General features: G+C 66.9%; 68 protein-coding genes and 1 tRNA gene (2 of these 69 running past the window's edge). 14 read left to right on the forward strand and 55 right to left on the reverse strand.

The window, feature by feature from the left end; genetic code table 11:
• Window positions 1-885, reverse strand: partial view of a sensor histidine kinase gene (locus GY170_RS14780; RefSeq protein WP_163894962.1) — the 5' portion only. Its footprint begins 861 nt before the window's first position; the window shows 885 of its 1,746 coding nt (coding positions 1-885); the start codon lies at window positions 883-885; its stop codon lies beyond the left edge, outside the window.
• 9 nt (window positions 886-894) lie between these two features.
• Window positions 895-1,596 carry a response regulator transcription factor gene (locus GY170_RS14785; protein WP_163894963.1) on the reverse strand — a complete coding sequence of 234 codons (702 nt, stop codon included), beginning with the start codon at window positions 1,594-1,596 and terminating at the stop codon, window positions 895-897.
• A 346-nt stretch (window positions 1,597-1,942) separates the two neighbouring features.
• Here GY170_RS14785 and GY170_RS14790 point away from each other — a divergent pair, with 346 nt between their 5' ends.
• The gene (locus GY170_RS14790; protein ID WP_163894966.1) at window positions 1,943-3,541 is read left to right on the forward strand and encodes a phosphoenolpyruvate carboxykinase; all 1,599 of its coding nucleotides are present in this window, start codon (window positions 1,943-1,945) and stop codon (window positions 3,539-3,541) included.
• Window positions 3,542-3,777: 236 nt separating this feature from the next.
• Entirely contained in the window at window positions 3,778-4,266 is a 489-nt protein-coding gene (locus tag GY170_RS14795; RefSeq protein ID WP_163894968.1) for a DUF3859 domain-containing protein, read from the forward strand.
• Between the two features lie 373 nt (window positions 4,267-4,639).
• Here the strand turns inward: GY170_RS14795 and GY170_RS14800 are convergent, their stop codons facing one another.
• Window positions 4,640-5,266: a ribonuclease T2 family protein gene (locus GY170_RS14800; protein WP_163894970.1), complete on the reverse strand. Its 627-nt coding sequence runs from the start codon at window positions 5,264-5,266 to the stop codon at window positions 4,640-4,642.
• 128 nt (window positions 5,267-5,394) lie between these two features.
• Here GY170_RS14800 and GY170_RS14805 point away from each other — a divergent pair, with 128 nt between their 5' ends.
• Window positions 5,395-6,177 (forward strand): DUF1013 domain-containing protein, encoded by a 783-nt coding sequence (locus GY170_RS14805; RefSeq protein ID WP_163894972.1) that lies wholly within the window; start codon window positions 5,395-5,397, stop codon window positions 6,175-6,177.
• Between the two features lie 199 nt (window positions 6,178-6,376).
• On the opposite strand, the gene GY170_RS14810 is transcribed toward GY170_RS14805, so the two are convergent.
• Together GY170_RS14810 and GY170_RS14815 are read right to left on the reverse strand one after the other, a co-directional pair.
• Window positions 6,377-6,453 (reverse strand) — tRNA-Pro (locus GY170_RS14810).
• A 54-nt stretch (window positions 6,454-6,507) separates the two neighbouring features.
• Window positions 6,508-7,506, reverse strand: coding sequence for a DMT family transporter (locus GY170_RS14815; RefSeq protein ID WP_163894974.1), 999 nt, complete (start codon window positions 7,504-7,506; stop codon window positions 6,508-6,510).
• A 150-nt stretch (window positions 7,507-7,656) separates the two neighbouring features.
• On the opposite strand from GY170_RS14815, the gene GY170_RS14820 reads away from it, so the two are divergent.
• Window positions 7,657-8,169 carry a DUF421 domain-containing protein gene (locus GY170_RS14820; RefSeq protein ID WP_163894976.1) on the forward strand — a complete coding sequence of 171 codons (513 nt, stop codon included), beginning with the start codon at window positions 7,657-7,659 and terminating at the stop codon, window positions 8,167-8,169.
• Between the two features lie 50 nt (window positions 8,170-8,219).
• Here GY170_RS14820 and GY170_RS14825 read toward each other — a convergent pair whose 3' ends face one another.
• Together GY170_RS14825 and leuB are read right to left on the reverse strand one after the other, a co-directional pair.
• A complete protein-coding gene (locus GY170_RS14825) occupies window positions 8,220-8,672 on the reverse strand; it encodes a ferritin-like domain-containing protein (RefSeq protein WP_163894978.1) in 453 nt (150 codons plus the stop codon).
• 132 nt (window positions 8,673-8,804) lie between these two features.
• Window positions 8,805-9,899 (reverse strand): 3-isopropylmalate dehydrogenase, encoded by a 1,095-nt coding sequence (leuB, locus tag GY170_RS14830; protein WP_163894980.1) that lies wholly within the window; start codon window positions 9,897-9,899, stop codon window positions 8,805-8,807.
• A 284-nt stretch (window positions 9,900-10,183) separates the two neighbouring features.
• On the opposite strand from leuB, the gene argB reads away from it, so the two are divergent.
• The 3 genes from argB to GY170_RS14845 all read left to right on the forward strand — a co-directional run bounded on the left by argB (window position 10,184) and on the right by GY170_RS14845 (window position 12,005).
• Entirely contained in the window at window positions 10,184-11,074 is an 891-nt protein-coding gene (gene argB, locus GY170_RS14835) for an acetylglutamate kinase (protein ID WP_163894981.1), read from the forward strand.
• Between the two features lie 126 nt (window positions 11,075-11,200).
• Window positions 11,201-11,701, forward strand: coding sequence for a SixA phosphatase family protein (locus GY170_RS14840; protein ID WP_163894983.1), 501 nt, complete (start codon window positions 11,201-11,203; stop codon window positions 11,699-11,701).
• 10 nt (window positions 11,702-11,711) lie between these two features.
• A complete protein-coding gene (locus GY170_RS14845; RefSeq protein ID WP_163894985.1) occupies window positions 11,712-12,005 on the forward strand; it encodes a putative quinol monooxygenase in 294 nt (97 codons plus the stop codon).
• Window positions 12,006-12,060: 55 nt separating this feature from the next.
• On the opposite strand, the gene GY170_RS14850 is transcribed toward GY170_RS14845, so the two are convergent.
• The 18 genes from GY170_RS14850 to rplO all read right to left on the reverse strand — a co-directional run bounded on the left by GY170_RS14850 (window position 12,061) and on the right by rplO (window position 28,086).
• On the reverse strand, window positions 12,061-12,852 hold the full coding sequence (locus GY170_RS14850) for an amino acid ABC transporter ATP-binding protein (protein WP_163894987.1): 792 nt from the start codon (window positions 12,850-12,852) through the stop codon (window positions 12,061-12,063).
• 12 nt (window positions 12,853-12,864) lie between these two features.
• Window positions 12,865-14,184, reverse strand: coding sequence for an amino acid ABC transporter permease (locus tag GY170_RS14855; RefSeq protein WP_163894989.1), 1,320 nt, complete (start codon window positions 14,182-14,184; stop codon window positions 12,865-12,867).
• 1 nt (window position 14,185) lies between these two features.
• Complete coding sequence (locus GY170_RS14860; protein ID WP_163894991.1) at window positions 14,186-15,418, reverse strand: amino acid ABC transporter permease; 1,233 nt, start codon at window positions 15,416-15,418, stop codon at window positions 14,186-14,188.
• Window positions 15,419-15,585: 167 nt separating this feature from the next.
• Window positions 15,586-16,602 carry an amino acid ABC transporter substrate-binding protein gene (locus GY170_RS14865; RefSeq protein ID WP_163894993.1) on the reverse strand — a complete coding sequence of 339 codons (1,017 nt, stop codon included), beginning with the start codon at window positions 16,600-16,602 and terminating at the stop codon, window positions 15,586-15,588.
• A gap of 312 nt (window positions 16,603-16,914) precedes the next feature.
• The gene (locus GY170_RS14870; RefSeq protein ID WP_163894994.1) at window positions 16,915-17,628 is read right to left on the reverse strand and encodes an ATP12 family chaperone protein; all 714 of its coding nucleotides are present in this window, start codon (window positions 17,626-17,628) and stop codon (window positions 16,915-16,917) included.
• The gene (locus GY170_RS14875; RefSeq protein WP_163894996.1) at window positions 17,625-18,293 is read right to left on the reverse strand and encodes an HAD-IA family hydrolase; all 669 of its coding nucleotides are present in this window, start codon (window positions 18,291-18,293) and stop codon (window positions 17,625-17,627) included. The genes GY170_RS14870 and GY170_RS14875 overlap by 4 nt, the downstream gene beginning before the upstream one ends.
• Window positions 18,293-19,342: an RluA family pseudouridine synthase gene (locus GY170_RS14880; RefSeq protein ID WP_163894998.1), complete on the reverse strand. Its 1,050-nt coding sequence runs from the start codon at window positions 19,340-19,342 to the stop codon at window positions 18,293-18,295. The genes GY170_RS14875 and GY170_RS14880 overlap by 1 nt, the downstream gene beginning before the upstream one ends.
• A complete protein-coding gene (gene crcB, locus GY170_RS14885) occupies window positions 19,339-19,713 on the reverse strand; it encodes a fluoride efflux transporter CrcB (protein ID WP_163895000.1) in 375 nt (124 codons plus the stop codon). Before crcB ends, GY170_RS14880 begins: the two co-directional genes overlap by 4 nt.
• Before the next feature lie 137 nt (window positions 19,714-19,850).
• Window positions 19,851-21,179 (reverse strand): replication-associated recombination protein A, encoded by a 1,329-nt coding sequence (locus GY170_RS14890; RefSeq protein WP_163895003.1) that lies wholly within the window; start codon window positions 21,177-21,179, stop codon window positions 19,851-19,853.
• Between the two features lie 118 nt (window positions 21,180-21,297).
• Complete coding sequence (locus GY170_RS14895) at window positions 21,298-21,888, reverse strand: acyl-homoserine-lactone synthase (RefSeq protein WP_163895005.1); 591 nt, start codon at window positions 21,886-21,888, stop codon at window positions 21,298-21,300.
• A gap of 62 nt (window positions 21,889-21,950) precedes the next feature.
• Window positions 21,951-22,556, reverse strand: coding sequence for a helix-turn-helix transcriptional regulator (locus GY170_RS14900; protein ID WP_163895007.1), 606 nt, complete (start codon window positions 22,554-22,556; stop codon window positions 21,951-21,953).
• A gap of 199 nt (window positions 22,557-22,755) precedes the next feature.
• Window positions 22,756-23,181 (reverse strand): 50S ribosomal protein L17, encoded by a 426-nt coding sequence (gene rplQ, locus GY170_RS14905; protein ID WP_163895009.1) that lies wholly within the window; start codon window positions 23,179-23,181, stop codon window positions 22,756-22,758.
• A gap of 133 nt (window positions 23,182-23,314) precedes the next feature.
• Window positions 23,315-24,331, reverse strand: coding sequence for a DNA-directed RNA polymerase subunit alpha (locus GY170_RS14910; protein ID WP_163895011.1), 1,017 nt, complete (start codon window positions 24,329-24,331; stop codon window positions 23,315-23,317).
• Window positions 24,332-24,447: 116 nt separating this feature from the next.
• A complete protein-coding gene (gene rpsK / locus GY170_RS14915; protein ID WP_163895013.1) occupies window positions 24,448-24,843 on the reverse strand; it encodes a 30S ribosomal protein S11 in 396 nt (131 codons plus the stop codon).
• Window positions 24,844-24,857: 14 nt separating this feature from the next.
• Window positions 24,858-25,226 (reverse strand): 30S ribosomal protein S13, encoded by a 369-nt coding sequence (gene rpsM, locus GY170_RS14920; protein WP_163895015.1) that lies wholly within the window; start codon window positions 25,224-25,226, stop codon window positions 24,858-24,860.
• Window positions 25,227-25,484: 258 nt separating this feature from the next.
• On the reverse strand, window positions 25,485-26,132 hold the full coding sequence (locus GY170_RS14925; RefSeq protein ID WP_163895017.1) for an adenylate kinase: 648 nt from the start codon (window positions 26,130-26,132) through the stop codon (window positions 25,485-25,487).
• Window positions 26,129-27,499 (reverse strand): preprotein translocase subunit SecY, encoded by a 1,371-nt coding sequence (gene secY / locus GY170_RS14930; RefSeq protein WP_163895019.1) that lies wholly within the window; start codon window positions 27,497-27,499, stop codon window positions 26,129-26,131. The genes GY170_RS14925 and secY overlap by 4 nt, the downstream gene beginning before the upstream one ends.
• Before the next feature lie 107 nt (window positions 27,500-27,606).
• On the reverse strand, window positions 27,607-28,086 hold the full coding sequence (gene rplO, locus GY170_RS14935; RefSeq protein WP_163895021.1) for a 50S ribosomal protein L15: 480 nt from the start codon (window positions 28,084-28,086) through the stop codon (window positions 27,607-27,609).
• 279 nt (window positions 28,087-28,365) lie between these two features.
• Here rplO and GY170_RS14940 point away from each other — a divergent pair, with 279 nt between their 5' ends.
• Window positions 28,366-29,049, forward strand: a complete 684-nt coding sequence (locus tag GY170_RS14940) for a hypothetical protein (protein WP_163895023.1) — start codon at window positions 28,366-28,368, stop codon at window positions 29,047-29,049.
• A gap of 24 nt (window positions 29,050-29,073) precedes the next feature.
• On the opposite strand, the gene GY170_RS14945 is transcribed toward GY170_RS14940, so the two are convergent.
• The 3 genes from GY170_RS14945 to GY170_RS14955 form a co-directional block, all read right to left on the reverse strand.
• Window positions 29,074-29,844: an MBL fold metallo-hydrolase gene (locus GY170_RS14945; protein WP_163895025.1), complete on the reverse strand. Its 771-nt coding sequence runs from the start codon at window positions 29,842-29,844 to the stop codon at window positions 29,074-29,076.
• Window positions 29,845-29,924: 80 nt separating this feature from the next.
• Window positions 29,925-30,647, reverse strand: a complete 723-nt coding sequence (locus GY170_RS14950; protein WP_163895027.1) for a gamma-glutamylcyclotransferase — start codon at window positions 30,645-30,647, stop codon at window positions 29,925-29,927.
• Window positions 30,648-30,660: 13 nt separating this feature from the next.
• The gene (locus tag GY170_RS14955) at window positions 30,661-31,044 is read right to left on the reverse strand and encodes a nuclear transport factor 2 family protein (RefSeq protein WP_163895028.1); all 384 of its coding nucleotides are present in this window, start codon (window positions 31,042-31,044) and stop codon (window positions 30,661-30,663) included.
• 102 nt (window positions 31,045-31,146) lie between these two features.
• On the opposite strand from GY170_RS14955, the gene GY170_RS14960 reads away from it, so the two are divergent.
• Window positions 31,147-31,509 carry a hypothetical protein gene (locus GY170_RS14960; RefSeq protein ID WP_163895030.1) on the forward strand — a complete coding sequence of 121 codons (363 nt, stop codon included), beginning with the start codon at window positions 31,147-31,149 and terminating at the stop codon, window positions 31,507-31,509.
• An 89-nt stretch (window positions 31,510-31,598) separates the two neighbouring features.
• On the opposite strand, the gene rpmD is transcribed toward GY170_RS14960, so the two are convergent.
• The 11 genes from rpmD to rpmC form a co-directional block, all read right to left on the reverse strand.
• Complete coding sequence (gene rpmD, locus GY170_RS14965; protein WP_163895032.1) at window positions 31,599-31,787, reverse strand: 50S ribosomal protein L30; 189 nt, start codon at window positions 31,785-31,787, stop codon at window positions 31,599-31,601.
• Window positions 31,788-31,798: 11 nt separating this feature from the next.
• A complete protein-coding gene (gene rpsE, locus GY170_RS14970) occupies window positions 31,799-32,377 on the reverse strand; it encodes a 30S ribosomal protein S5 (protein WP_163895034.1) in 579 nt (192 codons plus the stop codon).
• 209 nt (window positions 32,378-32,586) lie between these two features.
• Window positions 32,587-32,946 carry a 50S ribosomal protein L18 gene (rplR, locus tag GY170_RS14975; protein WP_163895036.1) on the reverse strand — a complete coding sequence of 120 codons (360 nt, stop codon included), beginning with the start codon at window positions 32,944-32,946 and terminating at the stop codon, window positions 32,587-32,589.
• A gap of 12 nt (window positions 32,947-32,958) precedes the next feature.
• A complete protein-coding gene (rplF, locus tag GY170_RS14980) occupies window positions 32,959-33,492 on the reverse strand; it encodes a 50S ribosomal protein L6 (RefSeq protein WP_163895037.1) in 534 nt (177 codons plus the stop codon).
• Window positions 33,493-33,502: 10 nt separating this feature from the next.
• Entirely contained in the window at window positions 33,503-33,895 is a 393-nt protein-coding gene (rpsH, locus tag GY170_RS14985; RefSeq protein ID WP_163895039.1) for a 30S ribosomal protein S8, read from the reverse strand.
• A gap of 14 nt (window positions 33,896-33,909) precedes the next feature.
• Window positions 33,910-34,215 (reverse strand): 30S ribosomal protein S14, encoded by a 306-nt coding sequence (gene rpsN, locus GY170_RS14990; RefSeq protein ID WP_163895041.1) that lies wholly within the window; start codon window positions 34,213-34,215, stop codon window positions 33,910-33,912.
• 18 nt (window positions 34,216-34,233) lie between these two features.
• Window positions 34,234-34,797: a 50S ribosomal protein L5 gene (rplE, locus tag GY170_RS14995; RefSeq protein ID WP_163895043.1), complete on the reverse strand. Its 564-nt coding sequence runs from the start codon at window positions 34,795-34,797 to the stop codon at window positions 34,234-34,236.
• Window positions 34,797-35,102, reverse strand: coding sequence for a 50S ribosomal protein L24 (rplX, locus tag GY170_RS15000; RefSeq protein WP_163895045.1), 306 nt, complete (start codon window positions 35,100-35,102; stop codon window positions 34,797-34,799). Before rplX ends, rplE begins: the two co-directional genes overlap by 1 nt.
• Window positions 35,102-35,470, reverse strand: coding sequence for a 50S ribosomal protein L14 (gene rplN / locus GY170_RS15005; protein WP_107975769.1), 369 nt, complete (start codon window positions 35,468-35,470; stop codon window positions 35,102-35,104). The genes rplX and rplN overlap by 1 nt, the downstream gene beginning before the upstream one ends.
• A gap of 67 nt (window positions 35,471-35,537) precedes the next feature.
• Window positions 35,538-35,870, reverse strand: coding sequence for a 30S ribosomal protein S17 (gene rpsQ / locus GY170_RS15010; RefSeq protein WP_163895047.1), 333 nt, complete (start codon window positions 35,868-35,870; stop codon window positions 35,538-35,540).
• 4 nt (window positions 35,871-35,874) lie between these two features.
• Window positions 35,875-36,084 carry a 50S ribosomal protein L29 gene (gene rpmC, locus GY170_RS15015; protein WP_163895049.1) on the reverse strand — a complete coding sequence of 70 codons (210 nt, stop codon included), beginning with the start codon at window positions 36,082-36,084 and terminating at the stop codon, window positions 35,875-35,877.
• A 264-nt stretch (window positions 36,085-36,348) separates the two neighbouring features.
• On the opposite strand from rpmC, the gene GY170_RS15020 reads away from it, so the two are divergent.
• Window positions 36,349-36,780 (forward strand): PRC-barrel domain-containing protein, encoded by a 432-nt coding sequence (locus tag GY170_RS15020; protein WP_163895051.1) that lies wholly within the window; start codon window positions 36,349-36,351, stop codon window positions 36,778-36,780.
• A gap of 62 nt (window positions 36,781-36,842) precedes the next feature.
• On the opposite strand, the gene GY170_RS15025 is transcribed toward GY170_RS15020, so the two are convergent.
• The 7 genes from GY170_RS15025 to rplB form a co-directional block, all read right to left on the reverse strand.
• A complete protein-coding gene (locus tag GY170_RS15025) occupies window positions 36,843-37,460 on the reverse strand; it encodes a 2OG-Fe(II) oxygenase family protein (RefSeq protein WP_163895052.1) in 618 nt (205 codons plus the stop codon).
• Between the two features lie 32 nt (window positions 37,461-37,492).
• The gene (locus GY170_RS15030) at window positions 37,493-37,966 is read right to left on the reverse strand and encodes an acyl-CoA thioesterase (protein WP_163895055.1); all 474 of its coding nucleotides are present in this window, start codon (window positions 37,964-37,966) and stop codon (window positions 37,493-37,495) included.
• 132 nt (window positions 37,967-38,098) lie between these two features.
• On the reverse strand, window positions 38,099-38,512 hold the full coding sequence (gene rplP / locus GY170_RS15035; RefSeq protein WP_163895056.1) for a 50S ribosomal protein L16: 414 nt from the start codon (window positions 38,510-38,512) through the stop codon (window positions 38,099-38,101).
• Between the two features lie 12 nt (window positions 38,513-38,524).
• Window positions 38,525-39,238 (reverse strand): 30S ribosomal protein S3, encoded by a 714-nt coding sequence (rpsC, locus tag GY170_RS15040; protein ID WP_163895058.1) that lies wholly within the window; start codon window positions 39,236-39,238, stop codon window positions 38,525-38,527.
• Window positions 39,238-39,618, reverse strand: a complete 381-nt coding sequence (gene rplV / locus GY170_RS15045; RefSeq protein ID WP_163895060.1) for a 50S ribosomal protein L22 — start codon at window positions 39,616-39,618, stop codon at window positions 39,238-39,240. Before rplV ends, rpsC begins: the two co-directional genes overlap by 1 nt.
• A 3-nt stretch (window positions 39,619-39,621) precedes the next feature.
• Entirely contained in the window at window positions 39,622-39,900 is a 279-nt protein-coding gene (rpsS, locus tag GY170_RS15050) for a 30S ribosomal protein S19 (RefSeq protein WP_163895063.1), read from the reverse strand.
• 3 nt (window positions 39,901-39,903) lie between these two features.
• Window positions 39,904-40,743: a 50S ribosomal protein L2 gene (gene rplB, locus GY170_RS15055; protein WP_163895066.1), complete on the reverse strand. Its 840-nt coding sequence runs from the start codon at window positions 40,741-40,743 to the stop codon at window positions 39,904-39,906.
• Window positions 40,744-41,034: 291 nt separating this feature from the next.
• Between rplB and GY170_RS15060 the strand changes: the two genes are divergently transcribed.
• Genes GY170_RS15060 through GY170_RS15070 form a run of 3 tightly spaced genes read left to right on the forward strand, consistent with a single transcriptional unit; the run spans window position 41,035 to window position 42,301 of the window.
• On the forward strand, window positions 41,035-41,376 hold the full coding sequence (locus tag GY170_RS15060; RefSeq protein WP_163895068.1) for an ArsR/SmtB family transcription factor: 342 nt from the start codon (window positions 41,035-41,037) through the stop codon (window positions 41,374-41,376).
• Complete coding sequence (locus tag GY170_RS15065) at window positions 41,373-41,888, forward strand: SRPBCC family protein (RefSeq protein ID WP_163895070.1); 516 nt, start codon at window positions 41,373-41,375, stop codon at window positions 41,886-41,888. The genes GY170_RS15060 and GY170_RS15065 overlap by 4 nt, the downstream gene beginning before the upstream one ends.
• Window positions 41,885-42,301, forward strand: a complete 417-nt coding sequence (locus GY170_RS15070) for an SRPBCC family protein (RefSeq protein WP_163895072.1) — start codon at window positions 41,885-41,887, stop codon at window positions 42,299-42,301. The genes GY170_RS15065 and GY170_RS15070 overlap by 4 nt, the downstream gene beginning before the upstream one ends.
• Window positions 42,302-42,363: 62 nt before the next feature.
• Here the strand turns inward: GY170_RS15070 and GY170_RS15075 are convergent, their stop codons facing one another.
• From GY170_RS15075 to rpsL, 8 genes are all read right to left on the reverse strand, one after another.
• Entirely contained in the window at window positions 42,364-42,660 is a 297-nt protein-coding gene (locus GY170_RS15075; RefSeq protein ID WP_163895074.1) for a 50S ribosomal protein L23, read from the reverse strand.
• Complete coding sequence (gene rplD / locus GY170_RS15080; protein ID WP_163895076.1) at window positions 42,657-43,277, reverse strand: 50S ribosomal protein L4; 621 nt, start codon at window positions 43,275-43,277, stop codon at window positions 42,657-42,659. Before rplD ends, GY170_RS15075 begins: the two co-directional genes overlap by 4 nt.
• Window positions 43,267-44,112 (reverse strand): 50S ribosomal protein L3, encoded by an 846-nt coding sequence (gene rplC / locus GY170_RS15085; protein ID WP_163895078.1) that lies wholly within the window; start codon window positions 44,110-44,112, stop codon window positions 43,267-43,269. Before rplC ends, rplD begins: the two co-directional genes overlap by 11 nt.
• Window positions 44,113-44,124: 12 nt before the next feature.
• Window positions 44,125-44,439 (reverse strand): 30S ribosomal protein S10, encoded by a 315-nt coding sequence (gene rpsJ, locus GY170_RS15090; protein ID WP_163895395.1) that lies wholly within the window; start codon window positions 44,437-44,439, stop codon window positions 44,125-44,127.
• Window positions 44,440-44,560: 121 nt separating this feature from the next.
• Window positions 44,561-45,736: an elongation factor Tu gene (gene tuf, locus GY170_RS15095; protein WP_163894806.1), complete on the reverse strand. Its 1,176-nt coding sequence runs from the start codon at window positions 45,734-45,736 to the stop codon at window positions 44,561-44,563.
• An 86-nt stretch (window positions 45,737-45,822) separates the two neighbouring features.
• Entirely contained in the window at window positions 45,823-47,946 is a 2,124-nt protein-coding gene (gene fusA / locus GY170_RS15100) for an elongation factor G (RefSeq protein ID WP_163895080.1), read from the reverse strand.
• A 27-nt stretch (window positions 47,947-47,973) separates the two neighbouring features.
• On the reverse strand, window positions 47,974-48,444 hold the full coding sequence (gene rpsG / locus GY170_RS15105) for a 30S ribosomal protein S7 (RefSeq protein WP_163895082.1): 471 nt from the start codon (window positions 48,442-48,444) through the stop codon (window positions 47,974-47,976).
• Between the two features lie 12 nt (window positions 48,445-48,456).
• Complete coding sequence (gene rpsL / locus GY170_RS15110; protein ID WP_163895084.1) at window positions 48,457-48,828, reverse strand: 30S ribosomal protein S12; 372 nt, start codon at window positions 48,826-48,828, stop codon at window positions 48,457-48,459.
• Between the two features lie 518 nt (window positions 48,829-49,346).
• Between rpsL and GY170_RS15115 the strand changes: the two genes are divergently transcribed.
• On the forward strand, window positions 49,347-49,559 hold the full coding sequence (locus GY170_RS15115; protein ID WP_163895086.1) for a VPEID-CTERM sorting domain-containing protein: 213 nt from the start codon (window positions 49,347-49,349) through the stop codon (window positions 49,557-49,559).
• A gap of 73 nt (window positions 49,560-49,632) precedes the next feature.
• On the opposite strand, the gene xrtE is transcribed toward GY170_RS15115, so the two are convergent.
• Window positions 49,633-50,935, reverse strand: the 3' portion of a protein-coding gene (gene xrtE / locus GY170_RS15120; protein ID WP_163895088.1) for an exosortase E/protease, VPEID-CTERM system. The gene runs 299 nt beyond the window's last position; only the last 1,303 of its 1,602 coding nucleotides appear in the window; its start codon lies beyond the right edge, outside the window; it ends in the stop codon at window positions 49,633-49,635.

A 50,935-nucleotide genomic window follows, 5' to 3' on the forward strand; every position in this document is an offset into this window, starting at 1 on the left:
GTTTGCGATGGTGGAGGCGAGCACGAGGCTCAGCGCGATGGAGACGATGATGCCGACGACGAACATCTGCAGCACCCGCTCCCGCTCGATCCGCAGGAGCGCGTCGATCTCCCCGGGGGCGGAGGTGACGCCGACGGCGCCGATGGTCGTTCCCGCCTGAAGGATCGGCGAGGCGACGGCGAAGATGGAGTTGCCGTCTCCGTCGCGCATGTCGCTGACGGCGCCCCGCCCGGCCAGCGCCTGCTCCACCAGCCCGGCGGGCACCTGCGGGGCCGCCGGCTCATCCGCCGTGCCGGGGGCGACCAGCCGCGCCAGCCCGTCCCAGGCAGAGGACAGGGCGTTGGTGATCAGCGTGCCGCCGCCCTCGTATTCCAGCCCCTGCACCGCCTCCGGCTCCCCCGCCGCGGCCTGCCCGACGACCTGCCCCTGCGCATCGAAGACCCAGACGGTCACACCGCGGCGCAGATCCAGCCTGTCCAGCACGTCGGAGGCGCCGAAGGCCCCCTCGCCGTCGCTGCTGGCGGCGATGTCGGCGCGCAGCTGGAACATGTCGGCGATCAGCTCCGCCTCCGCCACGAGGCCGGAGGCGCGCTGGAAGGCGAGGTTGGCGCGGGAGGGCGCGAAGTAGAGCATCCCCGTCACCAGGAGGATCAGGGCGACGAGGTTGAAGGTGATGATCTTGCGCGCCAGCGGCGAGCGCTTGAGCGTGATCACGCCCCGGCGCCGGCGGCGCCATTCCTGCATCTCGCGCTCACCCACCTCGGGGTCGACCCAATCGTCGCCGAGCAGGATGACATTGCGCTCCGCCCGCTTGCGCGCCGTGGTTTCGGCGGCGCGGCGAACGGAGCCGAGATCGCGCACGTCGACCTTCGGCGCAGTGGTCATGCCTGGCCCCTACTCTTCGTTGTAGCGGTAGCCGATACCGTAGAGCGTCTCGATGGCGGAGAACTCGTCATCCGCCTGCCGCATCTTCTTGCGCAGCCGCTTGATGTGGCTGTCGATGGTGCGGTCGTCGACATAGACCTGATCGTCGTAGGCGACATCCATCAGCTGGTCGCGGCTCTTCACGAAGCCGGGCCGCTGGGCGAGCGCCTGCAGAAGCAGGAACTCCGTCACCGTCAGCGAGACGTCGTTGCCCTTCCACTTCACCGCATGACGCAGCGGATCCATCGTCAGGTGCCCGCGGACCATGACCTTCGTCTCTTCGGTCGTCGGGCCCACGTCGCCGGCAACGGCCTCCTGCCGGCGCAGGAGGGAGCGGATGCGTTCCACCAGCAGGCGCTGGGAGAAGGGTTTCTTGACGTAGTCGTCCGCCCCCATGCGCAGGCCCAGCACCTCGTCGATCTCGTCATCCTTCGAGGTGAGAAAGATCACGGGCATCGAGCTCTTCTGGCGCAGGCGCTGCAGCAGATCCATCCCGTCCATGCGGGGCATCTTGATGTCGAGCACCGCCATGTCTGGCAGGCGTTTCGAGAAGGCGTCCAGGGCCGTCTGCCCGTCATTGTAGGTATCGACCTCGAAGCCCTCAGCTTCGAGCGTCATGGAGACGGAGGTGAGGATGTTGCGGTCATCATCCACCAGGGCGATCTTCGACATCGCGCTTATCCTTGCTGCTCGGTTTTCTTTTCTGCCTCAATTTCCACAACCTATCCCCCGGGCAGATCGCACGAATCAATGCAAAACTGCGAATCGCCGCCTTCATTCTGCCCCATATGTGGCCAAAATCCCTGCCCAATGACTAAAATGCCGCACAATCCCTAGGGGCCGATTTTCGCCCTCTGCCAAGGCTCTGACCTTGGTTGCGCTAACGGGGATTCCGTGCTGGCGCTAACATCCATGTGGTTGCGCTAACAGGATAAAATCAGGGTTTCTGGTGCAACATCCGGGGTGTTAAGGCCGCTTCAAGCGCAGGATTTCGGCCCCGGCGGCCAGGAGGTATTCGATGGATCAAGGCAGGGTGAACCCTCAGATGACGCTGGAGCGTCAGGGCATCGGCGGGCTGGGCGAGATCCATTACAACCTCGCCGAGGAGGGCCTGATGGAGGCCGCCATCGCCAATGGCGAGGGCCGGCTCGGCCGCGGGGGGACCCTGCTCGTCACCACCGGCAAGCACACCGGCCGCTCGCCGAAGGACAAGTTCGTCGTCCGCACGCCCACCACCGAAGACACAATCTGGTGGGACAACAACGCCCCGATGAGCCCCGAGAGCTTCGCCCTCCTCAAGGCCGACATGCTCGCCCACCTGGAAGGCCGCCGCGCCTACGTGCAGGATCTCTACGCCGGCGCCGACCCGGCCCACCGCCTCGACGTGCGCGTGGTGACGGAACTGGCGTGGCACGGGCTCTTCATCCGCCACCTCCTCCGCCGGCCCGAACGGGATGAGCTGGAGAGCTTCGCCCCCGATTACACGATCATCAACGTCCCCAGCTTCAAGGCGGACCCGGCGAAGCACGGCTGCCGGTCGGAGACGGTGATCGCCCTCAATATCGACGAGAAGCTGATCCTGATCGCCGGCACCGAGTATTCCGGCGAGAACAAGAAGAGCGTCTTCACCCTGCTCAACTACCTGCTGCCCGAGAAGGGCATCATGCCGATGCACTGCTCGGCCAACCACGCGCCGGAGAACCCGGTGGACACGGCGGTGTTCTTCGGCCTCTCCGGCACCGGCAAGACCACGCTCTCCGCCGAGCCGAGCCGCGTGCTCATCGGCGATGACGAGCATGGCTGGTCGGAGAAGGGGACCTTCAACTTCGAGGGCGGCTGCTACGCCAAGACCATCAGCCTCTCGAAGGAGGCGGAGCCGGAGATCTACGGCACCACCACGCGCTTCGGCACCGTGATCGAGAACATGGTCTACGACGAGGATACGCGGGAGCTCGACTTCGAGGACGATTCGATCACCGCCAACATGCGCTGCGCCTACCCGCTGGAGGCGATCTCCAACGCGTCCGACACGGCGCTCGGCGGGCACCCCAAGAACGTCGTCATGCTCACCTGCGACGCCTTCGGCGTGCTGCCCCCCATCGCGCGGCTGACGCCGGCGCAGGCGATGTATCACTTCCTCTCCGGCTTTACCTCGAAAGTCGCCGGCACCGAGGTGGGCGTCTCCGAGCCCTCGCCGACCTTCTCCACCTGTTTCGGCGCGCCCTTCATGCCGCGCCGGCCGGAGGTCTACGGCAAGCTCCTGCAGGAGAAGATCGCCCGCCACGGCGCCACCTGCTGGCTGGTCAACACCGGCTGGACAGGCGGCGCCTATGGCGAGGGCAAGCGGATGCCGATCAGGGCGACGCGCACGCTGCTGACCGCCGCGCTCGACGGCTCGCTCAACGAGGGGATGTTCCGCAAGGATCCGAACTTCGGCTTCGAGGTGCCCGTCTCCGTCCCCGGCGTCGATGCCGCCCTGCTCGACCCGCGCCGCACCTGGGCCGACCCGGCGGCCTACGACGCGCAGGCGCAGAAGCTGGTGGAGATGTTCGCCGAGAACTTCGGCCAGTACGTCCCTTACATCGACGAGGACGTGAAGGCCGCCGCCATCGGCTGAGCCACGGGATGCCCCCGGCCCCGGCCAAAGGCCGCGGGGCTGAGAGGAGGCGGGCCGCCCCAAGGCCCGCCTCCCGCCATGTCGGGGAGGCGGAACCGCGGCGCCGCACCGGCCCGAGACTCGGGCCCTTGACCCGGGCGCGCCCCCGCAGGACAGTTTGCCGTCACGCCCGCTGCCGGCCCGCCTGTCGGGCCCCGTTACCGGCCCGCCTCCCGGGCCCCGTTGAAGGATCGCCCATGGCCCGTTTCCGCCACGCCCTCGCCGCCCTCGCCTTTGCCGCTGCCGCCGCCCCAGCCGCGGCGGAGGATTACGTCTCCGACAGCATCTCGGGCTGGCACGCGGGGGCCGTCTGCTCCTCCTCCTTCCCGGCCGGCGGGGTGCGCGATGCGCTGCCCTTCATCGCCGAGACGCAGGTGGTGCCGGCGGCGCTGGGCATCGGCTTCGGCGTCGAGGCGCAGTCGGCCCTCGGCGACATCCCGAACGTCACGGTCGTGGTGACGCACCCGGCCTTCGGCGGCGAAGGCTCGCAGCAGCAGCGCTTCAACATGTCGATCTCCGGCACCGCCCTCTCCGCCTTCTACTACCGGCTGGAGGAGCCGCAGGAGGTGCAGACGGGCATCTGGCGGATCGAGGCGCAGGCGAACGGGCAGGTGCTCTACGGCATCGACTTCGAGCTTATCGCCCCCAGCCCCGGCGACGGCCTCCTCCGCGCCTGCGCGCAGTAGGGGAGCCGTCACCGGGCGTGCACAGGGCATGCACCGGCCGTGCACAGGTGTCGGGCAACCTTGGCCCACCCACGCAGGGTGGATTTCCAACCCACCGCCCCCGTCTCCCCCCGCGCCGACGTTCGCAGGCGCAGGGCATGTGCCGGCCCGTGGGGCGGCGCTCACGGGTTGCCGCGACAGCGCTTCATGGTTGCCACTCACCTCCTCGCCCCGAGCAAGGCGCGGGCGGCATCGGAGCGCCAGCCCGCGGGACGGGCAGGCGCTCGCCCTGCGGCGCGTACCGGGCGGGGGACAAAGCGGCGGCGGTGGGCTGGTGGGTTACAAACCCACCCTACGGTGCCGGCGCTGGTTGCGCACACTGCACCCGACCGCCCTACCCCGGCGGCAGCATCAGCGCGTCGTCCAAAGTGCAGTCGCGGATCACGTCCGCCCCGCAGCGGCGGAACGCCAGGTCGCGGGTCAGGCAGACCCGCACCTCCTGGATCATCCCGGACTTGCAGGTGATCGTCACGCCATCCGGCTCCAGCGCCGGGTTCGCCTCGAGGAAGGCCTCCTCGACCAGCTCCGCCGGCAGGGTGACCGCCCGGCCCAGCCCGGTCAGCACCTCTGGCAGGGCGACGCGGCCGAAGGCCTCCGCCGACAGGTCGTAGAAGGCCTCCGCCCCCAGCCCCGAGCAGACACCGTGCTTGCGCCACTGGTAGTAGGCCGCGTCGTCATCTCCATAGAGCCCTTCCCGCGCCGCCGTCTGCGCCCGGCTGGGGCCTCGCTCGGACGTCTCGCAGTAGTCCGGCCAGCCCCGCTCGTATTGTGGCCAGAGGCCGTGGAGCACGAAGGCGCGGGCCCCCTCGCACTGGGGCGAGCCCCGCTCCTCCCCCTCCAGATGGCACCAGGACGGGCTCCAGGAGAGGGAGAGGACGTAGTAGTCGAACACCCCCGCCACGCCCTCCGCCCCGGCGGGCGTGGCGAGCCAGAGGGCGGCCAGCGCCCGACCCAGCGGCATTTTGATCTTTTCAAGGCCCATATCGGCTTCTATATAGCCTCCGTTCCCCGACAAAGAGAACAGGGTCGCCCGGCGACCCGCCCCGGCAGGGGCCGGGGGAGAAGCATTCGTGTGAAAGGCGACCCGACATGGCTGACAAACCGCTGATGGCCAAGGCCACCGCCGTCTGGCTGGTGGACAACACGACGATCACCTTCCGGCAGATCGGTGACTTCTGCGGCCTGCACGAGCTGGAGGTCCAGGGCATCGCCGATGGCGACGTCGCCGCCGGCGTGAAGGGCTTCGACCCGGTCGCCAACAACCAGCTCACGCAGGACGAGATCGACAAGGCCGAGGCCGATCCGACCCACCGGCTGAAGCTGAAGTTCAACGCCGCCTCCGTCGGTGAGGAGAAGCGCCGCGGCCCGCGCTACACGCCCCTCTCCAAGCGGCAGGACCGGCCCGCCTCGATCCTCTGGCTGGTGAAGTTCCACCCCGAGCTGAGCGACGGGCAGATCTCCAAGCTCGTCGGCACCACGAAGCCGACGATCCAGTCGATCCGCGAGCGCACGCACTGGAACATCGCCCATATCGAGCCGATTGACCCCGTCGCCCTTGGCCTGTGCAAGCAGTCCGAGCTCGACGCCGCCGTGCAGAAGGCCAACGCCAAGAAAGCCCGCGAGGGCGGGGTGATGACCGATGACGAGCGGATGAAGCTCGTCTCCACCGCCCAGTCCCTCTCGATGCCGACCGAGCCGCGCATGCCCTCCAGCATGTCCGGGCTCGAGACCTTCTCGCTCGGCGACGGGGACGACGAGGATCCGCGCGGCCATGAGGAGGAGGAAGAAGAGGACAAGCGCGACGTCTCGGACGCCGAGAGCTTCTTCAACCTGCCCGGCGACACCGACGAGGACGACGACGACGAGGATTGATCCCGCCGGCGTCGCAGACCGATCAAAGCAAGGCCCCGGGCATCCGCCGCGGGGCCTTTTTCGTGCGCGGGTCATTCAGGCGAGGACCATGAGACAACGCCGTGACCGTGGCCAGCGCCTGACGCCGCCGAGTCAGCGCGGGCCATCGGGGGCGCAATGCCGCCGCGATCAGCCACGAGACCGCTTTTGTTGGGGGATCTGGTCGGAGTGAGAGGATTCGAACCTCCGACCCCCTGCTCCCGAAGCAGGTGCGCTACCAGGCTGCGCTACACTCCGACCGTGGCGGCGGAGGTAGCGAAGCGGCCGGCGGATTGCAAGGCGGAATCGGGCTCAATCGCTGCGCTGCGCCACGGCGCTCGTGCGGCCAGGGCGCCGACCGTCGAGCACCCGCATCAGCACCGAGGGGCGCGGCGCCGTGCCCACCTCTCGCGACATCCGGGTCCGGGTGACGGGGCGCTCCGACTCGGGCTTGTTGCGCTCGCGGCCAAGAATCACGAGGCCCGAGATGATGATGATGACCGCGCCGATGGTCGTGTTGCGGCCGGGCGTCTCGCCGAAGACGAGAAAGCCGTAGGCCGCCGCCCAGATGATCTGGCTGTACTGCATCGGCGCCACCACTGCCGCCTCGCCCGCCTTGTAGGCCGCGATGATCACGAGGCCGCCGAGGAACCCGAGGCAGGCCATGCCGCCAAGGAGGCCGAGATGCCCCACCGGCATCGGCTCGTAGACGAAAGGCAGCGCCACGGCCATCAAGACGAAGTTGGCGATCATCGGGTAGAGCATCAGCACGACGGGCCGTTCGTCCGCCCCGATCTTGCGCACCGAGATGGCCGCGAAGCTGCCCGAGAGCGCCCCGACCAGCGCCGCGGCGTGGCCGAGCTCGAAGCCGATGGCATCCTGCCCGCCCGAGGGCCAGATCGCCACGACGACGCCCGCCAGGCCCACGACAACCGCCGCCCAGCGCCGCAGCCCCACCTGCTCGCCCAGCACGGGGATGGAGAGCACGGTGATGATCAACGGCGAGGCGAAGAGGATCACGTAGACCTGCGCCAACGGCAGCGTCGAGAAGGCGTAGAAGTTGCAAACCGCGTTGGCCACGGCGGCCAGCGTGCGCGCCCCCACCCACCACGGGTGCACGGGCCGCAGCGTGCCCGGCGCCCTGTCGGAGATCAGCGAGAAGGTGACGAGCGGGAACGAGAGCAGCGTGGAGAAGAAGATCAGCTGCGCCGCCGCGTAGCCGCCGCCGAGAAACTTCACCAGCGTGTCGTGGGTCGCATAAATGCCGAAGGCGGCGAGCGCGAGTAGCACGCCCTTTAGGTTCGAACCCATGTCACTGTCCCTGCCCGGTTTTACGGGCAGATTGTCCGCTGAGCCGCCCGCGTCAAGGCCGGGCGCCCCCCTTGTGGCGGCAGAGCGCCGGCGCGGGGCGGAACTGTCGAGTGCCGAGGCTCATTGGCCTTAGAAGCGGGAGAGATAGGCATGGAGACATTCGTCCAGGTGCTGGCCAGGGGCCTCGTCACCGTGGCGCTGGTGGTGGCGCTGACACGGCTGAACGGGCTGAGGAGCTTCTCGAAGATCTCCGCCTTCGATTTCGCGATCACGGTTGCCACCGGCTCCGTCCTCGCCACGGCGCTGACGACGAAGGACGCGTTCGGCCCGGCGCTGGCGGCGCTCGTGGTGCTCTTCCTCGTGCAGGGGCTGGTCAGCCGCGTGCGCGTGCGGCTCTCGCCGTTCCGCAACGCGGTGGACAATACGCCGCTCCTCCTGATGGAGAATGGCAGCTTCATGGACGAGAACATGGAGAGTGCCCAGATCGCGCGGAGCGACCTCATCGCCAAGCTGCGGGAATCAGGCACGGTGGAGCGGGCCAAGATCCGCGCCGTGGTGCTGGAGACGACGGGGACAGTGAGCGTGATCTATGCCGATCCCGGCGCCGAGCTGGCCGAGGGGCTGATGGACGGCGTGCGCCGTACGCCCCGCGCCCTGCCCTGACATGAAAAGGGCCGGCCCGAAGGCCGGCCCGTGGTTCTCGCTAGGAGCGCTCAGTCGGCGGTGGAATGGCTCTCCATCCACGCCTTGTGGCGCTTTTCGTCTGCGAGCGCCGTCTCCACCATGCCGGCCATCTCCGCCGGCAGCGACGCGTTCTCAGAGGCGTGCTGGTAGGCGGAAACGGTGTCCGATTCGTTGGTGCTCATCGCCCGCAGGATGCTGGCATCGTCGCCCATCATGTCGGCGAGCTTCACCTTGCCGGTGGTCAGCATCTGCTTCATGTCGCCTTCCGTGGGCGGGGTGACGCCATGCGCCTCGGCCAAGGTGCGAAGCGCGTCGAGGTGGGCGTGGTGATCGTCCCGGAAGGCCGAGACCTGCGCCTTGTACTCGGCGGAGTCGAGCCGCTCGATGACGGTGTCGTAGGCGGCGATCGCGTCATGCTCCAGCAGGATGCAGTTCTCGATCAGCTTCTCGGCGGTGTTCTCGGTGCCAACTGTCGTGGCCATGGGAGCCTCCTCCAGATTCCGTTTCGGTTGCCCGACAGAACCGGGAGCGCGCCCCGATGTTCCGCCCCGCCGCCATATGGGCGGGGCGGGAGTGTGCGCTCAGGCCGAGGCGGCCAGCGCCGCTGTCCTGAGTTACGCGGCGGCCAGCGCCGCGACGATGGCGTCGCCCATCTCGGAGGTGGAGACGGGGGACTTGCCCTCTTCGCCCAGCAGATCGGCGGTGCGCAGGCCGTCGGCCAGCACCGTCTCCACCGCCTTCTCGACACGCGTCGCCTCGTCGCCGAGGTCGAAGGAGTAGCGCAGGGCCATGGCGAAGGAGAGGATGCAGGCGATCGGGTTGGCCTTGCCTTGCCCCGCGATGTCCGGCGCCGAGCCGTGGACGGGCTCGTAGAGGGCCTTCGGCCGGCCATTCGCCATGGGGGCGCCCAGCGAGGCGGAGGGCAGCATGCCGAGGGAGCCGGTGAGCATCGCGGCGGCGTCGGAGAGCAGGTCGCCGAAGAGGTTGTCCGTCACGATGACGTCGAACTGCTTGGGCCAGCGGCAGAGCTGCATGGCGCCGGCGTCGGCGTACATGTGGGAGAGCGCCACCTCGGGGTAATCCTTGCCGACCTCGGTGACGACCTCGCGCCAGAGGATGCCGGATTCCATGACGTTGGCCTTTTCCATCGAGCAGAGCTTGCGGTTGCGCTTCATGGCCAGTTCGAAGGCGGAGCGGGCGACACGCTCGATCTCGCTCTCGGTGTAGCGCTGGGTGTTGATGCCGACGCGCTCGTTGTTCTCGGTGATGATGCCGCGCGGCTCGCCGAAATAGATGCCGGAGGTCAGCTCGCGGACGATGACGATGTCGAGCCCGGCGACCACCTCGCGCTTGAGGGAGGAGAAATCGGCCAGCGCGTCGAAGCACTGCGCGGGGCGCAGGTTGGCGAAGAGGTCCATCTCCTTGCGCAGGCGCAGCAGGCCGCGCTCGGGCTTCACGGAGAAGTCGAGCACGTCGTATTTCGGCCCGCCGACGGCGCCGAGGAGGACGGCGTCGACCTCCTGCGCCTTCGCCATCGTGTCATCGTGGAGCGGAGTGCCGTGCGCGTCGTAGGCGGCGCCGCCGACGAGATCTTCCGAGACGTCGAAGGCGTGACCTTTCGTGCCGAACCAGTCGATGACCTTTCGGACCTCCGCCATCACCTCGGGGCCGATGCCGTCGCCGGGCAGGATGAGAAGGGAATGGGCCATCTTTCGCTCCGTCAGTTGGGACGGCTTCGGGTAGCTTGCGGGGGGTGGGGCGTCAACGCTCTCCGGCCCTGCCGGGCCGGCTCGCCGGGCGTTCGGGGGCGGGCGGCGGGAGCGGGTGGCCGGTGGTGGAGCGGGGGCGCTGCCCCCGCGCCCCCGAGGTATTTTCGGCCAGATGAAGAGGATCGGGGCTGGTGGGGCCGTCGGCGCTTGACTTGGGGCGGCGGGCGCTACCCTTGGTTTCGGGGGTGGGAATGGTTACCACCCGATGGACCCGGACCCGAGAGATGAAGACACAGGACATGGATCGCGACTGGCTGACAACTGCCCGCACCCTTCAGAAGGCCCTGCCCTACATGCAGCGCTATTCCGGCGCCATCGTGGTGGTGAAGTTCGGCGGCAACGCCATGGGCGGCGTCGAGGCGATGGCGGACTTCGCCCGCGACATCGTGCTGATGCGGCAGGTGGGGGTGAACCCGGTCGTCGTCCATGGCGGCGGGCCGATGATCAACGAGATGCTGGGCAAGCTCGGCATCGAATCGCACTTCGTCAACGGCAAGCGGGTGACCGACCAGGCCACCGTCGAGGTCGTCGAGATGGTGCTGACCGGCCTCGTCAACAAGCGGATCGTGCAGGCGATCATGGACGAGGGCGGGCGGGCCGTCGGCCTTTCCGGCAAGGACGACGACCTGATGGTCTGCGAGGCGGATGACCCGCAGCTCGGCTTCGTCGGCCGGCCCATCGAGATGAACGTGCAGGTGCTGCGCGACCTCTTCAAGGCGGGGATCATCCCGGTCATCGCGCCCGTGGCGACGGGGATGGACCCCAACGAGACCTTCAACGTCAACGGCGACACCGCCGCCGGCGCCATCGCCGGGGCGCTGAAGGCCGACCGCCTGCTGCTGCTGACCGACGTGCCGGGCGTCAAGGATGCCGACGGGAATGTCGTCACCCAGCTCTCGCCCGAGCAGGTTCGGGCGATGATCGACGACGGCACCATCTCCGGCGGGATGATCCCCAAGGTGGAGACGGCGCTGCAGGCGGTGGAGAAGGGCGTGCGGGCGGCCGTCATCATCAACGGCAAGCTGCCGAACGCGGCACTGCTGGAGCTCTTCACCGAGCATGGCGCCGGGTCGATCATCCGCGCCAGCGAACCCCGGGTGCCGACCTCGGAGTGAGGCGGCCGCCGGCGGCGGCCGGCTTGACACCGAGGGTGGGGGCATGAGCATGGGAGGCGATTGCCCCGCCTGCTCCGGCGACGGAGCGAGGCACCACCCTGTATTGATTGCGAAGGCTTTTTTCCCTTGAAGACCCTTATCCTCACCCGCCACGCCAAATCCGACTGGAGCCAGGACGCCGACGACCATTCCCGCCCTCTGAACAAGCGGGGCCGCCGGGCGGCGCCGCTCCTCGGCCAGTGGCTGCAGCAGACGGGGCACCTGCCGGATCTTGTGCTCTGCTCGGACGCCAAGCGCACGCGGGAGACGCTGGCGCTGATCCTCGCGGAATGGGCGAGCTGGCCGCCGGTGCGGCAGCGAAAGAGCCTCTACCAGGCCTCGGCGGCGCGGATCCTCGAGATCCTGCGGGGGGAGACGACGGCACAGACGATCCAGGTCATCGCCCACAACCCCGGCATCGGGGCGCTGGCGCAGGCGCTGCTGGCGGAGCGGGGGGATCACCCGCGCTTCGACGATTACCCGACGGGCGCGACGGCCGTCATTTCCTTCCAGACGGATGACTGGGCCAAGGTGGCCGAGGGCACCGGGCGGCTGGTGGACTTCACCGTGCCGGCAGAGCTGGGCTGAGGCGCGGGCGATGCACGGTGTCGTCGGAAAGATCGTGGCTCGTCCGGGCCAGCGCGAGGCGGTGATCAAGGTGCTGGAAGACAGGCCCCGCGAGGTGCCGGGCTGCCTCTCCTACGTGGTGGCGCGGGATGTGGACGACGGCAGCGCCGTCTGGGTGACGGAAATCTGGAAGAGCCCGGCGGTGCATGCGACATCGCTGCGGAGCCCCGGGGCGCGCGAGATGGTCGATCGGCTGCGCCCGCTCGTCGCCACCGTCGAGCGGGTGGCGACGACGCATATCCTGTCGGGCGCGCCGGAGGGGTGACGGGCGGCCCCGGGGCCGCCCTGCTCGCCGCTCCCTTGCGGACGCGTCTCGCGCCTCAGTGACCGAGGATCTGGCTGAGGAACAGCTTCGTCCGGTCGCTCTTGGGGTTGTTGAAGAACTCCTCCGGCTCGTTCTGCTCGACGATCTGGCCCTGGTCCATGAAGATCACGCGGTTGGCGACCTGACGGGCGAAGCCCATTTCGTGCGTGACGCAGAGCATGGTCATGCCCTCCTGCGCCAGCTCGATCATGGTATCGAGCACCTCCTTGATCATCTCCGGGTCCAGAGCCGACGTCGGCTCGTCGAAGAGCATGATCCGCGGGCGCATGCAGAGCGAGCGGGCGATGGCGACGCGCTGCTGCTGACCGCCGGAGAGCTGGCCGGGGTACTTGTCGGCCTGCTCGGGGATCCGCACCTTTTCGAGGAAGTGCATCGCCGTCTCTTCGGCTTCCTTCTTGGGCGTCTTGCGCACCCAGATCGGGGCCAGCGTGCAGTTCTCGAGGATGGTCAGGTGCGGGAAGAGGTTGAAGTGCTGAAAGCACATGCCGACCTCGGAGCGCACCTTGTCGATGTTCTTGAGGTCGGAGCTGAGCACCGTCCCGTCCACCTCGATCTTGCCCGACTGGTGCTCTTCCAGCCGGTTGATGCAGCGGATCAGCGTCGACTTGCCGGAACCGGAGGGGCCGGCGATGACGATCCGCTCCCCCCGGTAGACGGTCAGGTCGATGTCGCGCAGCACGTGGAAGGTGCCGAACCACTTGTTCATCTTGGTGATCTGAACGGCGACCTCGTCGCTCACCTTCAGTTTCGAGCGGTCGATCTGAAGCTCGGTATCTAGCGCGGTCATGGATAGGGCTCCTTAGCGATGCTCGCGGGTGAGCTTGCGTTCGAGGTACATGGAGTAGCGGGACATGCTGAAGCAGAAGATCCAGAACATGATCCCGATGAAGAGGAAGAGCTCCCAGTAGATGCCGTTCCAGTCCGTCGTGGCGCGGATGGAGTTGGACAGGCCGATGGGATCGAGCAGGCCGATGAAGACGACCAGCGTCGTGTCCTTGAAGAGCCCTATGAAGGTGGAGACGATGCCGGGGATGGCGATTTTCAGCGCTTGCGGCAGGATGATCAGCCGCATGGACTGCCAGTAATCCAGCCCCAGCGCGTCCGCCGCCTCGTATTGGCCCTTCGGCAGGGCGGCGAGGCCGCCCCGCACCACCTCGGCGATGTAGGCCGCCGAGAAGAGCGTCACCATGATGATGACGCGCAGCATGATGTCGAAGTTGGTGCCCGGCGGCAGGAAGTAGTTCAGCAGCAGCGAGGCGGTGAAGAGCCAGACGATCAGCGGCACGCCGCGGATCAGCTCGATGAAGCCGACGGAGACCTTGTTGATCAGGAACAGGTCCGACTGCCGCCCCAGCGCCAGGAGGATGCCGAGCGGCAGCGACAGGATGATCCCCGCCACGCCGATGACGAAGGAGAGCATGAAGCCGCCGAAATCCTTCGAGCCGACGGGCTCCAGCCCGATGGGGAGGATGTTGCCGAGCTCCCGCGCCAGCGGGCCGGCGAGGAAGAGCCAGAAGATGATCGGCAGCAGGACGGCTGCGATCGTGGCCACCAGCCGGCCGAGCGGCTTGGTCAGGAAGGCGATGCAGGCCCAGCCGATGACGAAGCCCAGCGCCACCGTGAGCGGCCCCCAGATCGTGCCGCCCCACAGGAGCAGGAAGATCAGGAAGGGCGCCGCGACGGTGAAGCCCAGCATCTGGCGCGGCACCCGCGCGAAGAGGACCGGCGCGATGGCGGCGAAGAAGCACAGGAGCGCCAGGATCGGCCGCCAGTAGAGCTCCCTCGGGTAGAAGCCGAAGAGGAGCTGCTGCCAGCGATCGGTGATCACGGCGAAGCAGGCCGCATCCACCCCGTCGCCGTAGCGGGCGTCGCGGATCTCGCGGCACTCCGCCAGCGAGCCGGCATCCCAGACGCCGCGCAGCAGCCACGGCAGCGTGTGCGCCAGCACCCAGTAGACGAGGAGCAGCGACAGCACCGTCAGGATGGCGTTGAGCCAGGAGGAGAACAGGTTCTCCCGCAGCCATTTGAGCGCGCCCTGCTCGGCGATGGGCGGCTCCTTCTGGGCGAGCATCGTCTCGCGGACGAAGGCCAGGTCAGCTTCGGAATGCATGTCGGCCATCTCAGCGCTCCTTCAGCTTGACGCGGTTGTTGTAGATGTTCATCGCGCCCGAGATCAGCAGCGAGATCAGCAGGTAGAAGAGCCCGAGGAGGAGCATCCCCTCCAGCTCCTTGCCGGTCTGGTTGATGGTGATGCCCCCCAGCGTCGAGCGGACATCCATGTAGCCGACGGCGATGGCCAGCGAGGAGTTCTTGGTCAGGTTCAGGTACTGCGAGATCAGCGGCGGGATGATGACCCGCAGCGCCTGCGGCAGGATCACCAGCCGCATCGTGACGCCCGAGCGCAGGCCGAGCGCGTAGGCGGCCTCCGTCTGGCCCTTGGAGATGGCGAGGATGCCGCCGCGCACGATCTCGGCGATGAAGGCACCGGTATAGAGCGAGAGGGCCAGCCACAGGGCGACGAGCGAGTTGCGGACCTGAATGCCGCCGTTGAAGTTGAAGCCCCCCAGCTCGGGATAGGCCAGGCTGATCGGCCGGCCGAGCAGGAAGAAGACCACCAGCGTCGGCACGAAGAAGAGCAGGATGGAGGGCAGCAGCGTCGGGACGACCTTGCCCTCGTCGAGCAGCTTCTTCACCGCGTAGCGGCGCCACAGGAAGATCGCCGCGATGGAGGCGAGGAAGACGCCGACGACGAACCATGCGGCCGCACCGCCGACGGGCGCGGGGATGAAGACACCGCGGTTGGTGATGGCGACCGAGTCCCACAGCAGCATCGAGGCGTCGGCATTGCCGCTCTCGTCCACGAGGAAGGCCCGGGGCTGCGGTGTCGCTTCCGTCATCAGCGCGAAGATCAGGATGATCCAGAGCAGCAGCGGGATGTTGCGGAAGGCCTCGACATAGACGGTCATCAGCCGGCCGACGACCCAGTTCTTAGACAGGCGCAGCACGCCCGCCAGAACGCCGACGACCGTGGCCAAGATGCAGCCGAGAACGGCGACGAGCAGCGTGTTGAGGATGCCCACCAGAGCCGCGCGCCCGTGCGTGGAGCCGCTGTCATACGGAATGAGCACCTGATTGATGTCGTACCCGGCGCGCTGGCCGAGGAAGCCGAAGTCGAAATCCTTGCCGAGCGCTTCGAGGTTTTCGATCGTGTTGTTGATCAGCCAGCCGAAGAACGTCAGCAGCACGATCAGGGCGACGATCTGGATCGTCATCGATCGATAGCGCGTGTCGTAGATCAGTTGGTTGAGCCGGAATCCCTGGTCCGGCGCCGGCGCGTCAGTCGTCGTGGACATGATGTCTCCCCGGCGAGACGCCCTTCCTTCCCGGTGCCGGTTTTTCCCGGCTTGTCGTTCAGGGCGGCCCGATGCTGTCCAATCCCTTGGAGGTCGGGCCGCGCAGTGGCCCTGGCTCCGGTCTTATTGGAAGGGGGCGCCGAATGACGGCGCCCCCTCCTGTTGTCTTACCGGAACGGCGGGCTGTAGAGCAGGCCGCCTTCGGTCCACTGCGCGTTCAGGCCGCGCGCGAGGCCGATCGGGGTGCTTTCACCGATGTTCTGCTCGAAGATCTCGCCGTAGTTGCCGACGGCGGCAATGGCGCGCTGCGCCCAGTCGGAGTCGAGGCCGAACATGGCGCCGAGGTCACCCTCGGTGCCGAGCAGACGGTTGATCTCCGGGTTGTCGGTGCCTTCGGCGAGTTCCGCGACGTTGGCGGAGGTCACGCCCAGCTCCTCGGCGGCGATCAGCGCGTTCAGCGTCCAGCGAGCGATGTCGCCCCACTGGTTGTCGCCATGGCGAACGAGCGGGCCGAGCGGCTCCTTGGAGATGATCTCCGGCAGGATGACGTGGTCGCCCGGGTTCTCGAACGTGGCGCGCGTGGCGGCCAGGCCGGAGGCGTCGGTCGTGTACACGTCGCAGGCATTGGCGAGGTACTGCTGCTGGGCCTCGGCGTTCGTTTCGACGGGCACCGGCTCGTAGCTGATGTTGTTGACGCGGAAGTAGTCCGCGAGGTTCAGCTCGGTCGTGGTGCCGGTCTGGATGCAGACGGTGGCGCCGTCGAGATCGCGGGCCGAGGTGACGCCCAGCTCACGGGGGACCATGAAGCCCTGGCCGTCGTAGTAGTTCACGCCGACGAACTCGAAGCCGAGGTCGACGTCGCGGCTGAAGGTCCAGGTCGTGTTCCGGGCCAGCAGGTCGACCTCGCCGGAGGCGAGCGCGGTGAAGCGCGTCTGGCCGGTGGTCGGGACGAAGTTGACGGCCATCGGATCGTCGAGGACGGCGGCGGCAACGGCGCGGCAGAAGCTGACGTCGAAGCCCTCCCACTCACCGGCGGCGTTCGGAGACGCGAAGCCGGTCAGACCGGTGGCCACGCCGCAATCGAGCACGCCGGCTTCCTGGACGTCTGCGAGCGTCTGGGCACTGGCCGTGCCGGCGGCGAGACCAGCAACGGTCAGCGCGCCGAAAAGAACGGATGTTTTCATATTTACCTCTTCCTGATTTCCCATGCCCGGAGACAGGGGCTTATCTCCCGCCCTCCCTGAAGAACGGGATCGAGTTTTTTGGAAGGCCGGCTCCCTGAAAGCCCGAACCTCCTCTCGACGCCCCAAGCTTGGGCGAATTCCCATCCTGCGGTCAAGGCTTCGCGGGCCGAAGAGAGGCCCCTTCTGCCCAAAAAATTGGCAATTCAAAGCGTTTTGGGAGCCGGGTGACCGCTGTGGGGCGCCCGGCGGAGGGTCAGGTGGCCGATTTTTTGACTCGCCAGTCAATCCACCGGCCGCGCCGGCGGAGACGATTCACCGCTCCCCGGCCGCCGCGAGGAAGGCGGCGGCATTCAGGAAGGCCTCGCGGCGGGTGGCGGTGGCGGCGGCGGCCTCCTCGTCGGGGCCCCATTGCTCCTCCTGCCAGGCCTCGTCGATCCGGCTGATCGTCCACGCCGCCTCCGCCCCAAGCCGGCCGTCGAGGACGGCGAGGGCGAGGACGAGAGAGCCGGAGAGGGCGACGAGATCGTGGAAGGCGGCGAGGCGGAAGATCCCCAGCTCCTCCACCCGCGCGTGCAGGCGGGTGAGCGAGGAGGCCGGCTGATCCACCGCCATGACGCCGGCGGTGACGTTGAGGGGCGCCTGCAGGCTCTCCGCTGCCCAGGCGATCATCGGGTCCCACGCCGCGGCCTGCCGGGAGACGAGCTCCGCCGGGGCATCGGCGCGGTAGCAGATGAGGTCGGTGCCGCCGTAGCCGGCGAGCATCGCGGACACGTCGGCCTGCTGGGGGGCAACCTTCTCGATCGCGGAATTGGCGGTGCGGGTGGCGGGCATCGTCTCCGGCCGGATCTGCCCGTCCTGCGCGCGCCATTCCTCGGCCACCCGCTCGGCGAGGGCCGCCGTCGGCAGGGCGAGGAGGTGCTTGCCGGGGGTGCGGATCGGCCGCCCGTCGAGGGTGACCTGCCAGCCCTCCGCCGTCTCTTCGGTGGCGACCTCGCTCCAGAAGACCTTCGCGGCCCATTCCGTCATGCCGGCACCCCCAGAAGCGCGTCGATGGCGGCGGGGAGCGCTGCGAAGCTCTCCACCAGCCGGTCGGCGCCGAGGCTCTCCGGCGCGTGGTAGCCCCATGTGACGCCGAGCGCGGCGGCGCCGGCGGCGCGGGCCATATCCATGTCGAAGCTGGTGTCGCCCACCATCACCGCCGCGGCGGCGTCGATGCCTGTCTCGGAGAGGCAGGCCTCGACCATGGCGGGGTGCGGCTTGGAGGGGTTGGTGTCGGCGGTCTGGCGCGAGACGAAGAGGCCATGCAGATCATGCGCCTCGATCACCGCGTCGAGCCCGCGGCGCGCCTTGCCGGTGGCGACGGCGAGCAGCGTCTCCGGCTGGGCGTTGAGCGCCAGCAGCGCCTCGCGCGCGCCGGGAAAGAGCGGCGCGCCGGAAGCGGCGCCGCCGGCGACGCGCGCCTCGTAATAGGCGGTGCGGTAGCCTTGCGCGAGGCGGGCATGCGTCTCGGCCGGGTGATCCGGCGCCAGACGCGCCATGGCGACCTCGAGCGACAGGCCGACGATGGCGCGCACCTGCGGCAGGGCGGGCGCCTCCAGCCCGACGCTGGAGAAGGCGCGCATCATGGCGGCGTGGATCTGGGACTGGCTGTCGACGAGCGTGCCGTCGACGTCGAAGATGACGAGCCGCATCAGAACTCCTCCTCGGAGAAGGGGTCCACCGGCACGTCGCGAGGGTCCCAGCCGAAGAAGTCCCACGTCCGCTGCATGTGCTCGGGCAGTGGCGCGGTGAGGGACAGGCGGGCACGGGTGACGGGATGCTCCAGCATCAGCGAGCGGGCATGGAGATGCAGCTTGCGGCTGAGCGCGCCGCCGGCGGAGGCGCCCCAGCCGTCGCCGAGGTTCTCCTGCCCCGAGCCGCCATACTTGCCGTCGCCGAGGATCGGGTGGCCGATCTCGGCCATGTGGGCGCGCAGCTGGTGGGTGCGGCCGGTGATCGGCGTCAGCGCCACCCAGGAGAGGCGCTGGCCGGCATTCTCCAGCACGATGTAGTCGCTCTGGGCGCGCTTGGCGCCCTCGACGGAGGCGATCTCGGAGGGGTGGATGCAGCGCATCTTCTCCCCCTCTCCGCCCCGGCCGCGGCCGGGCATCTTGGCGAGGGCGAACTTGATGGAGGCGGCACGCGGCAGCGGGGCGCCAGCGATGGCGGCCCAGTAGATCTTGGAGGTGGCGCGGTGGCGGAAGGCCTCGCTCAGGCGGCGGGCGACGCGATCCGTCCGGGCGAGGAGGAGGATGCCGGAGGTGTCCTTGTCGAGCCGGTGGACGAGCTTCGGACGCTCCTTGTAGCCGAAGGTCAGGTAGCGGGAAAGGCCGTCGACATGCCGCTCCCCCTGCCCCGAGCCGCCCTGGGACGGCAGGCCGGGGGGCTTGTTGAGGGCGATGATGTGGTCGTCCTTCCACAGGACGGCGGCCTGGATCATCTCCTCATCCGCCCTGACGGGCGGCTTCGGCGCCGTGGGCTCCGTCTGCTCCAAGGGGCCGAGGGGCGGGACGCGGACGGTCTGGCCGTCGGCGACGCGGTCGGAGCTCTTGGCGCGGGCGCCGTCGATGCGGATCTCGCCCTTGCGGCAGGCCTTCTCGATCCGCCCCTGGCCGAGGCCGGGGAACTGCTTCTTCAGCCAGCGGTCGAGCCGCTGGTCGCCCTCGCCGGGTTTGACGATCCGCTGCTCGACGCCGCTCATGTGAAGCTCCGTGCCAGGAGGAGGCCGGCGGCACAGGCGCCGACGGAGAGGACGAGCGAGGCGGTGACGTAGAGCGCCGCGGTGCCGGGCTGACCCCGCTCGAAGAGGGTGATGGCATCCAGCGAGAAGGCCGAGAAGGTGGTGAAGCCGCCGAGCAGGCCCGTCATGAGGAGCGGGGCGAAGCGTGTCGCGGAGAGATGGGCGAGGATGACGATCAGCGTGCCCATGGCGAAGGAGCCGAGGATGTTGACCGCCAGTGTGCCCCAGGGAAAGCCGGGGCCGGCGAGCCGCAGCGTCCCCAGCCCCGCAAGATAACGGAGCGAGGCGCCGAGGGCGCCGCCGAGGGCGACTTGTCCGAGGGTCTGCAACATCGCGCTTCCCTCGCGCCGGGGGGCCGGGATGTCAACTGGCGTGGGGGGTGGAGGCTGCGGGACCGGGGGGCCCTGCCCCCCGGAGCCCCCCGAGGGTATTTGGGGCCAGATGAAAGGCGGGCGGGGGCGCCGGAGGCTCAGGTGCCGCGCTTGGCGCGCAGCTGGGAGAAGTACTCCATCCGCTTCTTCAGGTCGCGCTCGAAGCCCCGCTCGACCGGGGCGTAGAGGGCCGGGCGCTCCATCCCGTCGGGGAAGTAGTTCTGGCCCGAGAAGGCATCCTCCGCCTCGTGGTCATAGGCATAGCCGGAGCCGTAGCCCTGCTCCTTCATCAGCTTGGTGGGCGCGTTGAGGATGTGCCGGGGCGGCGGGGCGGAGCCGGAGGACTTCGCCAGCCCGCGGGCCTTGTTGTAGGCCTTGTAGGCGGCGTTCGATTTGGGGGCGAGCGCGAGGTAGATGACGGCGTTGGCGAGGGCGAGCTCCCCCTCCGGCGAGCCGAGGCGCTCGTAGGTCTCCCACGCCGAGAGGCAGTGCTGCTGGGCCGCCGGGTCGGCCAGGCCGATATCCTCCACGCTCATGCGGGTGATGCGGCGGGCGAGGAAGCGCGGGTCCTCGCCGCCCTCCAGCATCCGCGAGAACCAGTAGAGGGCCGCCTCGGGATCGGAGCCGCGGACGGATTTGTGCAGGGCGGAGATGAGGTTGTAATGCTCGTCCCCCGACTTGTCGAACTTCGCCGCACGCCGGGTGAGGCGGGTGGCGAGTTGCTCCGGCGCGAGGGGGGCCGAGAGGCTCCAGCCCGCGACCTGCTCGATGAGGTTGAGAAGGGCGCGGCCATCGCCATCGGCCATCGCGAGGAGCTGCTCGCGGGCGGCGGGGGTGAGCGGCAGGGGGCGGCCCAGCTCCTCCTCCGCGCGGGCGGCGAGCGCCTCCAGCTCCTCGGGGCCGAGGCGGGTGAGCACCAGCACCGAGGCGCGGGAAAGGAGGGCGGCGTTGAGCTCGAAGCTGGGGTTCTCCGTCGTCGCGCCGACGAGGAGGATGGTGCCGTCCTCCATGTGCGGCAGGAAGCTGTCCTGCTGGGCCTTGTTGAAGCGGTGGATCTCGTCGACGAAAAGGAGCGTGCCCTGCCCGTTCTGCCGGCGCATCTTCGCCGCCTCGAAGACCTTCCGCAGCTCCGGCACGCCTGTGAAGATGGCGGAGATCTGCACGAAGGCGAGATCGGTCTCGCGGGCGAGGAGGCGGGCGATGGTCGTCTTGCCGACACCGGGCGGGCCCCAGAAGACGAGGCTGGAGAGGGTGCCGGAGGCGAGCATGGCGCCGAGGGGAGCCTCGGGGCCGAGCACCTGGGCCTGGCCGATGACCTCCTCCAGCCGCGCGGGGCGCAGGCGGTCGGCCAGCGGGCGGGGGGCGGCGCCCTCTCGGGCGGGCTCGCGGGCGGGCTCGGGATCCTGGGAGGAGAAGAGGTCGGCCATGGGGAAGAGATAGGCCGCTATGGCGGGAGGCGAAAGGTGTGGCGCTGCGGCCGGTGGCCGTGCGCCTCCGGTGCCGCCCGGGCGACCCCGGCGAGACGTGAGCGGCTGCGCGCCGGCGTCAGTTCAGGGCCTGGGTGAAGTCCATCCAGACGGCCTGATACTCGATGCCGCCCATGTTCATCGTCCGCCCCGCGGGGGAGAGGTTGAGGTTCGCCCGCTTCGCCCAGCGGCCCCAGTTGGAGGGCAGCAGGGCCAGACCCTTGCGCACGTCGTTCTCGCGGGCGGCGGAGGTGAGCTGGCTGATGAGCTTCAGCCGCACGCGCAGGCGCATGGCGGCGGGGATGTCCTGCAGGATGAAGCCGCGCGTGACCTCCCAGACCCCCTCCTCCACCGGCGCGTCCTCGTCGAGGAGGTCGGCGGGGATCGAATCGAGCAGGCCGCGCTGCGCGTCGCGGATCATGTAGGTGTAGATGCCGCAGCGCGCCCGCGTCGGCGTCAGGCGAAGGCCGGCGAGCACCCGCCCGTCGCCGTTGTGCACGGCGACCCAGCGCGACACCGGGGTGTCGTACTGGTCGAACTCCATCCCCATCGTCTCCGGCAGATCCCACCCCTTCTTCAGGATGAAGGACTCACGCCGGGCGCGAAACAGGTTTGCGAAAAGTTCACCATGCTGGTGCAGATTGGCGAACGACAGGGTCGTGGCTTCCATAGGGCCTCCGGAAGAAAGACTAACCCGATCCATCCGTCGCGCGAGGCCTTTTTCGAGAGAACTCATAGCAGGCGGTAATCACGCGCGCGCTGGACGGCCTCGGTCGTCGTTCTGGCGAGAAGGCGATTGCGGGCCGATGTCAGCCGCGCCTTCAGCGCCGATTCCGAGATGTCCAGCCGCGCTGCGGCCGCTGCGTAGCGATCTCCCTCGGCGATACACCGCAGGGCCTCGATCTCCGCGTCCGTGAGGGACTTCGGGGGCTCGGTGAGAACATGCAACTCGTGAATGATCTCCGCGAAGGCCGAGATCTCGTCGTCCGTAAACGCGCGGTCACCCCGCGCGGCCGATGCAATGGTGCGGCTCCGCTTGGGGCCGTGCGACACGGCGAGGCCGTGCACCAACCCATGGTCCGCCGCCTGGCCGAGAATGTCGAACGGGTCGGGGATGCCGATCTCGCTCCACCGCGCCGTGCCTTCGACGCTGAACCCCCAGGCGATGATCGGATCACGTAGGGCGTAGGCTTCCTCCGTGTAGTGCTCGATCCAGGCCTGCGGGAAGGATTGGTGACTCAGAAGCGGCATCGCGAAACGGATGTGCAGCCCGTAGGTGAAACCGCCGGGCGCCAGCTTTCCGAGCTCATCGGATTTTTGATCGATCACGGACCGCATGGCTACCCGTCTATAGGCACTTCACGACAGAGTACGTCAACTTTGACATGTTCTTCCAATGAGGCAGGCCGGTCATGCTTTTTCGCCACACGCTCCTTTATGAACATGATGTTACGGGAGAGGGGCGGCATCGAAAAGGCCCGCCGGAGGGGCGGGCCTTGGAGGCGCTGGTGCGCGTCTTGTGAGCAGCGGCGAGCGCTCAATCTTCGTCTTCGAACTCGCCCTGGCGCTCGAGGTAGGCGCGGTCGGCGGCGCCCTTGGCATCGGGGTCGCGGTCGACCAGCTCGATGATGGCCATCGGGGCCATGTCGCCATAGCGGAAGCCGGCCTTCAGGACGCGGGTGTAGCCGCCGGGACGGTCGGCGTAGCGCGGGCCGAGGACGTCGAACAGCTTGGCGACGTGGATGTCCTGCTTGAGGGCAGCGGCGGCCTGGCGGCGGGCGTGAACGTCGCCGCGCTTGCCGAGGGTGATGAGCTTGTCGACGATGCGCTTGAGCTCTTTCGCCTTGGGCAGGGTCGTCTTGATCTGCTCGTGCTCGATCAGCGAGCCCGACATGTTGGCGAAGAGCGCCTTGCGATGCTCGTGGGTACGGTTGAGGCGGCGGTAGCCGGAACCATGACGCATGATGTATCTCCGTTACGTTTTATGTGGGCCGCCGCTTGCGTGACGACGGCTCCGTTGGTGGGGCGGGATGCCCGGGCAGTGGAGGTGCGTGCGAGCACGCACCCTACGGTAGGGTGCGTGCTCGTCACGCACCTTAAAACTGGTCTTCGAACTTCTTGGCCAGATCCTCGATGTTCTCCGGCGGCCAGTCCTCGACATCCATGCCGAGGTGCAGGCCCATGCCCGAGAGCACTTCCTTGATCTCGTTCAGCGACTTGCGGCCGAAGTTCGGGGTGCGGAGCATCTCGGCTTCGGTCTTCTGGATCAGGTCGCCGATGTAGACGATGTTGTCGTTCTTCAGGCAGTTCGCCGATCGGACGGAGAGCTCCAGCTCGTCCACCTTCTTGAGGAGGAGCGGGTTGAACTCGAGCCCGTCGTCGGAAGAGCCGGCCGTGGCCGATTCCGGCTCGTCGAAGTTGACGAAGATCGACAGCTGGTCCTGCAGGATGCGCGCGGCATAGGCCACGGCGTCATCCGGCGTCAGCGAGCCGTCGGTCTCGACCTTCATGACCAGCTTGTCATAGTCGAGCACCTGGCCTTCCCGCGTCGGCTGCACGTCGTAGGAGACGCGCTTGACCGGCGAGTAGATGGCGTCGATGGCGATCATGCCGATGGGCGCGTCTTCCGGCTTGTTCTTGTCGGCGGCGACGTAGCCCTTCCCGGTGTTGACGGTCAGCTCCATGTAGAGGCTGGCGCCGTCGTCGAGGTGGCAGATCACGTGCTCCTTGTTCAGGATCTCGATGCCCGCGCTCTCGGAGATGTCGGCCGCCGTGACGGCGCCCGGGCCCTTCGCCTGGATGGTCAGGCGCTTCGGCCCTTCCACGTCCATGCGGATGGAGACACCCTTGAGGTTGAGGACGATATCCGTCACATCTTCCCGCACGCCGGAGACGGACGAGAACTCGTGCAGGACGTTGTCGATCTGCACCGAGGTGATGGCGGCGCCCTGGAGCGACGACATCAGAACGCGGCGCAGCGCGTTGCCGAGCGTGAGGCCGAAGCCACGCTCCAGCGGCTCGGCGACGACGGTGGCGGTACGGCTCGGATCGGCGCCGGGGCGCACATCAAGCGCATTCGGCTTGATGAGTTCCGCCCAGTTCTTGTGGATCATGTTGCCCTCCATTCCTGCCTGCCCTCCATGACCAGATGGGCAAGCGCCCGAGGTTCAAAAATGCGGTACCGGGCCGCGCGGAATCGTTGCGCGGCCCGGAATAAGTCGTTCGGTGTTCAGACGCGGCGGCGCTTCGGCGGGCGGCAGCCGTTGTGGGCGATCGGCGTCACGTCGCGGATGGACGTGATGTTGAAGCCGACGGCGGCCAGCGCGCGCAGCGCGCTCTCACGGCCCGAACCGGGGCCCTGCACCTCGACCTCGAGCGTCTTCACGCCATGCTCCTGCGCCTTGCGGCCGGCATCTTCGGCGGCCATCTGCGCCGCGTAGGGCGTCGATTTCCGGCTGCCCTTGAAGCCCATCGTGCCGGCGGACGACCAGGAGATCGCGTTGCCCTGCACGTCGGAGATGAGGATCTTGGTGTTGTTGAACGAAGAGTTCACATGCGCCACACCGGCGGCGATGTTCTTGGAGACCTTGCGCTTGGTCCCGGAACGGCGGGTATCTCGTGCCATTGGCTAAGCCTCCCTTACTTCTTCTTGCCGGCAATGGCCTTCGCGGGGCCTTTGCGCGTGCGAGCGTTGGTGTGCGTGCGCTGACCGCGCACGGGGAGGTTGCGACGATGGCGCAGGCCGCGGTAGCAGCCGAGATCCATCAGGCGCTTGATGTTGACCTGCTTTTCGCGGCGCAGGTCGCCTTCCACGGTCAGGTTCGCGTCGATATGCTCACGGATGGCGAGCACTTCGGCGTCGGAGAGTTCGTTGACACGGCGGCTCTGGTCGATGCCGGCGGCATCGCAGATCGACCGGGCGGTCGAGGGGCCGATTCCGTGGATATAGGTGAGGGCGACGGGAACCCTCTTGGCGGTGGGGATGTTGACACCGGCGATACGGGCCAAGGGCATATTCCTTCATCGTTGCGGGCCCGTAATGCCAGGCCCTTTTTTCACAACACAGCGCCCGCGAGCTTTGGGGCGCGGGCGCGCGGCCGAGCGTCGGCCTGTTCTGATTCCCAAGTGCGGGATGGCGCTATCTATGGAGATGCGCCCGGAGCGTCAACCCCCTGTCAAGAGGTTTGTGCGAGCGTCGCTGGCATATGCCGCAAGCAAAACGCCGGCCCGTGTGGACCGGCGCCTCAGCTTCCATACCGGCGGGCCTCAGGCCCCCAGCACGCCCTTCACCTCCGCGGCGACCTGATCGATCTCGCCAAGGCCGTTGACGCCCTCGAGCATCCCCTTGGCATAGTAGTAGCCGATCAGGGGGGAGGTCTGCTTGTAGTAGGCCAGAAGGCGCGTCTTCAGGCTTTCCTCGTTGTCGTCGGCGCGGCGCTTGAACTCCGTCCCGCCGCAATTGGCGCATTTGCCATCGGCCGGGATCGGGCGGGTTTCGTCGTTGTAGACCTCGCCGCAATCGCCGCAGGTCGAGCGCGCGGCGATGCGGCGCACGAGCACCTCGTCATCCACCCGCATCTCGATGACGTGGTCGAGGCTCTCGCCCTCCTCCTTCAGCAGCTCGCCGAGCGCGTCGGCCTGCGGGAGGGTGCGGGGGAAACCGTCGAAGATGTAGCCGCCGTGCGTGGCGCCCGATTGCAGCTTCTCGCGGATCAGGCCGATGACGATCTCGTCGGTGACAAGGTCACCCCGGTCCATCACGGCAGCGACCTGCTTGCCCATCTCGGTGCCCGACGTGCGGGCCTCACGCAGCATGTCCCCGGTGGACAGCTGCACCATGCCACGCTCTTCCACGAGCCGCCGCGCCTGAGTTCCCTTGCCCGCGCCGGGCGGCCCTAGAAGTATGATGTTCATCGACGAGCAGGCCCCCCCTTGGCCTTCGGTTTGTTGCCGCGCCGGCCGCGCAGCTGAGATTTCTCGATCAGCCCCTCATATTGATGGGCGAGAAGATGAGACTGCACCTGCTGGATCGTGTCCATCCCCACGGAGACGATAATCAGCACCGATGTGCCGCCGAAATAGAAGGGGATCGCCAGCTGGCTGCGCAGGATCTCCGGCAGAAGGCAGACGAGCGCCAGATAGGCGGAGCCGAGGACGAGCACGCGGTTGACCACGTAGTCGAGGTACTCCGCCGTCCGCTTGCCGGGGCGGATGCCCGGCACGAAGCCGTTCTGGTTCTTCAGGTTGTCGGCGACCTCGTCGGTCTTGAAGGCGACTTCCTTGGTGTAGAAGTAGGCGAAGAAGACGATCATGGCCGTGAAGAACAGCAGGTAGAGCGGCTGCCCGGGGCCGAAATAGGCGAGGATGGTCGACATGACCGGCCCGCCGCTCGCCCCGCCCGCGAACGTCGACAGCGTGGTGGGCAGAAGCAGCAGGGCAGAGGCGAAGATCGCCGGGATGACGCCGGCGGGGTTCACCTTGATCGGCAGGTGGCTGGAGCCCCCGTCGTACATCTTCATCCCCACCTGGCGGCGCGGATACTGGATGTGGATCTTGCGCAGGCTCCGCTCCATGAAGACGACGAAGGCCAGCACCAGCAGCACCATCGCGATGACGCCGAGGATCACGCCGACGGAGATGGCACCCGCCCGGCCCTGGCTGAGGAACTGGCCGAGAGCCGCCGGGATTTCGGCAATGATGCCGACGAAGATGATCAGCGAGATGCCGTTGCCGATGCCGCGGGCGGTGATCTGCTCGCCCATCCACATCAGGAACATGGTCGCGCCCACGAGGCTGACGACGCAGGCGGCGCGGAAGAACATGCCTGGGTCATGGGCCAGCCCGCCCGCCTCGATCGAGACGGCAAGCGTGTAGGCCTGGAAGGTCGCCAGGATCACGGTGAAGTACCGCGTATACTGGTTGATCTTCTTGCGGCCGGCCTCGCCCTCCTTCCGGAGGTTCTTCCACGGCCCGTACATAGAGGCGACGAGCTGGATGATGATGGAGGCGGAGATGTAGGGCATGATGCCCAGCGAGAAGAGGCCCATCCGCCCAAGCGCACCGCCGGTGAACATGGACAGGATGCCGCCGATGCCGGCGGCCGCGTCTTCCATGAAGTCGCGCAGGGCGCCGGCGTCGATCCCCGGGACGGGGATGTAGGTGCCGATCCGGTAGACCACCAGAAGCCCGATCGTGAAGAGAATGCGCTGGCGAAGCTCCGTCGCCTTGCCGAGCGTCCCCCACGAGAGGTTCGCGGCCATCTGTTCTGCTGCTGACGCCATCCGGGGCCCCTTTGTTCTTGCGCAAACGCCGCCATCCGGGGGTTCCGGACAGCGGCGCCTGGTGCGCGGGCCAGACTTAGTGGCCCGCCATGCGGCTCACAAGCCGCTTATTCCGTGGCCTCGGCCGCCGCCGCCGTGACGTTGAGCGTGCCGCCGGCGGACTTCACCGCCTCGACAGCGCCAGCCGACGCGCCGGTGACGGAAAGCGTGACCTTCGAGGTGATCTCGCCCTTGGCCAGCACGCGCACACCGTCGCGCTTGCGGCGCACGAGACCGGAGGCGACGAGCGCGTCCTCGGTGATCTCGTTGCCCGCGTCGATCTTGCCGGCGTCGATGAATTTCTGGATCAGGCCGAGGTTGATGACCGTGTATTCCTTGCGGTTCGGCTTGTTGAAGCCGCGCTTCGGAAGACGCTGGTAGAGCGGCATCTGGCCGCCCTCGTAGCCCTTGATCGCCACGCCCGAACGGGACTTCTGGCCCTTGATGCCGCGACCGGCGGTCTTGCCCTTGCCGGAGCCGGGGCCGCGGGCGACGCGCATGCGCTTCTTGGTTGCGCCCGGATTGTCGCTGAGTTCGTGCAGTTTCATGTCGCTTCTCCTATGCCGGAGACGGCCCCGAAGCGAGATGGGCCGCACACGGCTTTTCTTGATGTTGACGAGGGCCCGCCGAGGGGCCCGATTCTTGCTGTCACGCGGCCCCTGCGGAGCCACCGGGGGCGTATAGATGCAGCCACGCCGGCGATCAAGCCCCGCCGGCGCCCTGCCCCGCTCCCCTCGGGGCAGGCGCAGGAATTGCCACGTCCTCGCCCCATACTTAACACAACCTAAGCGGTAGACTGGCTCTCAGTTTGAATAGAAAATTGAATCATGACGAATATAAGCAGCATTCCTCCGAAGGTGCGTGCCTTGGTGCAGGCAGACGGAATAACCAGCGTTTACGGCCTTTTGGCCGCAGCGCGCCCTGAAGGCCCCCATGTCGTGCAGGCGGTGATGGCCTGCGCGGAATGGGGGGATGTGCTGGAGTTCTATCGAGGCGAGTCCATCGGCAGTGACCCGCGCGATCTTCCCATTCTTGCCGCAATTACGCGCCGCCGGGAATGCGGGCTGGGGCTGGTGCTGGAGATCCTCAAGCGGCTCGACATCGCCTGCCATGGCCCGCGAAGGAGCGGCAATGGCGCCCGAGAGGGCGGTCGCGCGGACGGTCATGCCGCGCTCCTCCAGGCGCTCGTCGACCGGTTGCAGGCGGGGGCCTACACCATCACGCATGGCGACCAGCCGATCGCGCCCGGCCAGCCGACCCGCATCCAGGCCGAGCTCATCGATGCCTCGCCGGACTGGCGCCTGCCCCGCGCGCTGGTGGACGAGGCTGAGGCCGCAGCGCAGGCCGCCGCCCGCGTCTGGACCGGCAGCGAGATGCGCACCCCGAGCAACCGGTTGCGGCTGGACAGCGGCGCCGTCCACCCGCTCGCCGGCCTCTTCATCTGGCTGCGCCGCGCAAGCGCGCGGCGCGCTGCTCCCGCGGTCGCGCAGCCGGAGCGGGACAGCCTCTAGGGCCGCCCCGCCCGAACGATCCCCTTAGTACCAGGGGCCCATCTTCACCTCGGACGCATCGCCGACCATCTCGGCGAACGCCTCCGGATCCTGCGAGCCTTCGCCGCCGCCACCGTAGTGGTAGGGATAGACGTAGGTGGGCTGGAACTCCTGCACGGCCGAGGCCGCCTGATCGGCGGTCATCGTGTAGGGCAGGTTCATCGGCAGGAAGGCGAGGTCGATCCCCTCCAGCGCCCGCATCTCCGGCGTGTCCTCCGTATCGCCGGCGATGTAGACGGTGAAGCCGTCGAAGCCGAGCACGTAGCCGTTGTCCCGCCCCTCGGGGTGATACATCAGCCGGTCCTCGGTGGTGTTGTAGGCGGGGATGGCATCGATGGAAACACCGCCCCATTCAGCCGACTCTCCGTTGCCGATGGAGGTGGCCATGGCCTGCATGTCCTCCGGCAGCATGTCGTAGACGGCCGGGTTGGTGATCAGCTGCGTGCCCTCCCCGGCCAGCGCGGCGAGCGTGTCGGCGTTGTAGTGGTCGGGGTGCTCGTGGGTGATGAGGATGAGGCCCGGCGCCGGGTAGTCGGCATAGGCCTCGGCCCCGCCCACCGGGTCGACGTAGATCACCCCCGCCGGCGTCTCCATCACGAAGGAGGCGTGGCTGACCGGATGGACGGTGATGTCCCCGGCATCGGTGGAATAGGTGTCGGACATGCCCTCCTGCGCCATGGCGGCGTAGGGCAGGATGGTGGTGGCGCCAGCCGCGCTGGCGGCGCCGATCAGGAATGTGCGGCGTGTGTGTGTCATGATTTTCCTCCTCTATGCGTTGAGCGTGGCCCGGAGGCCGTGACAGATCAACGTCACCCGGCGGGAAATCGCTCCCCCAATTACGCTGTTAGCGTTCGCACCTCGGTAAGAAGGCCCTCCAGCTCGTCATCGTGGATGCCGAAGGCGCGAAAATGATCCACAACGCCCGCCAGATACTCCAGCGAAGTGCCGAGCGTGCCGCGTCCGCTGGCGATGTAGCGAATCTGCGTTTGCCGCGGCAGGCCCGTCTCGATCATCTCCGTGCTGTCATCGGCGACGAAGGCCAGCACCTCGACCTCCCCCTCCGCTGTCTCGGCCGGGGTGAAGGTGGGCAGGTAGCAGGGGGCGAGCATCTCGCGGCGGAAGAGCTGCTCCGTCTCCTCCTCCACCTCGCTGGCGGCGATGCGGAAGGCGAGCCCGTCGCAATGCCCGCCGGGCACCAGCCCGGCCATCAGCCCGGGCGCCTCGGGCGTGCCGCGCCCGCCGAAGCGGTCGACGAGGCAGAGCTGGCGGGACCAGCCGGGGAGCCGGGCGCGCCGCACCTCGTGAAAGAAGATGCCCGGGTCCCACATCAGCGAACCGTAGGCGAAGACCCAGACATCCCCCTGCCGCCCGGCGAGCGCGGTGCGGCGCAGCTCCTCGCGCATCTCGTCGGGGTAGCGCCAGTTGGCGGGCCCGCCATTGGCGACGACCATGCGGGACATCTCCTCGACATCGAGGTCGCGGAAGAAGGAGTCCTCGGGCTCCTTGATGCGGCCGATCAGCTCGGGGTGGTGGCGGAAGGCGGCGGGATCGATGGGCAAGCGCGGGCTTCCTTCAGAACATGCCGTTGTCATGGGCGGAGTCGCGCGGCATCTCCTGCAGCACGTCCCAGTGCTCGACGATGCGGCCGGCCTCGTCGAGGCGGAAGATGTCGATCCCCGCATATTCAAGCCCGCCAGGCCAGACCTGGTGGCAATGGAGGACGACCTTGTCCCCCTCGGCGATGGCCCGGTGGATCGTCACCCGCTTGCCGGGATATTCCTCGGCCATCCGCTCGAAATAGGCGATGAAGCCGTCCCGGCCGCTGGCGACATGCGGGTTGTGCTGGATGTAGTCGGCGCCGGCGTAGCGCTCGATGGCCTCCGCCGGGCGGCACTCATTGAACATCAGCTCGTAGAAGGCCGCGACGTTGGCCTTGTTCTCTTCAATGCGGCTCATGGTTGACAGCCTTACCGTGGTTTCCGTCATCAATGTACGGACCAAGCTATTGGTGAAGCACTGATAGGCGCCAGTCCCGACGGGACCGATAAGGGGATTGAGATGGACTACTTTATAATCGGGATGCTTCTTGTCATTGGAGCCGCTGTAATCGACGTGCAGCGGAAGATGCGCCAGCTCCATATCTTGAACCGACGCAGAACCGTCGCCCTCCTTCGCCAGGAAATCGAGCATGAACAGATCGCGTCCATGATCCGATTGGCGCTCGAAGGCGATAGCGCCAGAAGCGATCTAGCCGACCGAATCTGGAGGGCTCGGCTCCCCACGCTCGCGTCAGCAATCGAGGCTCCTGAACCAAGCCGCCAATTACTTTCAGGCCTCGAGATGCCCGACTACAAGGAAGACGCCCGCTTCTGGGACGCCGATCTTCCCGGAAAACTCAGAGAGGCTGCAGATTTAGCCTAGCGAGAGCACCGGGAAGGTTAATAGCCCCGACAACGAAAAAGCGCCGCCCCAATGAGGAGCGGCGCCAAATCTCTAAAGGAAGAACGGCCTCAGCCGCGCTCTTCGATGATCTCCACCAGATGCGGGATCTTGGCGACCATGCCGCGCACGGAGGGGGTATCCTCCAGCTCGCGCGTCTTGTGCATCTTGTTGAGGCCGAGGCCCACCAGCGTCGCGCGCTGGTCGGCCGGGCGGCGGATCGGGGAGCCGATCTGCTTGACGACGATCGTTTTGGCCATCTGTGCGTTCCTCAGCTCTCTTCGGCGACCAGGCTCGACTCGGCCGGCGCGTCATCGCGCTTGGGCAGAATGTCGGCGACCTTCTTGCCGCGGCGCTGCGCGACCGAGCGGGGCGAGTACTGCTTCTGCAGACCGTCCAGCGTGGCGCGGATCATGTTGTAGGGGTTCTGCGAGCCGAGCGACTTGGACACGACGTCCTGCACGCCCAGCATCTCGAAGACGGCACGCATCGGACCACCCGCGATGATCCCGGTACCGGGGACGGCGGTGCGCATGACGACGCGGCCGGCGCCATGGCGGCCCTGCACGTCGTGGTGCAGCGTGCGGCCATCGCGGAGCGGAACGCGGATCATGTTGCGCTTGGCCTGCTCGGTGGCCTTGCGGATGGCCTCCGGAACTTCCTTGGCCTTGCCCTTGCCGAAGCCGACGCGGCCCTTCTGATCGCCCACGACGACGAGCGCGGCGAAGCCGAAGCGCTTGCCGCCCTTGACGGTCTTGGAGACGCGGTTGATCGCGACCAAACGGTCGGCGAATTCCGGGCTCTCGTCGCGGTCGCGGCGATTGCCGCGGTTATAGGAGTCTCTGGCCATAGGCCCTCTCTTCTCAGATCGGGCCGCGGCCCGGGTTCGTCCAATCCCTGGTGGGCTGCCTGGAGCGGCCCCCGGATCATCGAGGCGGCAACGGCGCCGCCTGCGCTGGGGTGTAGAGGTGCGTGGCGAACACGCACCCTACGGGTAGGTGGCGCCCATGGGTGCCACCGGGCGAGGCGGAGGGTGCGTGCCAGGCACGCACCGCCGCCTCAGATCTTCAGACCACCTTCGCGGGCAGCCTCGGCGAGCGCCTTCACGCGGCCGTGGAAGAGGAAACCCCCACGGTCGAAGTAGGCCTCTTCGACGCCGGCCTTCTTGGCGCGCTCGGCAATCGCCGCACCCACCTTGGCCGCCGCCTCGACGTTGTTCTTGCCGACCACGCCCAGATCCTTCTCCAGCGAGGAGGCGGAGGCGACGGTCACGCCGTTCACATCGTCGATCAGCTGAACGCTGATGTTCTTGTTGCTGCGGTGCACGGAGAGGCGCGCGCGCCCCACGTTCACCTTGCGCAGCTTGCTCCGGACGCGCTGGCGGCGCTTCTGGAACAAATCCCTTTTCGTCAGAGCCATGTTCTCGCGTCCTTACTTCTTCTTGCCTTCCTTGCGGAAGATATACTCGCCCTTGTAGCGAATGCCCTTGCCCTTGTAGGGCTCCGGCGCGCGCCACTCGCGGATGTTGGCCGCGACCTGGCCGACGAGCTGCTGATCGGCGCCTTCGACGGTGATTTCCGTCTGCTTCGGGGCCGTGACAGTCACGCCCTCCGGCACCGGGAAGTCCACGTCATGGCTGTAGCCGAGCGCCAGCTTGAGCACGTTGCCCTGCATCTGCGCGCGGTAGCCGACGCCCTGAATTTCCAGCTCCTTCTTGAAGCCGGTCGTGACGCCGGTGACGCAGTTCTCCACCATCGTGCGGGACATGCCCCACTGCTGGCGGGCGCGCTTCGACTTGCCACGCGGGGTGACGGTGACCGCACCGTCCTCCATCGCGAGGGTGACGTCGTCCGTCGCCGTGAAGCTGCGGGTGCCTTTCGGCCCCTTCACCTCGATGTGCTGGCCCTTGATGTCGGCGGTGACGCCGGAGGGCAGCTCGACTGGTCGTTTTCCGATTCGAGACATGGTTCCCTCCTCAGAATACGGTGCACAGCACCTCGCCGCCGACATTGGCAGCGCGGGCGTGGGCATCCGACATCACGCCCTTGGGCGTGGACACGATGGAAACACCAAGGCCCTGGCGCACTTGCGGCAGGTCGATGGCAGCGGAGTAGACCCGGCGGCCGGGCTTGGAGACGCGACGCAGTTCGCGGATCACCGGAGTGCCCTCGTAGTACTTGAGGGAGATCTCCAGCGCCGGGTGACCGTTGGTCCCCGTCGTCTCTTCGTAGCCGCGGATGTAGCCTTCGCTGGCGAGCACGTCGAGGACGTGGGCGCGCAGCTTGGAGGCCGGGGTGATGACCGTGGATTTGCCGCGCATCTGCGCATTGCGGATCCGGGTCAGCATATCACCGATGGGATCGTTCATCTTTCAAACTCTCCTTACCAGCTCGACTTGACCATGCCGGGAATCTCGCCGTTCGAGCCGAGCTCGCGCAGCATGATCCGGCTGATCTTCAGCTTGCGGTAATAGGCGTGGGGACGCCCCGTGAGCTGGCAGCGATTGTGCAGACGGGTGGGCGAGGAATTGCGCGGCAGCTTCGCGAGCTCGAGGGACGCCTTGAAGCGCTCCTCCACCGGCTTTTCCTTGTCCTCGATGATCGCCTTCAGCGCGGCGCGCTTGGGGGCGTACTGGGCCACGAGACGCTCACGCTTCTTCTCGCGTTCGATCATGGATTTCTTAGCCATATCTCTTCTCTCCCGCGATCAGCTGTTGAACGGCATGTTGAAGGCCTTGAGCAGCGCCTTCGCTTCCGCGTCTGTCTTCGCGGTCGTGCAGATGACGATGTCGATGCCCCAGACCTCATCGACCTTGTCGAAGTTGATCTCGGGGAAAACGATGTGCTCTTTCAGGCCGGTCGCGTAGTTGCCGCGGCCGTCGAAGCTCTTGCCCGAGACGCCGCGGAAGTCGCGGATGCGCGGCATGGCAACGGTGATCAGACGGTCGAGGAACTCGTACATCCGGTCGCCGCGGAGCGTGACCTTGGCGCCGAGCGGCATGCCTTCACGAACGCGGAAGCCGGCGATCGACTTCTTGGCCTTCGTGACGACGGCGCGCTGGCCGGCGATCGTCGACAGGTCGTCCTGCGCCGATTTCGCCTTCTTGGAGTCGCGAACGGCTTCGGAACCGGCGCCGATGTTGAGCACGATCTTCTCGAGCGTCGGCACCATCATGTCGTTCTTGTAGCCGAACTCTTCCTTGAGAGCCGGCTTGATGGTTTCCCGGTACGCCGTTTTCAGGCGCGGGGTGTAGTTGGCGGTATCGAGCATCAGATCGCCTCCCCGGTGGTCTTGAAGAACCGGACCTTCTTGCCGTCTTCCTCGCGGAATCCGACGCGGCTGGCCTTGCCGTTGCCATCGACGAGCGCGAGGTTGCTCAGGTCGATCGGCATGGCCTTGGGCGTGCGGCCGCCCTGGGTGGTCTGGCTCTGTTTCATGTGGCGGATCGCGACGTTGACGCCGCCGACCACGGCCTTGCCGGCCTTGGGATCGACGCTTTCGATCTCACCGGTCGTGCCCTTGTCCTTGCCGGCAAGCACGACGACCTTGTCACCTTTGCGGAGTTTGGCAGCCATTACAGCACCTCCGGGGCAAGCGAAATGATCTTCATGAAGTTCTTGGCGCGCAGCTCGCGAACAACCGGGCCGAAGATGCGGGTACCGACCGGCTCGTTGTTGTTGTTGAGGATGACGGCGGCGTTCCGGTCGAAGCGGATTGCGGTGCCGTCCTCGCGGCGCACTTCCTTGGCGGTGCGAACCACCACGGCCTTGCGGACATCGCCCTTCTTCACGCGGCCACGCGGGATCGCTTCCTTGACGGAAACGACGATGATGTCGCCCACCGAGGCATAACGGCGGTGCGAACCGCCGAGAACCTTGATGCACTGCACCTTCCGCGCGCCGGAGTTGTCGGCGACGTCCAGATTGGTCTGCATCTGGATCATTCAGATCTCTCCCGACCTTTGGGGGCTGTTCTGGTTGTTGGCCCCCAGGGTTTCGATTGCAAAGGCGTCAGCTGTGCGCTGCCGCCTCCTTCTCGTCATGGCGCTGCGCGTCGAGCTTCTGCTCTTCGATGGCGCGCGCCTCCCGCTCCTGACGATCGACTTCGATCATCTCGGGGGTCATCACTTCCCAGCGCTTGGTCTTCGACTTCGGCGCGCATTCACGGATGCGGACCGTGTCGCCCACATTGATGCCGCCGGCCTCATCATGGGCGCGGTACTTCTTCGAGGACCGGACCGTCTTGTGCAGGAGCGGGTGCTTGTAGCGACGCTCGACGGAAACGGTGACGGTGTTGGCGTTGGCCGTGGAGGTCACGGTGCCTTGCAGGATGCGCTTCGGCATGTCGTTACTCCTCGGCCGTGGCGGCGTCGGCCGCCTTCTGGTTCAGGATCGTTTTCACACGGGCCACGTCACGCTTGACCTGGCGCATCCGCGCGGTGTTCTCCAGCTGGCCGGTGGCCTGCTGGAAGCGGAGGTTGAAGGCCTCCTTCTTGAGATCGACAAGCTGGGTCCGGAGCTGATCCGGCGTCTTGTCACGCAGTTCGCTGGCGTTCATTGCGCCTCTTTCCTTTCAACATCACCGGAGAGCCCCTGCCTCGTTCAAGCGAGGGTCACCCTGATTCCCGGTGGAGTACGTGGATGAGGGGGGCTCATACGAGCTGCAGCCCGATATGGCAAGCCTTTATTCATTGGCTCCGAGGGTGCCCCCTGCCCCGGCCGGCTCACCGCCTGCCCCGACGTCTGCCCGAGAAATGCGCAGATTATGGAACGCCACGCCACGCACTCCGTTGTGTTACCAAACAACGAATGGAGGACGCTTATGAAACGTCTGTTTGCAAGCACACTCGCCCTTTCGATCGCCGCGACCGGCGCTGTCGCCCAGGACATGCTAATGGACGGCTATGACCGCGCGGAGCTGATCCGCACGCGGGACATCACCGGCGGCAATATCTACACGATCAACGAGGCCGACGATGAAGGCTGGGATTCCGCCTACGTCTATGACGCGGTCGGCCCCGACTGGAACCAGATCGGCGAGATCGAGGACCTTGTCCTGTCGCGCGACGGTCAGCTGATCGGCATCGTGGCCGAGGTCGGCGGCTTCCTCGATATCGCGGACAAGCACGTCGTGATCCCTGTCGAGAACGTGAGCCTCGTGGCTGTCGATGACGAGACCTATTCCTACGTCACGCGCTACAACGAAGAGCAGCTCGAGCAGCTAGAAGATGTCGATGAGGGCTGGTGGGACTGATTCTCTGACCTTCTGAGATCCAGGAAATGCGGCCCTTCGGGGCCGCATTTTTCATGTGCGGGTCAGCCCCAGGCGTAGTTGAAGGAGACGGAGATCCGCTCCTCCTCCGCCATGTTCATCGGCACCTCGTGGCGCAGCCAGCTCTCCCACAGCATTACATCCCCCACATCCGGCGCCACGTAGACGAACTGGCGCAGCTCCTCCGCCACGCCCTTCCTGCGGGCCGGCGCCGCCATCATCATCGGCAGGCGCGGGTCTTCCAGCTTCAGCGCCGACGTCCCCTCCGGCATGGCCACGTAGGTGGTGCCGGAGATGACGGAATGCGGGTGGATGTGGCTGCCGTGGGTACCGCCCTCGGGGAGGATGTTGATCCAGATATCCTCCAGCCGCAGCGGCTTCTCCTCCAGATCGAACCCCAGCGCCTCGGCGAAGGCGGCGACGTGCTTGTCGAGCACGCGCACCAGCTCCTCGAAGATGGGGAAGCGCCACTGCAGGTCGGTCAGCGAGGCGTAGGAGGTGTAGCCGGGGTAGCCGTTGGCCTCGCACCACTCCTGCCCCGCCTCGTCATCCTCGGCGATGGAGATGCAGGACGCCTCCAGCTCACGCGGGTCTATGGGCCCCTGCTCGGAAAGGGGGGCGCGGTAGAGCGGGGTGACGAAGAGATTGCGGAGGTCTGCCATGGGCCCTCTCTAGCCGGGCCGGCGAGCCGCCGCTAGCCCTTGGCGGCCTGCTCCATCTCCACCGAGAAACGCTTGCGCAGCTCCTTGCGCAGGACGGCAGCGCGCTGGCGGCGGGCCTCCTCCTGCGTGAGGACGCGCAGCTCGGGAACCTCAACCGGGCGCCCTTCGTCATCGACGGCGACCATGGTGAAGTAGCAGGAATTGGTGTGCCGGCGGCGACCGGTGCGGATGTTCTCCGCCTCCACCCTTATGCCGATCTCCATCGAGGTGCGGCCGGCCTGGTTGACGCTGGCCATGAAGCTGACCAGCTCGCCCACCTCGATTGGCTCCTTGAACACCACCTGGTCGACGGAGAGCGTGACGGCGTAGCGCTGCGAGAAGCGCGAGGCGCAGGAAAAGGCGACCCGGTCGAGCAGGCTGAGCAGCGCGCCGCCGTGCACCTTGCCGGAGAAGTTCGCCATGTCCGGCGTCATCAGCTCCGTCATTTCCAGCTTGCGTGGGTCCATGCCGCTCCCTCCCGGATCATCCGGTCCGTCTTAGCGATCCGGCGGCGACCGCTGCCAGCCGAAATGCCGGAGGGCAAAGAAAAAGCCCCGCCGTTTCCGGCGGGGCTTTCCAAAGGTGAATGGTTTGCACGCTTACCAGTCTTCGCGAACCACCGTCTTGGTCTTGATCGGCAGCTTCATCGCGGCCAGGCGCAGCGCCTCGCGGGCGATGTCCTCGGCGACGCCGTCGATCTCGAACATGATCCGGCCCGGCTTCACCTTGGCGGCCCAGAAGTCGACGGAGCCTTTACCTTTACCCATCCGGACTTCGACCGGCTTGGAGGAGACCGCGACATCCGGGAAGATCCGGATCCAGACCCGGCCCTGACGCTTCATGTGACGCGTCAGCGCCCGGCGGGCGGCTTCGATCTGGCGGGCGGTGACCCGCTCGGGCTCCAGCGCCTTCAGGCCGAAGGTGCCGAAGTTCAGGGCGCTGCCGCCCTTCGCCTCGCCGTGGATCCGGCCCTTGTGCTGTTTGCGGAATTTCGTGCGCTTCGGTTGCAGCATCTCGTTTCCTCCTTAGCGATCCCGGCCAGGCCGGGCGCCGCGCGGGACGGAAGCATCCTGCAGCTCCTGAGCCTTGCGCTCACGGGCTTGCGGGTCATGCTCCATGATCTCGCCTTTGAAGATCCACACCTTGATGCCGATGATGCCGTAGGGCGTCATGGCTTCGGACAGGGCGTAGTCGATGTCGGCACGAAGGGTGTGCAGGGGCACGCGGCCCTCGCGGTACCACTCCGTCCGGGCAATCTCGGCGCCGCCGAGGCGGCCGGCGAGGTTGATCCGGATGCCGAGCGCACCCATGCGCATGGCGTTCTGCACCGAGCGCTTCATGGCGCGGCGGAAGCCGACCCGACGCTCGAGCTGCTGGGCGATGGACTCGCCGACCAGCGCTGCGTCCAGCTCCGGCTTGCGGACCTCGACGATGTTCAGGTGCAGCTCGCTGTCCGTGAGGTTGGACAGCTTCTTGCGCAGCACCTCGATATCGGCGCCTTTCTTGCCGATGATCACGCCCGGACGGGCGGCGTGGATCGTGACCCGGCACTTGCGGTGCGGGCGTTCGATGATCACACGGGAAATGCCGGCCTGCTTGCACTCCTTCTTGATGAACTCCTTGATGTGGATGTCCTCAAGAAGAAGATCGCCGTATTCCTTGGTGTTTGCGTACCAGCGGCTGTCCCAGGTCCGGTTGACCTGAAGACGCATGCCGACGGGATTGACCTTGTTACCCATTAGGCTTGCTCCTCGACCTGACGGACCTTGATGGTGAGCTCCGAGAACGGCTTCATGATCTTGCCGTACCGGCCGCGAGCCCGCGGACGGCCACGCTTCATGACCAGATTCTTGCCCACGTAGGCCTCGGCGACGATGAGGTCATCGACGTCCAGGTTGTGGTTGTTCTCGGCGTTCGCGATGGCCGACTGCAGGCACTTCTTGACGTCCTGCGAGACGCGCCGCTTCGAGAAGGTGAGATCGGCGAGCGCCGTTTCCACCTTCTTGCCGCGGATCAGACCGGCGACGAGGTTGAGCTTCTGCGGCGAGGTCCGAAGCATGCGCAGTTTCGCCATTGCTTCGTTGTCGGCCACGCGGCGGGGGTTCTTTTCCTTGCCCATGACTTACTTCCGCTTCGCTTTTTTGTCGGCGGCGTGACCGTAGTAGGTCCGCGTCGGCGCATATTCACCGAACTTCTGGCCGATCATGTCCTCGGAGACGAGGACGGGGATGTGCTTGTGGCCGTTGTAGACGCCAAACGTCAGCCCCACGAACTGGGGGAGGATCGTCGAGCGGCGCGACCAGATCTTGATGACTTCCTTGCGCCCGCCTTCGCGCGACTGCTCCGCCTTCTTCAGGACGTAGCTATCGACGAACGGGCCTTTCCAAACAGAACGTGCCATGGATTAGCGGCCTTTCCTGGCGTGACGGGAACGAAGAATGAGCTGCGACGAGCCCTTCTTGCGATTGCGCGTGCGGTTGCCCTTGGTGCCCTTGCCCCACGGGGTGACCGGGTGACGGCCCCCGGAGGTGCGACCCTCACCACCACCATGCGGGTGGTCGATCGGGTTCATGGCGACACCGCGGACGGAGGGGCGGATGCCCTTGTGCCGCATGCGGCCGGCCTTGCCGAAATCCTGGTTCGAGTTGTCCGGGTTGGACACGGCGCCGACGGTGGCCATGCACTCCTGACGGACGAGGCGAAGCTCGCCGGAGGAGAGGCGGATCTGCGCGTAGCCGCCATCGCGGCCGACGAACTGGGCGTAGGTGCCGGCGGCGCGGGCGATCTGGCCACCCTTGCCGGGCTTCAGCTCGACATTGTGGACGATCGTGCCGATCGGCATGCCGGAGAAGGGCATCGCGTTGCCCGGCTTGATGTCGACCTTGCGGCCGGCATAGATCTTGTCGCCCACGGCCAGGCGCTGCGGCGCGAGGATGTAGGTGCGTTCGCCGTCTTCGTACTGGATCAGCGCGATGAAGGCGGTGCGGTTCGGGTCGTATTCGATCCGGGCCACGACGGCCGCCATGTCATGCTTGGTGCGTTTGAAATCGACGATGCGATAGAGGCGCTTCGCCCCGCCGCCCTTGCGGCGCATCGTGATCCGGCCGGTGTTGTTCCGGCCGCCGTTCTTCGTCAGACCCTCGGTCAGCGCCTTGACGGGGCGCCCCTTCCAAAGTTCTGAACGGTCGATCAGCACCAGCCCGCGCTGGCCCGGCGTCGTCGGCTTATACGACTTGAGTGCCATGCTTTCTGTCTTCCGTTGCTGTGCGGGCCGTTGCCCGGCAGGTGACCGGGGCCCGTCTGTGATTGAGGGCCCCGTAGGTCCCAGAGTTTAGGGCCCCGAAGGTCCCCGATGCCAATGCTCGGTTGAGCAAAAACGAAGCCCCGGACGAATCCGGGGCCTCGCGGATGGCCTCCCTTAAGGGAGATGCACCATCGGGTCAAGCAGCGCCCCCGGCTGCCCTGCCGCAGCGCCGCCGGGCCACCGAATAGTTCACCATTGACAGAACTGTCGGGCTCAGGAATACTTCACCACATGGAAAACAATCAGACTGACCTCGACAGCATCTTCCAGGCCCTCGCCGATCCGACCCGGCGGGCCGTGGTGCAGCGGCTGGGGGAAGGCTCGGCGACGGTCAGCGAGCTCGCCGCGCCCTTCCAGATGGGGCTGCCCGCCTTCCTCAAGCACATCGCGGTGCTCGAGGCGGCCGGGCTCGTCACCTCGATCAAGGTCGGCCGTGTGCGCACCTGCACGCTGGAGGAAGACAAGCTGGAAGCGGCCGCGGGCTGGTTTCAGGACCAACGAGAGCAATGGAAAGCCCGCTACGAACAACTCGACGCGCTGCTCGACACCCTCAAAGCAAGGAAGAAGACATGAGCCCCGCCCTGCGCTACGACTTCACCCCCGACATGGAGAGCGCCACCATCACCATGGTGCGCGAGTTCAACGCCCCGCGCCCTCTGGTCTGGGAGTGCTACACCACGGCCGACCTGCTCGACCGCTGGTACGCCCCCAAGCCCCTCACCGCCCGCACCAAGCATCTCGACTTCCGGGTGGGCGGCTACTGGCTCTTCGCCATGATCACGCCCGAGGGGCAGGAATACTGGAGCCGGCAGGATTACCAGGCCATCCAGCCGACCGAGAGCATCACGATGCTCGACGCCTTCAGCGATGCCGAGGCCAGCATCAACCCCGACCTGCCCCGCGCCGTGGTGGAGATGCACTTCGCCGCGGCGGAGGATGGCTGCGTGGTGACCTCTGTCACCCGCTATCCGTCGAAGGACGACCTTCAGAAGGTCATCGACATGGGCATGGAGGCCGGCATGGCCTCGACCCTTGAGCGGCTCGACGAGCTGCTCGCCACGCTCAGCGAGAAGGACGCGCAATGACAGCCCCGACCATCACCATCGACACCCTCGTCGCCGCCCCGCCCGAAACGGCGTGGCGGACCTATGTCGAGCCGGAGCACATCACCCAGTGGAACTTCGCCAGCGACGACTGGTGCTGCCCCGCCGCCAGCAACGAGCTCCGCCCCGGCGGGCATTACGTCGCCCGGATGGAAGCGAAGGACGGCTCGATGGGATTCGACTTCGAGGCCACCTACGAGACCGTCACTCCGGGCGAGGGCTTTGTCATGACGATGCCCGACGGCCGCAAGATGGAGACACGCTTCAGCCCCGAGGGGACCGGCACGCGGGTGACGACCACCTTCGAAGCAGAGAGCGAGAACTCCGCCGAGATGCAGCGTGCCGGCTGGCAGGCCATCCTCGACAATTACAAGGCACACGTCGCCTCTCTGTGAGGCCCCCAAACGCAAAAGGCCCCCGCTCTCGCGGGGGCCTTTCTCAATTCACGGACCGGGTCTCAGAGACCGGTCGAGACGTCGATCGTGTTGCCCTCGGCGAGGGTCACATAGGCCTTCTTGACGCTCTTGCGCGTGCCGAGCTGGCCGCGGAAGCGCTTGACCTTGCCCTTGGTGATCGCGGTGTTCACCGCGGTCACCTTGACGCCAAAGAGCTCTTCGACAGCTTCTTTGATCATCGGCTTCGTCGCGGCGATATCCACCTCGAAGACGACGGCGTTGGCTTCGGAGGCCATCGTCGCCTTCTCCGTGATGATCGGCGAGCGGATCACGTCGTAATGGTCTGCCTTGGCACTCATTTCAGGCGAGCCTCCAGAGCTTCGACCCCCGCTTTCGTCAGCACGAGCGTGCCCGAACGCAGGATGTCGTAGACGTTGGCACCCATCGAGGGCAGCACGTCCAGGTTGGCGATGTTGGCCGCGGCGCGGGCGAAGCCCTCGTTGACCTCGGCCCCGTCGATCACCAGCGGCTTGTTCCAGCCGAGCGTCTTGACCGACTTGGCCAGGATGCTCGTCTTGGCGTCAGCCAAGTCGGCGGTGTCGATGATCACCAGCTCGCCCGCTTTCAGCTTGGACGACAGCGCGTGGCGCAGGCCCAGCTTGCGGAACTTCTTGGTCAGCTCGTGATCGTGGCTGCGCGGCGTCGGGCCCTTGTACGTGCCACCGTGACGGAAGATCGGCGCCTTCTTGGAGCCGTGGCGAGCGCCGCCCGTGCCCTTCTGGCGATAGATCTTCTTCGTCGAGTAGCTCACGTCGGAGCGACCCAGCGTCGCGTGGGTGCCCTGCTGGGCGCGGGCACGCTGCCAGCGCACAACACGGTGCAGGATGTCGGCCCGCGGCTCCAGCCCGAAGATCTCGTCGGAGAGATCGACGGAGCCGGCGCTCTTGCCGTCGAGATTGATGGCATCAGCTTTCATTGGACTCGTCTCCTTCCGACTTCAGGTCGGCCTCGGCCTCCTTCAGCGCTGCTTCTTCGGCAGCGGCCTGTTCGGCGGCCAGACGTTCGGCCTCGGCGGCTTCCTCGGCGGCGGCCTGCTCCGCGGCTTCCGCCGCAACGCGCTCGGCCTCGGCCTTGGCGCTCTTCAGCGCCGCCGGGTAGATCAGGTTCTCGGGGAGCGGCTTCTTCACGGCATCCTTCACCGTGACCCAGCTGCCCTTCACGCCGGGGACGGCGCCCTTGACCATGATCAGGCCACGGTCGGCATCCGTGCGCACCACCTGCAGGTTCTGCGTGGTGACACGGGCGGCGCCCATGTGGCCGGCCATCTTCTTGCCTTTGAACACCTTGCCCGGGTCCTGGCACTGGCCGGTGGAGCCGTGCGAACGGTGCGAGATCGACACGCCGTGCGTGGCGCGCAGACCGCCGAAGTTGTGGCGCTTCATCGCACCGGCAAAGCCTTTACCGGTGGACGTGCCCGAGACGTCGACGAACTGGCCGGCGAAGTAGTGATCGGCGATGATCTCCTCGCCGATCCCGATCAGGTTCTCGGGGGCGACGCGGAATTCCGCGATCTTCCGCTTGGGCTCTACCTTGGCGGCCGCGAAGTGGCCGCGCAGGGCGCGCGTGGTGTTCTTGGCCTTGGCGGTGCCGGCGCCGAGCTGGACGGCGGCGTAGCCGTCCTTCTCCACCGTGCGGGTCGCCACGACCTGCAGATTATCGAGCTGGAGAACGGTAACAGGGATCTGCTTGCCGTCTTCCATGAAGAGCCGGGTCATGCCGACCTTCTTTGCGATCACTCCGGAGCGCAACATGGGCGGGCCTCCTTAAACCTTGATCTCGACATCGACACCGGCAGCGAGGTCGAGCTTCATCAGCGCGTCCACGGTCTGCGGGGTCGGGTCCACGATATCCAGGAGCCGCTTGTGGGTGCGGATCTCGAACTGGTCGCGGGATTTCTTGTCGATGTGCGGGCCACGGAGAACCGTGAACTTCTCGATCTTGTTCGGCAGCGGGATAGGCCCGCGGACAGACGCACCGGTGCGCTTGGCGGTCTGGACGATCTCATGCGTCGAGGCATCGAGCACGCGATAGTCGAACGCCTTGAGCCGGATGCGAATGTTTTGGCTTTGAGCGGCCATTGGATTGCCCTTCGCGGCTTGTTTCAACCCGAGAGGTGGACGGCGCGGAATTGCGCGGCCCACGTCGGTTTCTTGTTCTTGTCAGGCCGGCCCGCGGGGCGGACCGGCCCTGTCCCTCGTCTTACTCGATGATTTTCGAGACGACGCCGGAGCCGACGGTGCGGCCGCCTTCGCGGATGGCGAAGCGCAGGCCTTCTTCCATGGCGATCGGGTAGATCAGCTCGGCCGACAGCTTCAGGTTGTCGCCGGGCATCACCATCTCGGTGCCGGAGGGCAGCTCGACCGTGCCGGTCACGTCCGTCGTGCGGAAGTAGAACTGCGGGCGGTAGTTCGCGAAGAACGGCGTGTGACGGCCGCCCTCTTCCTTGGTCAGGATGTAGACCTCGGCTTCGAACTTCGTGTGCGGCTTCACCGAGCCGGGCTTGCAGAGCACCTGGCCCCGCTCGACGCCGTCACGGTCGATGCCGCGCAGCAGCGCGCCGATGTTGTCGCCGGCCTCGCCGCGGTCGAGCAGCTTGCGGAACATCTCGACGCCCGTGCAGGTCGTCTTCTTGGTGTCCTTGATGCCGACGATCTCGAGCTCGTCGCCGACGTTGACGACACCGCGCTCGACACGGCCGGTCACGACGGTGCCGCGGCCGGAGATCGAGAACACGTCCTCGATCGGCATCAGGAAGGGCTGGTCGACGGCACGCGCCGGGGTCGGGATGTAGTCATCCACGGCCGCCATCAGTTCCTTGATCTTCTCTTCGCCGATTTCCGGGTCACGGCCTTCGAGCGCGGCGAGGGCCGAGCCGGCGATGATCGGGATGTCGTCGCCCGGGTAGTCGTAGGCGGTGAGCAGCTCGCGCACTTCCATCTCGACGAGCTCGAGGAGCTCGGCGTCATCGACTTGGTCGACCTTGTTGAGGAAGACGACCATCTTCGGGATGCCGACCTGACGGCCGAGCAGGATGTGCTCGCGCGTCTGCGGCATCGGGCCGTCGGCGGCGTTCACGACGAGGATCGCGCCGTCCATCTGGGCGGCACCGGTGATCATGTTCTTCACGTAGTCGGCGTGGCCGGGGCAGTCGACGTGCGCGTAGTGACGGTTCTCCGTCTCGTACTCGACGTGGGCCGTGGAGATCGTGATCCCGCGGGCCTTCTCTTCCGGCGCCGCATCGATCTGGTCGTAGGCCTGGAAGTCGCCGAAGTACTTCGTGATCGCCGCCGTCAGCGTCGTCTTGCCGTGGTCGACGTGACCGATCGTGCCGATGTTCACGTGCGGCTTGTTGCGTTCAAACTTGGCCTTGGACATGTCTGTCTTCCTTTTGAGTCAACGGTGCGTGGCGAGCACGCACCCTACGGGTGGGTAGGGTGCGTGGTTGCCCACGCACCGCCGGATCATGCGTATTTCTTCTGGATCTCGTCCGAGATGTTCTGCGGCACGGCCTCGTAATGGGCGAACTGCATCGTGAACACGGCGCGGCCGGAGGACATGGAGCGCAGGTTGTTGATGTAGCCGAACATGTTGGCCAGCGGCACGAAGGCGTTGATCACGTTGGCGTTGCCGCGCGTGTCCTGCCCCTGAACCATGCCCCGACGGGAGGTCAGGTCGCCGATGATCGAACCGGTGTACTCTTCCGGCGAGACAACCTCGACCTTCATGATCGGCTCCAGCAGCTTGGCGCCGGCCTTGCGGAGGCCTTCACGCATGCACATGCGGGAGGCGATCTCGAAGGCGAGGACGCTGGAGTCCACGTCGTGGAACTTGCCGTCGACGAGGGCGACCTTGAAGTCGATCACGGGGAAGCCGGCCAGCGGGCCGCTATCCATGACGGAGTTGATGCCCTTCTCGACGCCGGGGATGTACTCCTTCGGCACCGCGCCACCGACGATCCGGCTCTCGAAGGAATAGCCTTCGCCCGGCTCTGTCGGCGAGATGATCAGCTTCACCTCGGCGAACTGACCGGAGCCGCCCGACTGCTTCTTGTGCGTGTAGGTGTGCTCGATCTCGTGACCGATGGTTTCGCGGTAGGCCACCTGCGGCGCGCCGATGTTGGCCTCGACCTTGAACTCGCGCTTGAGGCGATCGACGAGGATGTCGAGGTGAAGTTCGCCCATGCCCTTCATGATCGTCTGGCCCGACTCGATGTCGGTCTCGACGCGGAAGGACGGGTCTTCGGCGGCAAGGCGCTGCAGACCGGCGGACATCTTCTCCTGGTCGGCCTTCGTCTTCGGCTCGACGGCGATCTCGATCACCGGGTCGGGGAAGGTCATCGTTTCCAGCACCACCGGCTTCTGCGGATCGCAGAGCGTGTCGCCCGTGGTCGTGGACTTCAGGCCGGCCAGCGCGATGATGTCGCCGGCGAAGGCCTCGGTGATCTCTTCCTGCTTGTTGGAGTGCATCATGACCATGCGGCCGATGCGCTCACGGTTGCCCTTGGTCGAGTTCAGCAGGCTCTCACCCTTGACCATCTTGCCGGAGTAGATCCGGGTGAAGGTCAGCGTGCCCATGAAGGGGTCGTTCATGATCTTGAAGGCGAGGCCCGAGAAGGGCTCGTCGTCATCGGCATGACGCGGGATGTTGCGCTCTTCCGTCTCGTCATCGGGCGAGAAGCCCATGTAAGCCGGCACGTCGAGGGGGGACGGCAGGAAATCGATGACGGAGTTCAGCAGCGGCTGGACGCCCTTGTTCTTGAAGGCGGAGCCGGCGGTGACGGGCACGAAGGTCAGCGACAGGCAGCCCTTGCGGATCAGCGCGCGCAGCGTGTCGACATCGGGCTCTTCGCCTTCGAGGTAGGCCATCATCGCGTCGTCGTCCATTTCGACGGCGTTCTCGATGAGCGTGGCGCGCCACTCGTTGGCGAGCTCTTTCAGGTCGTCACGGATCGGCTGGCGCACCCAGGAGGCGCCCAGGTCTTCACCGAGCCAGACCCACTCTTCCATGGTGATCAGGTCGATGATGCCTTCCAGCTTGTCCTCGGCGCCGATCGGCAGGGCGATCGGAACGGGGGTCGCGCCGGTGCGGTCCTTGATCATCTTCACGCAGTTGAAGAAGTCGGCGCCGATCTTGTCCATCTTGTTGACGAAGACGATGCGCGGAACCTTGTAGCGGTCGGCCTGGCGCCAGACGGTCTCCGTCTGCGGCTCGACACCGGCGTTGCCGTCGAGCAGGCAGATCGCGCCGTCGAGCACGGCCAGCGACCGCTCGACCTCGATCGTGAAGTCGACGTGGCCGGGGGTGTCGATGATGTTGAAGCGGTACTTCGTGTCCGAGGTGCCATCGGCGGTCGGATCATCCTGCCGCTGCCAGAACGTGGTCGTGGCGGCGGAGGTGATGGTGATCCCGCGTTCCTGCTCCTGCTCCATCCAGTCCATGGTGGCGGCGCCATCGTGGACTTCACCGATCTTGTGGGACCGGCCGGTGTAGAAGAGGATGCGCTCGGTCGTCGTGGTCTTGCCCGCGTCGATGTGGGCCATGATCCCGATATTGCGATAACGCTTCAGGGGATAGTCGCGTGCCATGGGAGAGGTCCTCAGGCTAGAATTCGGTTACCAGCGGTAGTGGCTGAACGCCTTGTTGGCGTCGGCCATCTTGTGCGTGTCTTCGCGCTTCTTCACGGCGGAGCCGCGGCCGTTCACTGCGTCGAGCAGTTCGCCGGCGAGGCGCTCTTCCATCGTGTTCTCGTTGCGCTTCGCGCTCGCCTCGATCAGCCAGCGGATGGCCAGCGCCTCGCGGCGCTCGGGGCGCACCTCGACGGGGACCTGGTAGGTCGCACCGCCAACGCGGCGGGAGCGCACTTCGAGGCTCGGCTTGATGTTGTCGAGCGCCTCGTGGAACACCTCCACGGGGGCGCGCTTGAGGCGGCCCTCGACGCGGTCGAACGCGTTGTAGACGATGCGCTCGGCGACGGCTTTCTTGCCGTCGATCATCAGGTTGTTCATGAATTTCGTCAGCACCCGATCGCCGAACTTGGCATCGGGGAGGACTTCGCGCTTCTCGGCAGCGTGACGGCGGGACATCTGAAGAACTCCTTACTTCGGGCGCTTGGCGCCGTACTTCGAGCGGCGCTGCTTGCGGTCTTTGACGCCCTGCGTGTCGAGGACACCGCGCAGAATGTGATAACGGACACCCGGAAGGTCCTTCACCCGGCCCCCGCGGATGAGCACAACGGAGTGCTCCTGCAGGTTGTGGCTTTCACCCGGAATGTAGGAGATCACCTCATACTGGTTCGTCAGGCGAACCTTGGCGACCTTCCGCATGGCGGAGTTCGGCTTCTTCGGCGTCGTGGTGTAGACGCGCGTGCAGACGCCGCGCTTCTGCGGACAGCCCTCGAGGTGCTGCGACTTCGACTTCGTGACCTTCGGCTTCCGCGGCTTGCGGATCAGCTGCTGGATCGTTGGCATTGGGCTCTTTTCCCCGCTTCCTGCTAACTCGCGGCCCCGGAGGTCCGCCGATCGTCTCTTCATGCGCCGCATGAAGCGGCCTGACCGTTGTCGCCCCGCATATCAGTGCAGGACGCAACGCAAACACCCGCAGGCGCCCCCTGGTCCGGGAAGCGATGCGGTGGGTCTTACAGAGGATCGGGGCATGTCGCCCGGATCGTGACCACTCAACTCTGATTGCCGGGCCGCAAGGATTACCCTGCGCCCGAGTGGTGGCCGTATAGGGGGAGTCGCAGGGGGTGTCAACAGCCCGTCAACCCGGTCTTAGGGAGCGGCAGGGACGGCCCACGGGACGAATCGGATTCGCGGGGCAATTACGACAAATTGTAAACAATGGCTCTAGCGGGCCGGCATTGCCTGCCGGCGGGAGGACGAGCGGGCCCCAAATAGGGCATTTGGGGCGGAATTCTGGCTTTCATGTGGCAGCCCTTTAAAACGGAGGTGCCGCAAAGAGCGGCCAACGACACACGAGGGAAACCATGAAGAATCTGTTCAAGGGGTTCGTGGTTGCGCTGCCGCTCTCGCTCGCATCCGCCCCCGCCTTCGCCACCTGCTGGTGGTGGTGTAGCCCGCCGCCCCCGCCGCCGTCGACCAACGTGCCGGAGATCGACGCCTCCGCCGGCCTGCTCGGACTGGCCGCGCTCGGCGCCGTGATGCTGCTGGTGCACGCCCGCCGCCGGGCCACGTCCTGAGCGGCGCCCACTGGGGCGAGACATGACTTGAAGGCGGCGCGGCCCCCCGGCTGCGCCGCCTTTCTCTTTGGCATCAGATCAGGCTGAAGTCGCCGGCCGCGAGCGCCCAGAGCGCGATCACGAAGTTGGCGACGACATGCGCCCAGATCGCGTCGCTCACCCTGCCCCACCGCAGTGCCAGCGCCGCGAAGACGAGCCCGGCGAGCAGCGCCGCCACCGGCCGGCCATGGAGCAGCGCGAACGGCAGGGTGGAGGCGGCGATGGCCAGCACCTTGCGCGGCCAGCCCGGCCCGTCCAGCCAGTCGAGCAGGATGTAGCCGCGAAAGAAGACCTCCTCCACCAGCGGCACGATCAGGCTCGTCCCCAGCACCCGCACCATCACCCAGCCGAGCAGCGCCGCCGGCGCGAGCCCTGCCAGCTGGGCCATGAGCCCGCCGCTCCCGGCGGGCGCCGTGATTGCCCAGACCACGCCGATGAGCATCCCGGCGGCGAGGGAGGCGGGCGAGGGCTCGCAGATCATCTCCCGGTAGATGCGGCGGAAGGGCCAGAGCGAAAGCGCGACGAGCGCCATGCGCAGCGGGTAGGCCAGCTCCGGCTCGGGGAAGATGGCGTTGCCCACCAGCCCCGTCAGCATGAAGACGATGAAGGGCACGATGCAGGCGGCGGCAAGATCTTCCGCCCACCGCGGGGCGGACTTCGCGGGGCGGTCCCTGTGCAGCCAGGGCAGCGTCTCCATCAGCGCGACGAGGCCGAGCGCCACGAGGCAGAAGAAGATCCAGCCTGCGTGGGAGTGGAAGCCCCCGACCGCCAGCTCCTCCGCCCCGTTGGAGCCGATCTTCACCAGCGCCGCGATGCGCAGCATGTTGAGCAGCCAGCTCGCCAGCATCGCCAGCGGCAGCACCAGCGCGAAGAAGCGGCCGAGGTGGATCGTCTGGCGAAAGAGCAGCGCGTAGAGCGAGCCGAAGGCGAGGACGAGGACGATCCCCTCGATCCCCGAGCAGCTGTTGGCCACGCGGACGGAGAAGGTCTGCGTCCCGAGGATGGCGGCGGCGACGTCGACATGGACAGTCTCGCCCATCGCATCCAGCAGCAGGGCCGCGCCGCCCAGCGTCGCGGCGGCCATGGCCTGCAGGTTCCACAGCGGCCCGGCGAGGCGCACCACATCCGGCAGGAGCAGCGCGACGAGGAGGAGGAGCGCGCCGGGCGGTCCGATGCTGCGCACCAGCGCGGCAAGGTCGCGGGGGGCGGCGAGCCAGAGGAGCCAGCCGAGGCCGGTGACCACGGCGCCAACGCTCCAGAGGGCGAGGGCCGTGGCGCCGAGCGTGGCGAGGTTGCCGCTCGGGGCGATGAGGGCGGGCGCGAACATCAGCAGGATG

The sequence above is a fragment of the Pseudoroseicyclus tamaricis genome (assembly GCF_012070395.1).
Taxonomy (GTDB): Bacteria; Pseudomonadota; Alphaproteobacteria; order Rhodobacterales; family Rhodobacteraceae; genus Pseudoroseicyclus_A; species Pseudoroseicyclus_A tamaricis.

What these genes read in the sequence shown, in the direction of transcription:
- GY170_RS14790 (WP_163894966.1), top strand. Translation starts at nt 1,943, where the DNA reads ATGGATCAAGGCAGGGTGAACCCTCAGATGACGCTGGAGCGTCAGGGC.
- GY170_RS14820 (WP_163894976.1), top strand. Translation starts at nt 7,657, where the DNA reads ATGGAGACATTCGTCCAGGTGCTGGCCAGGGGCCTCGTCACCGTGGCG.
- GY170_RS14960 (WP_163895030.1), top strand. Translation starts at nt 31,147, where the DNA reads ATGGACTACTTTATAATCGGGATGCTTCTTGTCATTGGAGCCGCTGTA.
- GY170_RS14880 (WP_163894998.1), bottom strand. Translation starts at nt 19,342, where the DNA reads ATGAGCGGCGTCGAGCAGCGGATCGTCAAACCCGGCGAGGGCGACCAG.
- rplB (WP_163895066.1), bottom strand. Translation starts at nt 40,743, where the DNA reads ATGGCACTCAAGTCGTATAAGCCGACGACGCCGGGCCAGCGCGGGCTG.
- GY170_RS15030 (WP_163895055.1), bottom strand. Translation starts at nt 37,966, where the DNA reads ATGGACCCACGCAAGCTGGAAATGACGGAGCTGATGACGCCGGACATG.
- rplV (WP_163895060.1), bottom strand. Translation starts at nt 39,618, where the DNA reads ATGGGCAAGGAAAAGAACCCCCGCCGCGTGGCCGACAACGAAGCAATG.
- GY170_RS14795 (WP_163894968.1), top strand. Translation starts at nt 3,778, where the DNA reads ATGGCCCGTTTCCGCCACGCCCTCGCCGCCCTCGCCTTTGCCGCTGCC.
- GY170_RS14785 (WP_163894963.1), bottom strand. Translation starts at nt 1,596, where the DNA reads ATGTCGAAGATCGCCCTGGTGGATGATGACCGCAACATCCTCACCTCC.
- rpsG (WP_163895082.1), bottom strand. Translation starts at nt 48,444, where the DNA reads ATGTCCCGCCGTCACGCTGCCGAGAAGCGCGAAGTCCTCCCCGATGCC.
- rplN (WP_107975769.1), bottom strand. Translation starts at nt 35,470, where the DNA reads ATGATCCAGATGCAGACCAATCTGGACGTCGCCGACAACTCCGGCGCG.
- GY170_RS14955 (WP_163895028.1), bottom strand. Translation starts at nt 31,044, where the DNA reads ATGAGCCGCATTGAAGAGAACAAGGCCAACGTCGCGGCCTTCTACGAG.
- rpmD (WP_163895032.1), bottom strand. Translation starts at nt 31,787, where the DNA reads ATGGCCAAAACGATCGTCGTCAAGCAGATCGGCTCCCCGATCCGCCGC.
- rpmC (WP_163895049.1), bottom strand. Translation starts at nt 36,084, where the DNA reads ATGAACGCCAGCGAACTGCGTGACAAGACGCCGGATCAGCTCCGGACC.
- rpsH (WP_163895039.1), bottom strand. Translation starts at nt 33,895, where the DNA reads ATGAACGATCCCATCGGTGATATGCTGACCCGGATCCGCAATGCGCAG.
- GY170_RS15020 (WP_163895051.1), top strand. Translation starts at nt 36,349, where the DNA reads ATGAAACGTCTGTTTGCAAGCACACTCGCCCTTTCGATCGCCGCGACC.
- GY170_RS14940 (WP_163895023.1), top strand. Translation starts at nt 28,366, where the DNA reads ATGACGAATATAAGCAGCATTCCTCCGAAGGTGCGTGCCTTGGTGCAG.
- rpsS (WP_163895063.1), bottom strand. Translation starts at nt 39,900, where the DNA reads ATGGCACGTTCTGTTTGGAAAGGCCCGTTCGTCGATAGCTACGTCCTG.
- GY170_RS15065 (WP_163895070.1), top strand. Translation starts at nt 41,373, where the DNA reads ATGAGCCCCGCCCTGCGCTACGACTTCACCCCCGACATGGAGAGCGCC.
- GY170_RS14910 (WP_163895011.1), bottom strand. Translation starts at nt 24,331, where the DNA reads ATGATCCACAAGAACTGGGCGGAACTCATCAAGCCGAATGCGCTTGAT.
- secY (WP_163895019.1), bottom strand. Translation starts at nt 27,499, where the DNA reads ATGGCGTCAGCAGCAGAACAGATGGCCGCGAACCTCTCGTGGGGGACG.
- rplQ (WP_163895009.1), bottom strand. Translation starts at nt 23,181, where the DNA reads ATGCGTCATGGTTCCGGCTACCGCCGCCTCAACCGTACCCACGAGCAT.
- fusA (WP_163895080.1), bottom strand. Translation starts at nt 47,946, where the DNA reads ATGGCACGCGACTATCCCCTGAAGCGTTATCGCAATATCGGGATCATG.
- GY170_RS14815 (WP_163894974.1), bottom strand. Translation starts at nt 7,506, where the DNA reads ATGGGTTCGAACCTAAAGGGCGTGCTACTCGCGCTCGCCGCCTTCGGC.
- leuB (WP_163894980.1), bottom strand. Translation starts at nt 9,899, where the DNA reads ATGGCCCATTCCCTTCTCATCCTGCCCGGCGACGGCATCGGCCCCGAG.
- GY170_RS14850 (WP_163894987.1), bottom strand. Translation starts at nt 12,852, where the DNA reads ATGACCGCGCTAGATACCGAGCTTCAGATCGACCGCTCGAAACTGAAG.
- rplE (WP_163895043.1), bottom strand. Translation starts at nt 34,797, where the DNA reads ATGCTCGATACCGCCAACTACACCCCGCGCCTGAAAACGGCGTACCGG.
- GY170_RS14925 (WP_163895017.1), bottom strand. Translation starts at nt 26,132, where the DNA reads ATGAACATCATACTTCTAGGGCCGCCCGGCGCGGGCAAGGGAACTCAG.
- GY170_RS14860 (WP_163894991.1), bottom strand. Translation starts at nt 15,418, where the DNA reads ATGTCCACGACGACTGACGCGCCGGCGCCGGACCAGGGATTCCGGCTC.
- GY170_RS14855 (WP_163894989.1), bottom strand. Translation starts at nt 14,184, where the DNA reads ATGGCCGACATGCATTCCGAAGCTGACCTGGCCTTCGTCCGCGAGACG.
- argB (WP_163894981.1), top strand. Translation starts at nt 10,184, where the DNA reads ATGAAGACACAGGACATGGATCGCGACTGGCTGACAACTGCCCGCACC.
- rplO (WP_163895021.1), bottom strand. Translation starts at nt 28,086, where the DNA reads ATGAAACTGCACGAACTCAGCGACAATCCGGGCGCAACCAAGAAGCGC.
- GY170_RS14890 (WP_163895003.1), bottom strand. Translation starts at nt 21,179, where the DNA reads ATGGCCGACCTCTTCTCCTCCCAGGATCCCGAGCCCGCCCGCGAGCCC.
- crcB (WP_163895000.1), bottom strand. Translation starts at nt 19,713, where the DNA reads ATGTTGCAGACCCTCGGACAAGTCGCCCTCGGCGGCGCCCTCGGCGCC.
- rpsL (WP_163895084.1), bottom strand. Translation starts at nt 48,828, where the DNA reads ATGCCAACGATCCAGCAGCTGATCCGCAAGCCGCGGAAGCCGAAGGTC.
- rplD (WP_163895076.1), bottom strand. Translation starts at nt 43,277, where the DNA reads ATGAAAGCTGATGCCATCAATCTCGACGGCAAGAGCGCCGGCTCCGTC.
- rpsJ (WP_163895395.1), bottom strand. Translation starts at nt 44,439, where the DNA reads ATGGCCGCTCAAAGCCAAAACATTCGCATCCGGCTCAAGGCGTTCGAC.
- rplX (WP_163895045.1), bottom strand. Translation starts at nt 35,102, where the DNA reads ATGGCTGCCAAACTCCGCAAAGGTGACAAGGTCGTCGTGCTTGCCGGC.
- GY170_RS14865 (WP_163894993.1), bottom strand. Translation starts at nt 16,602, where the DNA reads ATGAAAACATCCGTTCTTTTCGGCGCGCTGACCGTTGCTGGTCTCGCC.
- tuf (WP_163894806.1), bottom strand. Translation starts at nt 45,736, where the DNA reads ATGTCCAAGGCCAAGTTTGAACGCAACAAGCCGCACGTGAACATCGGC.
- rpsC (WP_163895058.1), bottom strand. Translation starts at nt 39,238, where the DNA reads ATGGGTAACAAGGTCAATCCCGTCGGCATGCGTCTTCAGGTCAACCGG.
- rplP (WP_163895056.1), bottom strand. Translation starts at nt 38,512, where the DNA reads ATGCTGCAACCGAAGCGCACGAAATTCCGCAAACAGCACAAGGGCCGG.
- GY170_RS14895 (WP_163895005.1), bottom strand. Translation starts at nt 21,888, where the DNA reads ATGGAAGCCACGACCCTGTCGTTCGCCAATCTGCACCAGCATGGTGAA.
- GY170_RS14805 (WP_163894972.1), top strand. Translation starts at nt 5,395, where the DNA reads ATGGCTGACAAACCGCTGATGGCCAAGGCCACCGCCGTCTGGCTGGTG.
- GY170_RS14875 (WP_163894996.1), bottom strand. Translation starts at nt 18,293, where the DNA reads ATGCGGCTCGTCATCTTCGACGTCGACGGCACGCTCGTCGACAGCCAG.
- GY170_RS15115 (WP_163895086.1), top strand. Translation starts at nt 49,347, where the DNA reads ATGAAGAATCTGTTCAAGGGGTTCGTGGTTGCGCTGCCGCTCTCGCTC.
- GY170_RS14870 (WP_163894994.1), bottom strand. Translation starts at nt 17,628, where the DNA reads ATGACGGAATGGGCCGCGAAGGTCTTCTGGAGCGAGGTCGCCACCGAA.
- rplF (WP_163895037.1), bottom strand. Translation starts at nt 33,492, where the DNA reads ATGTCTCGAATCGGAAAACGACCAGTCGAGCTGCCCTCCGGCGTCACC.
- GY170_RS14825 (WP_163894978.1), bottom strand. Translation starts at nt 8,672, where the DNA reads ATGGCCACGACAGTTGGCACCGAGAACACCGCCGAGAAGCTGATCGAG.
- GY170_RS14945 (WP_163895025.1), bottom strand. Translation starts at nt 29,844, where the DNA reads ATGACACACACACGCCGCACATTCCTGATCGGCGCCGCCAGCGCGGCT.
- GY170_RS14800 (WP_163894970.1), bottom strand. Translation starts at nt 5,266, where the DNA reads ATGCCGCTGGGTCGGGCGCTGGCCGCCCTCTGGCTCGCCACGCCCGCC.
- rpsQ (WP_163895047.1), bottom strand. Translation starts at nt 35,870, where the DNA reads ATGCCGAAGCGCATCCTGCAAGGCACCGTGACCTCCACGGCCAACGCC.
- GY170_RS15060 (WP_163895068.1), top strand. Translation starts at nt 41,035, where the DNA reads ATGGAAAACAATCAGACTGACCTCGACAGCATCTTCCAGGCCCTCGCC.
- GY170_RS15075 (WP_163895074.1), bottom strand. Translation starts at nt 42,660, where the DNA reads ATGAGTGCCAAGGCAGACCATTACGACGTGATCCGCTCGCCGATCATC.
- GY170_RS14845 (WP_163894985.1), top strand. Translation starts at nt 11,712, where the DNA reads ATGCACGGTGTCGTCGGAAAGATCGTGGCTCGTCCGGGCCAGCGCGAG.
- rpsN (WP_163895041.1), bottom strand. Translation starts at nt 34,215, where the DNA reads ATGGCTAAGAAATCCATGATCGAACGCGAGAAGAAGCGTGAGCGTCTC.
- rpsE (WP_163895034.1), bottom strand. Translation starts at nt 32,377, where the DNA reads ATGGCCAGAGACTCCTATAACCGCGGCAATCGCCGCGACCGCGACGAG.
- rplC (WP_163895078.1), bottom strand. Translation starts at nt 44,112, where the DNA reads ATGTTGCGCTCCGGAGTGATCGCAAAGAAGGTCGGCATGACCCGGCTC.
- rplR (WP_163895036.1), bottom strand. Translation starts at nt 32,946, where the DNA reads ATGGCTCTGACGAAAAGGGATTTGTTCCAGAAGCGCCGCCAGCGCGTC.
- GY170_RS14900 (WP_163895007.1), bottom strand. Translation starts at nt 22,556, where the DNA reads ATGCGGTCCGTGATCGATCAAAAATCCGATGAGCTCGGAAAGCTGGCG.
- rpsK (WP_163895013.1), bottom strand. Translation starts at nt 24,843, where the DNA reads ATGGCACGAGATACCCGCCGTTCCGGGACCAAGCGCAAGGTCTCCAAG.
- GY170_RS15070 (WP_163895072.1), top strand. Translation starts at nt 41,885, where the DNA reads ATGACAGCCCCGACCATCACCATCGACACCCTCGTCGCCGCCCCGCCC.
- GY170_RS15025 (WP_163895052.1), bottom strand. Translation starts at nt 37,460, where the DNA reads ATGGCAGACCTCCGCAATCTCTTCGTCACCCCGCTCTACCGCGCCCCC.